The organism is Caulobacter sp. 10L414 (assembly GCF_056395525.1).
The window spans coordinates 1-55,500 of sequence record NZ_JBFTJR010000023.1; the positions used below are offsets into that span (position 1 = coordinate 1).

Sequence of the window (55,500 nt, forward strand, 5' to 3'; positions counted from 1 at the left end):
ATGCGGTCCTCGCCACGCTTGGGCCGGTACCAAGAGCCCTCCCCATGGCGGGGACGGCTTTGATTATGACCCGGGTTTCWGCSCGTCTGATTGAATTGGMTGAGAAAGTTGTAGGGCGTTGGATTGGCTTGGGATTTTTCGGCGAACGCCGGGGATCCACGCTGCTYTATCCCCGTCCGGCTCCTGTTCCTTCTCCCTGGAGGGAGAAGGCAGCCTGCGAAGCAGGTCGGWTGAGGGGTTAGGGACGGTCGACGGSGTGCCGGCACGCCGGTTGGCGGCGYAACCCCTCACCCTCCCAGGCTATCGCCTGGGCCCCTCCCTCTCCCCTCCGGGAGAGGGTTTGGAGGGCGATCCCATGCGTCCGGGAAGCTGAAAACGCCCCCCTCCGGCCCTTCGGGCTGCCTCCCCCAGAGGGGGGATCTGGACCGCAAACAAAAACGGCGGGTCCGTGGGGACCCGCCGTTCTGGTTTCAGCGAAGCGTCGCCGGCTTTTAGGCCGAGGCGGCGCCGCCCTTCTTTTCGGCGTAGATCAGCAGCGGCTGGGCCCGGCCTTCGACGACCTCGGCGTTGACCACCACTTCCTCGACGCCCTCGTAGTTGGGCAGTTCGAACATGGTCTCCAGCAGGATGCCTTCCATGATCGAGCGCAGGCCGCGGGCGCCGGTCTTGCGGGCGATGGCCTTCTTGGCGACCTGGTGCAGGGCGTCCTCGGTGAAGGTCAGGCCGATGTTCTCCATCTCGAACAGGCGCTGGTACTGCTTGACGAAGGCGTTCTTCGGCTCGGTCAGGATCTTCACCAGGGCGGCCTCATCGAGGTCTTCCAGGGTGGCGATCACCGGCAGACGGCCGATGAATTCCGGGATCAGGCCGAAGCGCTGCAGGTCGTCGGGCTCGACGCCGCGCAGGATCTCGCCGGTGCGACGGTCTTCCGGATCGGCGACCTTGGCGCCGAAGCCGATCGACTTGGCCGCGCCGCGGGCCGAGATGATGCGCTCGAGGCCCGCGAAGGCGCCGCCGCAGATGAACAGGATGTTCGTCGTGTCGACCTGCAGGAACTCCTGCTGCGGATGCTTGCGCCCGCCTTGCGGCGGCACGGAGGCGACGGTGCCTTCCATGATCTTCAGCAGGGCCTGCTGCACGCCTTCGCCCGACACGTCGCGGGTGATCGACGGGTTGTCGGACTTGCGGCTGATCTTGTCGATTTCGTCGATGTAGACGATGCCGCGCTGGGCGCGCTCGACGTTGTAGTCGGCGGCTTGCAGCAGCTTGAGCACGATGTTTTCGACGTCTTCGCCCACGTAACCGGCTTCGGTCAGGGTGGTGGCGTCGGCCATCGTGAACGGCACGTCGATGATTCGGGCCAGCGTCTGGGCCAGCAGGGTCTTACCCGTACCGGTCGGACCGACCAGAAGGATGTTCGACTTGGCCAGTTCCACGTCGTTGTTCTTCGAGGCGTGGTTCAGGCGCTTGTAGTGGTTGTGCACCGCGACCGCGAGCACCTTCTTGGCGTGACCTTGACCGATCACGTAGTCGTCCAGGACTTCGCAGATCTCGCGCGGCGTCGGAACGCCGTCCTTGGACTTCACGAAGGCGATCTTGTGCTCTTCACGGATGATATCCATGCAAAGCTCGACGCATTCATCGCAGATGAACACGGTGGGTCCGGCGATGAGCTTGCGCACTTCATGTTGGCTCTTTCCGCAGAAAGAACAGTACAGGGTGCTCTTGGCGTCGCCGCTGGCGGCTTTCGTCATGGTCGCTTCTCACGCTAGGGCGGATACGGCGAAAGCCGCTACCGCCGACTCCCAACGCGTATCCCGCCACCGAAGCAACAGGATACCCAACGGGAGTTGTCTAATCCTTGACATTCCCCGATCCGAACGCGCGGCACAAGCCTTGGAGCCCGTTTCCGGCGCCAAGTTCGTGGATGTTTCGGTTCTGACCATGGGATTCCATCCCTAGATGGGACGACTGTAGGCCAAAGCAAGCGATCGGTGGGCTGCGGAACATCGCCGCAGGCTCTAATCTTTCTGTAAGCGACCGGAATCGTGCTGCAAGCGGCGCCGCAAGAAGGAGTTCGCCCGGTGGGCGGAGACGAGATGGCCGAGATTCACGAAGCGTCGGAAGACGCTCACGCCCCGACGCACACCGAAGCGAGCCCACCTCTGGTGGCCTTCGACTTCGACGGCACCCTGACCGTGCGCGACAGCTTCACCGCCTTCCTGAAGTGGCGCGTCAGCAGCGGCCGCTGGACGATGGGCATGATCCGCCTGGCGCCGGCCGCCCTCTCCTACCTGTTCCACCGCKATCGCGGCCGCATCAAGGCCGCGGCCATCCGCGAGTTTCTGAAGGGCGTGCCCCAGGAGCGCCTCGAGGCCCAGGCCCGCACCTTCGCCGAGACTCACGCCCAGAGCCTGTTCCGCCCCGACGCCCTGGCGGTGTGGCGCCGCTGGCGGGCCCAGGGCGCCAGGATGGTGATCGTCACCGCCTCGCCCGACACGGTGGTGGCCCCGTTCGCCCGCGGCATCGGCGCCGACCTGCTGATCGGCACCAAGCTGGCCTACGACCTGAACGGCAAGGTGACCGGCGGCCTTTCGGGCCCCAACTGCCGCGGCCCCGAGAAGGTGGTGCGCCTGCGCGAGACCTTCGGCGAGCGCGTGAAGCTGGCCGCCGCCTATGGCGACACCTCGGGCGACACCGAGATGCTGGCCATCGCCCAGGAGCGCGGCTACCGGATCTTCAAGGGCAAGCCGGTCTGACGGCCCCCTCCCCTCCGGGGAGATCCTGATCCCTACTCCACGCTGGCGCCGGCCACGGCCAGGCCCGGCGCCTGGGTGCTCACCGACAGGCTGCCGATCGCCGAATAGGCCTGGTCGAAGACCGCGCGCTGATCGGCGTCGAGGGTCTTGTAGAAACGCCCCATCGCCTTCACCCGGCGCTGTTCGACGATCAGCTGCTCGCGCTGCAGGGCCAGGCCCGCACGGGCCTGGGCCAGGGGCGTCTCGTCCTGCGGCGCGGCGACGGCCAGGACGACGCCGGCCGGGCGGGCGCTGGAGGCCAGGATGAAGTCGCGCCAGCGCTCCTGCTGGGCCGGGGTCAGGGCCAGGTTCTGGCGCAGGGTGGCCAGGCCCGCCGTCACGCCGTCCTGCAGCAGCCGATCGGAGACGATCTGCTGCACCTGTTCGGGGCTGACCCCGACCCGCAGGGTGGCGATCCCATGGCGCGGGACCGGATCGGCCAGGCCCTGGGCGTTGGCGGCCGCGCCGGCCAGGGACAGGAAGGCCGCGAGGGCCGAGAACAGCGAAAGGCGGCGACGCGGGGTCATGGCCGGGCTCCGGAGCGTGAGGATCGTCATGGGATCCGTTGTCGCCGCCCCGCCCGGCCGATCTGGGGCCGGTTTGTTTCGCCTCTCCCCGCCGCCAGGCCAAACTCGGCCATAAAGGGCGCGGTGTTTTGCGGCCGGGCCGCGAACGCTACAGGAAGCGCTGGAACAGGTTGGCCGGCTTGAGCTTCACCTTGTCGGCCGAGGCCTTGCAGATGTAGCTGCCGCCGGGCGTCTTGCCGAACTTCTTCCAGCCGGCCTTGTGATAGACGCGCTTGTTCTGGACCCAGACCACCTCATCGCCCTTGCACCCGGCCTGGGCGCGCTGGACCGTCGAGAATTCGGTGATCAGGGCATCGCCCGCCCCAGCGCCGTTGGGGCAGAACATCGAGCACTGCGCCTGGGCCGGCGCAGCCGCCAGCAGCACGGCCGACGCGATAACGACGGCAAATGCCTTGGCTCGATTTCGCATGATCGCCCCCCGAGAGCGCCACCCTAGGTCGAACCGGAACGCCGCGCAACACGCACGAAAAAAGGCCGCCGGTCGCATGACCGGCGGCCCAATCATCTCGACGGTGCTTGCGCTTACGCGCCGGCTTCCGAGGCTTCGCGGCTCTCGTTGATGTGGTCGATCAGACCCCAGGCCTTGGCTTCCTCGGCGCTCATGAAGTTGTCGCGGTCCAGGTCGCGCTCGACTTCGTCATAGGTGCGGCCGCAGTGCTTGACGTAGATCTCGTTCAGGCGACGCTTGGTCTTCGAGATGTCCTCGGCGTGGCGCATGATGTCCGAGGCCTGGCCGCGGAAGCCGCCCGACGGCTGGTGGACCATGATGCGGGCGTTCGGCAGCGCGATGCGCTGGCCGGCGGCGCCGGCGCAGAGCAGCAGGCTGCCCATCGAGGCGGCCATGCCCATGCACACCGTCGTCACCGGGCTCTTGATGTATTGCATGGTGTCGTAGATCGCCAGGCCCGAGGTCACCACGCCGCCCGGCGAGTTGATGTACATGGCGATTTCCTTCTTGGGGTTCTCCGACTCCAGGAAGAGCAGCTGGGCGCAGATCAGCGAAGCCATGCCATCCTCGACCGGACCGGTCAGGAAGATGATCCGCTCCTTGAGCAGGCGCGAGAAGATGTCGAAGGCGCGCTCACCGCGGCTGGTCTGCTCGACCACCATCGGCACCAGGTTCATCGCCGTCTCGACCGGATCGTACATCATGTGGGGTTCGCCCTTCTCGAAATGTCTTTGCGGGCGCGAATCACCGCCGCGCCGCCGCTCCTGACGCATATCGCGTGGCGCTTAACAGGTTGCAAGGCGCCCGCCCCAAACGAAAATGCGCAAAAGAAAAGGCGCGGACCTTGCGATCCGCGCCTCTCGTTCGTTTCCCGAAGGAACGACGGCTTAGCCGCCGTAGCCTTCCGGCAGGTCGTCTTCTTCAAGGAGCTCTTCCTTGGAGACTTCCTTTTCCTCGACCTTGGCCTTGGCGAAGATCAGGTCGACGACCTTGTCTTCGTAGATCGGGGCGCGCAGCGAGGCCTGCAGGTCGGCGCGCTGGCGGTACATGTCGAACACCTGCTGGGCCTGGGCGCCGTACTGGCGGGCTTCGCGGACGATCGCTTCGTTCAGTTCCTGGTCGGTGACGACGACGTCGTTCTTGCGGCCGATCTCGGCGAGCACCAGACCCAGGCGCACGCGGCGCTCGGCGATCTTCTTGTACTCGTCCTGCAGCTGCTCTTCGGTCTTGTCGGCGTCTTCCGGCGGCAGGCCGCCTTGCGACTTGTCGGCCTGGACCTGTTGCCAGATGCCGGCGAACTCGGCGTCGACCATGCGCGGCGGCAGGGCGAAGTCGTGCTTGCTGTCCAGCACGTCCAGCAGGGCGCGCTTGAGCTTGAAGCGCGAGCTGTTGGCGTAGCGGCCTTCCAGGTTCGACTTCAGCAGGTCCTTCAGGGCGGCCAGGTCGGCCAGGCCCAGGCGCTTGGCCAGTTCGTCGTCGGCTTCGGCGTCGACCGGAGCGCGGACTTCCTTCACGGTGGTGGCGAACTCGGCGTCCTTACCGGCCAGCTCGGCGGCCTGGTAGTCCTCCGGGAACTTCACCTTCACGGTGACGACGTCTTCCGGCTTGGCGCCGACCAGTTGCTCTTCGAAGCCCGGGATGAACTGGCCCGAACCGAGCACCAGCTCGGCGTCGTTGGCCGTGCCGCCGGCGAAGGCGACACCGTCGATGGTGCCGACGAAGTCGATCAGCAGCTGGTCGCCGTCCTTGGCCTTCAGGCTCTTGCCCTTGCGCGGCTCGTAGGTGCGGGCCTGCTTGGCCAGCTCGGCCAGGGCCTCGTCGACTTCCGAGTCGGCGATCTTGTAGACCGGCTTGACCAGCTCGATCGAGGCCGGGTCGATCGGATCGAATTCCGGCATGATCTCGACGGCCAGTTCGAAGGCCAAGTCTTCGCCGCCGGCGATGACCTTGTCCATGTCGGACGTCGGCTTCAGGTCCGGCTGGCCGGCCGGACGCAGCTTGTTGTCGTCCAGGATCTTCTGGGTGGTCTCGTTGAGCGCCTGCTCGATGACTTCGCCCATCAGGCCCTTGCCGTACAGGCGGCGCACGTGCGCGGCCGGCACCTTGCCCGGACGGAAGCCCTTGACGTTCATCTGGGGCGCGACTTCGGCGATACGAGCCTCGAGACGCGTAGCCAGCTCACTCGCGGGCACCGTAACGCCGTAAACCCGGCTGAGGCCTTCGCCCGACTTTTCAACGATCTGCATCGACATTCTTAGCTTCTCGGATCCGGGCGCCCGCGCCCGTCGTCCGCCCCAGGGGTCAAAAAAATCATAGCCGCCCACGTCACCGGGGGCGGCGAAAGAGCGCCCTTATGTCACGACACTTCGCGTCGATCAAAGGGTATGGCGTCGCCGCGCGCAAAACGCTGCGCGCGGCGACATGGTGCGGATGAGAGGACTCGAACCTCCACGCCTCTCGGCGCTGGAACCTAAATCCAGTGCGTCTACCAGTTCCGCCACATCCGCGTGGGGGCGAGCCTTAGCCGTCGTCGCAAGAGATTTGAAGTCTCCGCGAAGAATTTTCACAATTGCGGAACTGCATTCGAACGACGTCGTTTTCTCCGTGTCCCGTCGAGCGTAACGCCACGAGACATTGACCGGCCCGGGCCTTGCCCCCCCGACTGACGCCCGGGCCGGTTTTCCCTCTCCTTACGGATCAGGTCAGGCGCGCCATTCGGTCACGCTTGAACTTTGGTGGATTCGCACGCAACCATTCCGCATCAGCGACGGTTAACTGCGCCATGGCGTAGGAGAACAGCGTATGCGGACGATCGAGGTCAACCAGACCGAGGCCGGGTGGGAAGTCACCTGCGACCATCAGGTGGTGTTCACCCATTCCCTGGAGCAGCGATCGTTCCAGGCCGCGCTCGACTACGGCAGCCGGCTGTTCGACGAGGGCGTTCGCGCCGAGATCGTCCTCCACCGCCTGGAAGCCTGATCCCCTCTCCCCTCGCCTGTCCGCTGCGCGAGCGCGACGTCGCGTCCCCTTGCGGTCGCGCGACCGGGCCTTTAAAGCCAAGCCTGCATCAAGAGTTGGGCTCGCCCAACGCCAACCTGCTTCCCGAGCAAGGTGGCGCCCCGTCGGGGGGATGCGGCCGCGACGGCAACGAAACGGGTGACCCCTAGAGCCGTCACGAGTCTTGGTTTTTCGACGGACGGACGCTGCCCATGCCCATCAAGATTCCCGACAACCTGCCGGCCCGCGCCTCGCTGGAAGCCGAGGGCCTGTCGCTGATGGCCGACACCGACGCCGCCCGCCAGGACATCCGCCCCCTTCGCATCGGCCTGCTGAACCTGATGCCCGACAAGCCCAGCACCGAGCGCCAGTTCGCGCGCCTGCTGGGCGCCAGCCCGCTGCAGATCGAGCTGTCGCTGATCCAGCTGTCCAGCCACTCGCCCAAGACCACCTCGGCCGAGCACATGCTGGCCTTCTACCGCACCTGGGAAGAGGTGCGGCGCGAGCGCTTCGACGGCCTGATCGTCACCGGCGCGCCGGTCGAGACCCTGCCGTTCGAGGAGGTCGGCTACTGGGACGAGCTGACCAGCATCTTCGACTGGGCGCAGACCCACGTCCACGCCGGCCTGGCCGTCTGCTGGGGCGCGCAGGCCGGGGTGAGGCACTTCCACGGCGTGCCCAAGCACGTGCTGTCGGCCAAGCGCTCGGGCGTGTTCCCGCACGCCAACCTGGCGCCGGCCTCGCCCTACCTGCGGGGCCTGGCCGACGAGATCGACATTCCGGTGTCGCGCTGGACCGAGGTGAGGCCCGAGGACCTGCCCGCCGACGGCTCGCTGCGGGTGCTGCTCGATTCGGAGGAATCGGGCCTGTGCCTGCTGGAGGACGCCCGCCGCCGCTGGCTCTACATGTTCAACCATCCAGAATACGAGACCGGCACCCTGGCGGCCGAATACGCCCGCGATCGCCTGATCGACCCCACCACGCCGCCGCCGGCCCACTATTTCCCGGCGAACGACCCGACCCGCGCGCCGCGCAACCGCTGGCGCAGCCATGCCCACCTGCTGTTCGGCAACTGGCTGAACGAGGTCTACCAGACCACGCCGTTCGAGCTGGAAGCGATCGGGGCGTAGTCGGACCGCCTTTTCCTAAGGGAGAGGCTTTCCGGACGAATCCCACAGCCGCTTGAGCACCATCGGCGCCAGGCCCGGCAGGTCCTCGGCGATCAGACCCGGTCCGTGCGCGGCCGCGCATTCGGCGTGGATCCAGGCCCCGGCGCAGGCGGCGTCGAAGCTGTCCATGCCCTGGGCGGCGAGGCCCGCGATGAAGCCCGCCAGCACATCGCCCGAGCCGGCCGTGGCGAGCCAGGGCGAGCCGTTGAGGTTGACGGCCGTGCGACCGTCAGGCGCGGCGATCACCGTATCGGGGCCCTTCAGCAGCACGATCGCGCCGGCCAGCCGCGCGGCCTCCCGGGCGGCGGCGATGCGCTCGGGCGAGCGTTTCAGCAGGCCGGGAAACAGGCGCCCGAACTCGCCCGCATGCGGGGTCATCACGTCGTCGCGGTCCAGACGGGCGAAAAGCTCGTCGGGCGCGTGGGCGAAGCTGGTCAGGGCGTCGGCGTCGACCACCAGGGCAGCCCCGGTGCCGGCCAGGGCGGTGAGGTTGCGCGCCGTCGCCTCGCCCACGCCGGCGGCCGGGCCGATCACGGCGGCGGCGGCGCGATCGGCCAGGACGGCGAGATCGGCGTCGGTCTCGAACGGCGCCAGCATGACGGCCTCGAGATGGGCGGCGTTGACCGCCAGAGCGCCCAGCGGCGACAGAAGGGTCACCACGCCCGCCCCGATCCGCAGTCCCGCCCGCGCCGACAGGCGGGCCGCGCCCGTGCTCCAGGCCTCGCCGCTGACCACCACCAGCCGCCCCCGGGCATGCTTGTGCGCCGTCTCGGAGGGCCAGGGAAAACGCGCGCCCCAGAGGCTGGGGTCGTTCTCCACGAGGTCGCCTGCGCCGGTCTCGGAAAGACCGATGTCGACCACCTCGACCTCGCCGCAGGCCGCGCGGCCCGGGGCCAGCACATGTGCGGGCTTGCGGCGATGGAAGGTGACGGTGAGCGCCGCGGCGAAAGCCTCGCCGCCCAGCGGCTCGCCGGTGTCGCCGTGGACGCCGCTGGGGGTGTCGATGGCGACGATGCGGGACGACAGCTCTCGCGCCGCGTGCGCCAGTTCTTCGGCCAGCCCTTCCAGCGGCCGCGACAGCCCCGCGCCGAACAGGGCGTCGACATAGAGTTCGCCCGGCGAGACAGCCGGGTTCAGGGGATGAACCTCGCCGCGCCAGCGCTCGGCCGCCCAGCGGCAGGAGGCCGAGGCCGGCGGCGCCAGGGCCTCGACCCGCACCGGCCAGCCACGCCGCTTCAGATGGCGGGCGATGACGTAGCCGTCGCCGCCGTTGTCGCCGGGACCGCACCAGATCACTACGGGACGACGCGTCCAGCGCGCGCGGATCGCCTCGGCCGCGCCCTTGCCGGCCCGCTCCATCAGGGTGGTCGCCGGCGCACCCGCCGCCACCGCCGCCGCATCGGCCGACCTCATCTCGCTGACGGTCATGACCTGGCGGGGGCCGGAGGGCGACATGGGCGGCTCCATCAAAGAACGCCGGTGGAGGCTTCCTTGCCTTTCTCGACCAGCCGCAGGCGGTTGTCGACGACTTCGAAGACCGTGACGCTGACATGGTCCGGCCGGAAGGCCATCACCGCCGCTGTTCCCTCGGCGGCCGAGACCGCGGCGTTCAGCGCGACGAAGTGGCTGAAGACGGCGCATCCCTCGTATCGCGCCAACGCGCCGGCGACCTGCGCCGTCCAGGCCAGATAGTCGCGGTCGCCCTGGATATCGGCCCAGTCGCCGGCGAAGGCCTGCCTGAGCCAGGCCGGACGCTCCTGCGGCGTCAGCGCGATGGGGGTCGGGATCTCGCCGACGGCCGGCTCGATCTCGACCGACACGCCCAGGATCGCGGCCAGCGGCGCGGCGGTCTCGCGGCACCGCCGCAGCGGCGAGGAGATCACCCGCCGGGGACGCTCTTCTTCCGGCAGGGCCGCCAGAACGGCGGCGACCGCCCTCGCCTGCTCCTGGCCGGCGGCGTCCAGGCCAGGATCCTCGTCATCGCCGCCCCAGGTCGAGGCCGGCTTGCCGTGTCGGATGACATGAACCCTGCCCATCAGGCGGCGTCCGGCGTGAACAGGTTGCGGACCCCGTCGGGGTCGGGGCCGACCACGCCCGTCCGCCCGACGCCTTCGCGACTTTCGAGATCGGCAAGGGTCGCCGCATCGTCCGGCGTATTGGCCACGAACCGCGCGCCGTCCGGCGTGCGGCCGATGACGACGCCCATCCGCGGCCCCTGGCGGGCATGGACGACGGTGTAGGTCTCGATGACGGCGCGACCTTGCGGCGCCTCGGCGATCGGCGGATGCGGCAGGGCGTCGATCTCTTTCTGGATCACGGCCGGATCCTCGCGCCGCCACTCCCCTTCGACCGGACGCGTGGAGTAGACGCCGACCGACTGCTTGGTCAGGAACCAGCCGTTGGCGGTCGACAGACCCCAGGCGCCCGGCCGCGCGCGCAACCGCTCCATCAGGCGCGCCACGGCGTGAAGGCTGTAGTTGTTTCCCGGCCCGCCGAAATAAGGCAGGCCGCCGGTGACGGTGAGGCCGCGCGGATCGTCGAGGGCCAGGCCCAGTTCCTCGGCCGCCACCTGCACCGCCGACGGGAAGCAGGAATAGAGGTCGATCACGTCGAGGTCGGCCAGATCGATCCCGGCCATGTCCAGCGCCCGCTTGCCGGTGAGGCGGATGGCCGGGCTGGAGTGGAAGTCCTGGCGCTGCAGCGGGTACCAGAGGTCGGCGGCGTCGGCGCAGCCGTGCAGGAACACCCAGCGGTCCTGCGGCACGCCCAGTTCGCGCGCCATGCCGACGCTGGCCACCAGCACCGCGGCCGACTGGTCCACCTCCATGATGGCGTTGAGGTACTTGGGGTAAGGATAGCCGACCATGCGGTTGCGCTCGGTCACTGTGACCAGTTCCTCTGGCGAACGCTCGACCGGGAACCAGGCCTCGGGATCGGCGGCGGCGACCTTCGTGAACGGCGAGAACAGCGCCCCGAGCCTGGCCTGGTGGTCGGCGAGGCCGCGGCCGTCGCGGGCCCGCAGCGCGTTCTCGAACAGGGGATAGGTGTTGACCGGATAGCCCAGGCCGTGGACGGCCTCCTGCCGGGTGACGCCCGGGCGCGGATCGCCGATGCGCATCGGCGCGCTGTCGATGTCGTCGGCCCAGCCCTCGAAGCCCAGGCCGTTCTTCATCCGCTTCATCAGCGAGCCGAGGAATTCGGTGCCCGTGACCATGCCCAGCCGCGACTCGCCGCGGGCTATGCGCTCGGCCAGGACGTTGATCGCCTGCTGGGGGCTGTTGCCGCCGGTCTCGGTGTAGACCGACCAGGCCGGATGCGCCCCGATCGCCCGCGCCAGGCTGGCCGGCGGATCCGACAGGCGGGGAAGCGGCAGTTTCGAAAGACCGCCCGGGGCGTCGATGCTGAACGCTACGACCGCCAGAGCGTCCAATTGCGCAAGAACCGTCCCCTGCAGCCCCGCGTCGGCGACAGCGCGTTTCGCCGCAATCTTCAGCAATTCCAGCGGCGAAGGCGAATTTTCAGCAGGACCGCGAAATGTGAACTGGCCCGCGCCGATCAAAACCGGCGTCTCGTTGCGCATGTTCACCCCCGTTCAAACGATCGTTTTCGCGATCCTAGGCGGCTATCGGGGCGCGACAAGGCCGTTTCCGGCCACAATTCCGAAATGCATATTTTTCGATCAAACAAAGCTCAAGACTCACTCATATGCCTGAATGCACGTCCGAACCGCGACAATCGCTGGAACCCCGGCTTGTAGCGCTCCGGGCGGCGTGATCCTTGCCGCTCAAAGTCAGAGGCCATGCGCCGTCGGGCGCGGAAGAGACCGATGAAAAAGATCGAAGCCGTCATCAAGCCGTTCAAGCTGGATGAGGTCAAAGAGGCGCTCCAGGACATGGGCGTCCAAGGGATGACCGTTCTGGAAGCCAAGGGCTACGGGCGCCAAAAGGGCCACACCGAGCTCTATCGCGGCGCCGAGTACGTCGTGGACTTCCTGCCCAAGATCAAGGTCGAGGTCGTCGTCGAGGACGGCCAGCTCGACGCCGCCCTTGAGGCGATCACCAACGCCGCCCGCACGGGCCGCATCGGCGACGGCAAGATCTTCGTCTCGGAGATCACCGAAGTCGTCCGCATCCGGACCGGTGAAACCGGTCCGTCCGCCGTCTGAACCACGGCCGCCTCCTCTCAGACTTTCTCGCTCAAAGGGGATATCAATGAGCACCGCCAAGGAAATCCTGGACCTGATCAAGGAAAAGGACGTGAAGTACGTCGACGTCCGCTTCACGGACGTTCGCGGCAAGCTGCAGCACGTCACCTTCGACATCGACCTGGTCGACGACGAGTTCCTGAACGACGGCACCATGTTCGACGGCTCGTCGATCGCCGGCTGGAAGGCCATCAACGAGTCGGACATGAAGCTGCGTCCGGACCTGACCTCGGCCATCATCGACCCGTTCTACCAGCAGACCACCCTGGCGCTGTTCTGCGACGTCGTGAACCCGGACGACGGCACCCCCTACAACCGTGACCCGCGCTCGATCGCCAAGGCCGCGCTGAACTACGTCAAGTCGGCCGGCGTGGGCGACACCGTCTACTTCGGCCCGGAAGCCGAATTCTTCATCTTCGACGACGTGCGCTGGTCGACCGCCCCGCACGACACCGGCTACTCGTACGACTCCACCGAACTGCCGGTGAACTCGGGCAAGGCCTATCCGGAAGGCAACATGGGCCACCGCCCGGGCCCCAAGGGCGGCTACTTCCCGGTGAACCCGGTCGACTCGGCCCAGGATCTGCGCGGCGAAATGCTGGCCGTCATGGGCGAGCTCGGCATGAAGCCGGAAAAGCACCACCACGAAGTGGCGCCGGCCCAGCACGAACTCGGCCTGAAGTTCGACACCATGGTCACCATGGCCGACCGCATGCAGCTGTACAAGTACGTGATCCACAACGTGGCCCACGCCTACGGCAAGACCGCCACCTTCATGGCCAAGCCGATGTTCGGCGACAACGGCTCGGGCATGCACGTGCACCAGTCGATCTGGCAGGACGGCAAGCCGCTGTTCGCCGGCGACAAGTACGCCGGTCTGAGCCAGGAATGCCTGTGGTACATCGGCGGCATCATCAAGCACGCCAAGGCCATCAACGCCTTCTCGAACTCGACCACCAACAGCTACAAGCGCCTGGTGCCGGGCTACGAAGCCCCGGTGAAGCTGGCCTACAGCTCGCGCAACCGCTCGGCCTCGATCCGCATCCCGCACGTCGACTCGCCGAAGGCCAAGCGCATCGAAGCCCGCTTCCCGGACCCGATGGGCAACCCCTACCTGACCTTCGTCGCCCTGCTGATGGCCGGCCTGGACGGCATCATCAACAAGATCGATCCGGGCGCGGCCGCCGACAAGAACCTCTACGACCTGCCGCCCCGCGAGCAGAAGAAGATCCCGGAAGTCTGCGGCTCGCTGCGCGAAGCCCTGGAAAACCTGGACAAGGACCGCGCCTTCCTGAAGGCCGGCGGCGTCATGGACGACGACTTCATCGACAGCTACATCGAGCTGAAGATGGAAGAAGTGATGCGTCTGCAACTGCACCCGCACCCGGTCGAATTCGAGATGTACTACAAGTGCTAAGCCGAAAGGCCTGAGGCACTTTGGGATCGGCCCGGGGCGCAAGCTCCGGGCCTTTTCTTTTGGAGAACAGCCAGATGATCCGCACCAGCTGCCACTGCGGGGCCGTGGGTTTTGCGATCGAGACCGCGCCGACCGAGGTGACGCAGTGCAACTGCTCGATCTGCCGACGCTACGGGGTGCTGTGGGCCTATTATCCGCTGGCCGCCGTGCGCCGCGCCGAGGACGGACCGACCGACACCTACGAGTGGGACGACCGCTCGATCGCCTTCCACCGCTGCCGGGCCTGCGGCTGCGTCACCCACTGGAGCTCCAACGACCCGGGGCGCGACAAGATCGGCATCAACGCGCGGCTGATGGAGCCGCAGGTGCTGGCCGCGGCGCGGGTGCGGCGGCTGGATGGGGCGGTCAGCGAGCAGTACGTGGACTGAGGAGCGCCCGGCTCCCCAGTCCTGTCGTTCAGATCAGGCTCGGGCCAGATCAGGCCTCGGCTTGGGCGATCCCGTCGCGGAACTCGTCGGCGGGAACGAACGAGGCGCCCTCCTCGTCCAGCACCCAGGCGCCCTTGAAGGCGGCGTGGGCCGGGTCGAGATCCTCGTCGAGCAGATCGCCCTCGTAGAGGCCGACATTGGTGTAGTCGAAGTCCAGCGACAGCTGGCTGGCGAGATCAAGCATCTCGTCGGCCATGCGGCGGGCGTAACCCAGGGCTTCGCTCTCGTTGGAGAACTCGTCCGTCAGGGTGTTCACCTCCGCTGAATCGCTGCCTTGGGTCGCGCTGGTGGTGACGATGGTGAAGGCCGGCATGGGTCATCTCTCGAAGGTGTTGACCCCCTCTCCTAATCCCATTCGCCAGGAAGAGCGGCCATATTTTGAAAGTCCATCCGTCGAGGGCGGCCGCTAGCGAAAGCCAGGTCCGGCCTCAAGCGCCCCCGCGGGCGTCCTTTCTGGCGGTGCGATAGGTCTTCTGGGCCTTGCCCAGGCGACGGCGCTCGGCGTCCTTGAAGGCCCGGGCCGCCTTGTCCTCGACCGCGGCCAGCTCCTGGGCGAGCTTGCGGAAGTGCTCCCAGCGCTTGGGGTCGAGCTCGCCGCTCTGGATGGCGCCCTGCACCGCGCAGCCGGGTTCGCCCGTGTGGCTGCAGTCGCCGAACTTGCAGGTCTCCGCCAGCCGCTCGATGTCGTCGAACACCTGGTTCACGCCCTCGTCGGCTTCGACCAGCCCCACCTCGCGCACGCCGGGCGTGTCGATGATCAGGCCGCCGCCGGGCAGCAGCGCCAGCTCCCGGTGGCTGGTGGTGTGGCGACCGCGGTCATCGGCCTCGCGGATGTCCTGGGTGGCCATGCGCTGCTCGCCCAGCAGCGTATTGACCAGGGTGGACTTGCCGACCCCGGAAGAGCCGAGCAGGACGCAGGTCTCGCCGGGGGCCAGGTGGGCCAGCAGGGCGTCCAGGCCCAGCCTCTCGCGCGCCGACACGATGACGACCGGGCAGCCGGCGGCCAGGGCCTCGACCTCGGCGGCGAGCGACGCCGCCTCGGCGCAGATGTCCGACTTGGTCAGCACGACCACGGGGCGCGCGCCGCTCTGCCAGGCGGCGGCCAGGTAGCGTTCGATGCGGCGCGGATTGAGGTCGCCGTTCATCGAGGTGACGATGAAGGCCAGATCGACATTGGCGGCGACCACCTGCGGGGTCTGCACGCTGTCGGCGGCCCGGCGGACCAGGGCGGTGCGGCGCGGCAGGACGGCCTGGATGGTCGCGGTGCGTTCGGCCTGGTTCACCGACAGCGCCACCCAGTCGCCCACCGCCGGGTGGCCGGCCTCCTTGGCCTCATGGCGCAGGCGGCCGGAAAGCTTGGCGCGCACCTCGCCCTCGGGCGTGACCGCCAGATAGCCGTTCCGCTGCTGGACGACGACGCGACCAACCGCATGACCCGCGCGCTCATGAGGCTTGAAAGCCTCGGCCAGCAGATCAGACCATCCATATCGCTCGATCAAGTTGGGCTTCCATGCGCGGACCTAGGCATCATCGCCCCGCCTAGCAGCAAAACGACACGCGCCGGAAGGCCGATCGCGACAAGCCGCAGAATACGACCGTTCCCGCCGCAGACCTACAGCCCCACCCCGCCCACCGGCGTCGTCTCGAACCGATGGCCGAAGCCGGCGATGATCGGGCGGGCCTTGGCGATGGCCGCCTGCACCGAAGGCAATTTCAGCGAGGCGGCGTGGCTTTCCTTGTCGGTCCAGACCTCGGTGATCCAGATCGCGTCGGCGTCGGTCGGGTCAAGCGCCAGGATGTAGGACAGGCAGCCGGGCATGGCGCCCGTGCCCTCCTTCAGGATCGCCACGAGGTCGTCGCGCTTGCCGGGGGCGGCCTTCATCTGGCCGATCAGTCCGTACATCGTCTTGTCTCCAGCAGCAGCAGCGAGCGATGGGGCCAAAGCCGCCGCCGCGCCGCCGATCATGGCCTGCCTGCGGTCCATTTGCGTCAGGAGGCCTTGCACTCGCCCTCGTGGGCGACGCTGACGCCCTGGCCGGCCGCGCTGCAGGCGTTGCCGTAGGTCTTGCCGTCGCAGCCGCAGACGGGGCGGTAGTCCATGGTGCAGACCTGCGGACGCTTGCGGCAGATCCCCGAAGCGTCGGCGACGGTCTTGCAGGCCCCGACCGGCATGACGCAGGACAGGCCCTCGCCGCACTGGAAGCCGGCGATCCCGCCGCACATGCCGCCTTCGGCGACCGGGGCGCGCGACATCGGGGGCGGCGCCCCCGTGGAGGGGCCGGCAGGCTGCCCCGCGCAGGCGCTGATCAGGAGAGCGGCCGCCAGGCCGAGCCAGGGACGCAGGCGCATCGTGTTCCTCCCAAGCGGATTCGACCGCAGGTCGCGATCCTCGCACGAAGCACGCGCGACAGACAAACGCCACGATCCGGGAAAAATGGGGCGCCGCGCTGCTTGATCAGGGGTCTGAATTGGTCTGTCCTCGCGGCCTCTTCGAGAGTCGGGGAAAATTGATGACACGATGGGGTACGACGGCCGCGGCCGTCAGTCTGCTCGCGCTGGGGCTTTCGGCCTGCGCCACGACCGGAACGACGGCCAAGCCTGAGACGTCGGCCAAGCCGGCCGAAAAGGCCGAAGCCAAGCCGCTGCCCAAGGGGCTGGACGGGCAGGCCTCGTCGGGCTTCCCGTCGACCTATGTCGCCCTGCCCTCGCGCCCGACGGCCTTCGTCGGCGCCACGGTGCTGACGGCAGCCGGCCAGCAGATCGAGAACGGCGTGGTCGTCGTGCAGGACGGCAAGATCATCGCCGTCGGCGGCCCCGAGACCGCCATCCCGGCCGGCGTCACGACCATCGACGCCAAGGGCAAGTGGATCACGCCCGGCATCATCGACTCCCATAGCCACCTGGGCGTCTATCCCTCGCCCGGCGTTTCGGCCAAGTCGGACGGCAACGAGGCCACCGACCCCAACACCGCCCAGGTCTGGGCCGAGCACTCGGTGTGGCCGCAGGATCCGGGCTTCAACCGCGCCCGCGCCGGCGGGGTCACCACCCTGCAGATCCTCCCCGGCAGCGCCAACCTGTTCGGCGGCCGCTCGGTGACGCTGAAGAACGTGCCCTCGACCACCATGCAGGGCATGAAGTTCCCCGGCGCGCCCTACGGCCTGAAGATGGCCTGCGGCGAAAACCCCAAGCGCGTCTATGGCGGCAAGGGCCGCACGCCCTCGACGGCGATGGGCAACGTCTTCGGCTATCGCAAGGCCTGGATCGACGCGGCCGACTACGCCCGCAAGTGGGACGACTACCGCGCCAAGAAGGAAAAGGGCGAGAAGGCCGACGCCCCCAAGCGCGACCTGCAGCTGGAAACCCTGGCCGGCGTGCTCAAGGGTGAGATCCTGGTCCAGAACCACTGCTACCGCGGCGACGAGATGGCCGTGATGATCGATGTGGCTAAGGAGTTCGGCTACAAGATCACCATGTTCCACCACGCGGTGGAGAGCTACAAGGTCGCCCCCTTGCTGGCCAAGGAAGGCATCTGCTCGGCCACCTGGGCCTCGTGGACCGGCTTCAAGATGGAAAGCCTGGACGGCGTCGACTCCAACGCCGCCATGGTCTGGAAGGCCGGCGCCTGCGTCGTCATCCACTCCGACGACCCGATCATGACCCAGCGCCTCAACCAGGAGGCCGCGATCGCCATGACCGCGGGCAACAAGATCGGCTACGGCATCACCCGCGCCGAGGCCATCAAGTGGATCACGGCCAATCCGGCCAAGGCCATGGGCATCGCCGACAAGACCGGCAGCCTGGAAGTGGGCAAGGCCGGCGACATCGTGGTCTGGAACCGCGACCCGTTCAGCGTCTACGCCCAGGCCGAGCAGGTCTATATCGACGGCGCCCTGACCTACGACCGCAACGACAAGCGCTATCAGCCCAAGTCCGACTTCGAGCTCGGCCAGCCCGGCCAGGGAGCGTTCAACTGATGATCCGGTCCATCCTCTTCGCCGGCGCCGCCCTGTGCGCCGTCACGGCCGGCTCGGCCAGCGCCCAGACCTTCGCCATCGTCAACGCCCGCATCGAACCGGTGTCGAGCGCGGCGATCCCGTCGGGAACCATCCTGGTGCAGAACGGCAAGATCGCCGCCCTCGGCGCCAATGTCGCCGTGCCGGCCGGCGTGACGACGATCGACGCCAAGGGCGGGGTCGTGACCCCGGGCCTGGTCGCCCCGTCGTCGAACATCAGCGCCTCTGAGATCGGCGGCGTGCGGGAGACGCGTGACGACGGCACCGGCAGCTCGCTGTCGGCCGGCTTCGACATCGCCTACAGCGTCAATCCGGCCTCGCCGATGATCGGCCTGGCCCGCGACGGCGGCGTCACCAGCTCGGCCGTGACCCCGGTGCTGTCGGGCGTCGGCGGCGGATCCCACGAGCACGCCGACGACGGCGTGGTCGAGGAGATGACCGCCGGCAAGGACGGCGGCGGCGATCCCCCGCTGTTCGGCGGCCAGGCGGCGTTCGTGCGCCTCAAGGCCGGCGAAGCCGACATCGTCTCCAAGTCGAAGACCGCCGTGACCCTGTCGCTGGGCGAAGCCGGGGCCCGCGCGGCCGGCGGCTCGCGCGGCGCGGCGATCGTGCTGGTCAAGTCGGCCCTGCAGGACGCCCGCGCGTTCGCCAGGAACCGCGCCGCCTTCGAACAGGGCGCCACGCGCGACTACGGCCTCTCGCGCCTCGACCTCGAGGCCCTGGTTCCGGTCGTGCAGGGCAAGACCCCGCTGCTGATCCGCGCCCACCGCGCCTCCGACATCCGCCTGGCCCTCAAGCTGGCGGCCGAGGAGAAGATCAAGATCGTGCTGGAAGGCGCCGAGGAAGGCTGGCTGTTGGCCGGCGAGATCGCCAAGGCCGGCGTGCCGGTGATCGTCGACACCCAGGCCGACCTGCCCGACAGCTTCGAGACCCTGGGCTCGCGCCTCGACAACGCCGCCCGCCTGAACGCGGCCGGCGTCACCGTGGCGATCAACGGCGCGCGGGACTTCAACAACCTGCGCCAGGAGCGCCTGAACGCAGGCCTGGCCGTCGCCAACGGCCTGCCCTACCCGGCGGCCCTGGCGGCGATCACCCTGACGCCGGCCAGGATCTGGGGCATGGCCGACCAGATCGGCTCGCTGGACGTCGGCAAGACCGCCGACCTGGTGCTCTGGACCGGCGATCCGCTGGAAACCACGACCTGGGCCGACAAGGTCTTCGTCGGCGGCGTCGAGCAGCCGGCCGACAGCCGCCAGAGCCAGCTGCGCGACCGCTACGCGGCGGGCGACAACGGCCTGCCCCCGGCCTACCGCTAGGACGACCAGACGGCCCGCCTCCCACCGGAGGCGGGCCGTCGCTTTTCGAGGGAAGAGATGGAAGCCGCCACCATCGTCATCCGCCCCTACCGGGCCGACGATGCGCACAGCATGGCCCGGCTCTACTACGACGCCGTCCGCGCCCTGGGGCCGCGTGGCTACTCGCCGGCCCAGGTGGCCGCCTGGGCGCCGCGGCCGCTCGACCCGATCGACGTCATGAACCGCGCCGCCGACGGCCGCACGACCTTTGTCGCCGCCGACGCCGGCGATCAGGCCGTGGCCTATGTCGACCTTGAGGCCGACGGCCATGTCGACCACCTCTATTGCCACCCAGACTTCGTCGGCCAAGGCGTCGCTTCGCGCCTTCTGGAGACGGTGATCCGACACGCTGTCGAGCACGGCCTAGCCGCCCTCTACGTCGAAGCCAGCGAGCTGGCCCGGCCGGTGTTCGAGCGCCATGGCTTCACCGTGACCAGGCGGCGGGAGTTCGAGGTGCGGGGCGTGCCGATCCACAACTACGCCATGCGGCGCGAACTGGCCTGAACCGTGCCGGTTTTTGTTCACCTGACCCGCCACGACAACGTCGCCGCCATTCGGCGCGGCGGCATAGCGCCCGGAAAGCTGACCAGACAGGTCTACGCCATGCCGGTGACCCGCAACTTCCAGATCTCGCACCAATGGCTGCGCGAACTGCGCGGCGGGGCGGGCGGCACGATGATCGCCGTCTACTTCCGCGTCCCCGACGACGAAGCCGTCGAGATCGGCCACTACGGCAGCCCCCGGCAGCGGGTGACGGCCGCCCAGGCCGTGGCGATCATGCTGGCGGCGGAAACCGTCGATCCGACCACGGCCCGCGCGGCCGACGACCGGTCGAGGGCCGTGAAGGCCGGCAAGCGCCTGCCCAGCTCTCCCGAGGGCTTCGAAGTGCTGCTCTCGCGCCGAATCCTGCCCTCGGAAATCCTGCGGGTGAAGGTTCCGCCGCAGGTCGTGGGCTGGCGCCACCGCCCCGGGTCCAATGGCGCACCGCCTTGCTTCTGTATCTGCTGCGAGCGCGGCCGACCAGGCGTCGGCAAGCTGCTGCGTACGGTCGAGGAGGCCGAGGCCAGGGGCCGCCCGGTCAAGGCGACGGTCTTCGGCCGCGACGAGCGCTCTTTCGCGCGGGTGGAACGCCTGAAGGCCGCGCGGACAAAGGACTGAGCGCCTCGCCCCTTCTAGACCAAGGTCTAGCCGCCCCCTCCCCATGCCTTCGCGCGGCAAACCCATGGATGGATACCGCCGCGACGTCTCCGCGCCGACAGTCATCGCGTCGCCCGGCGGGCTCATCCGGAGCCTCGGGCAAGCTTTCCACGACTGGAGACGGCAATGTCGGACATCATCATCACGGACAAGCAACTGTCGGCCTCGGCCTATACGGCGGTCATCAACGCGCCGATCGAGACGATCGACATCGCCGAGTGGCTGTTCAGCCTGCCCGAGGCCGAATACCAGCGCTGCTGCGCGCCCGACCACATCTCGGCCGGGGCCACCTTCACCGACGACGGCCGGCGCATGTCGATCAATGTCGAGATGATCGGCCAGACCCTGATGGTGCAGCACTACGTGGCCGAGATCGCCACCCCGACCCTGTGCAAGATGGTGTCGACCTCGGACGCCTTCACCCCGAACGGCCGCACGCGCGTGCAGGTGATCTGGACGCTGAGCGCCAGGAAGATCGACGAGGCGACCTGCGAGTACACCAACAGCGTGGTCGCCCACCCGACGCAGGCCTTCCTCGACTTCATCGACAAGCACTGCATGCCGTTCGCGGACGCCGCCGACGCCCGTCAGCGGGACGGCGGCGACCACAACAGCCGCGAGACGCCGCTGTTCGCCGCCAGCATCGAGCGCCGCGCCCTGGCCCGCATGGCGGCCAAGGCGGCTTGAGGCGGGCATTCAAACTCGGTGCGTGATCCTCGTCCTTCGACAAGCTCAGGACGAGGATCATTGACAGGCTCGGGAAGTAGAAAACCTCATCCTGAGCCTGTCGAAGGACGCGGGAGACCGCGGCGCCTATGGCCAGACGTTGTTGGACGTCACGCTGTCGCCGCCCGTCGGGACCTGGCAGTCGTTGAAGCTGATGGCCACCGACTGGCCCCAGTTGGCGGAATCCGCCTGCACCTGGAAGTGCAGGTGCGGTCCAGAGGTACGCCCCGTATTGCCCGAGGTGGCGATCGGCTGGCCGCGCTGGACGACGTCGCCGACATTCACCAGCACGCCGTTCTGCTGGATGTGGAAGTACCAGCTGGTGAAGCCGCCCGGATGGCGGATGCGCACGGCGTTGCCCCAGTTCTGCAGGCTGCCGCCCGGGAACGGCGTGTTGCTGGGCGTGGTCGGGGCGTTGGGGTTGTAGGTCGTGCTCTGGCTTTCCTGCAGCCACTCGACCGTGCCGCCGCGCACCGCGCGGATCTGGGTTCCGACCGGCATCGAGAAGTCGAAGGCGAAGGCCTGGCTGCCGTTGTGCGACCCGCCGGCGTTGTTGTTGCCCTGGCCGACATTGCGGGTGTCGCCCGCCTTCCAGGGATAGCGGTAGGCGCCGACGGCGTCGGCCTGCTGCTCGATGAACTCCATGCGCAGGCCGCGGCTGAAATAGGCCGCGTCCTCGGTCTTGAAATCGACCGTGCAGCGGCGGTGGCTCCACCACTGGGTTCCCGCGCCGGGACGCCAGACGGCGGCGTAGGCGTCGCCGTCGACCGACAGCGCCGCCAGCCGCAGGCCCTGGTTGAAATAGGTCTGGTCCTGCGCCTCGGCCTGGGCGCCGGTCATGCCCGAGCGCCACCATTGAGCCCCGGACCCCGGCCGCCAGACSGCGGTGTAGCGCCCGCCGTCGACCTCCAGCAGGGTAATGCGCAGGCCGTTGTCGAAGTGCGTCTGGTCCTGGGCCTTCATCTGGTCGACCGTCATGCCGGTGCGCCACCACTGGGCGCCCGCGCCCGGCCGCCAGACCGCGGTGAACCGGCCGCCGTCCAGCTCAAGAGCGGTAAGGCGAAGGCCCTGGTTGAAATAGGTGGTGTCCTGGGCCTTCAGCTCGTCGAGCGTCATGCCCGAACGCCACCACTGGGTTCCCGTCCCCGGCCGCCAGACCGCCGCGAACCGCCCGTCCCTGACCGACAGCGAATGGATGCGCAGGCCGTTGTTGAAGTGGGTTTTGTCCTGGGCCTTGAACTGGTCGAGGCTCATGCCCGAGCGCCACCACTGGGCCCCGCCGCCAGGCCGCCAGGCGGCCGCATAGCCGGTGTCGGCCAGGGCCAGGCCGGGCGCGGACAGCGCCAGCAGGCCGGCGCAGATCGCCGGCGCGAGGATCGCACGCATCACATCCTCCCTTTCGGACGGCCTCGCGGGCGCGTCTGTCGAAATCCGGAAAAACGCTGGAAACATGCGCCGATCGCCGGCCAGCCGCCGAGCGTCGCGCCGGTGGAGCCTAGCCTTGTCGACCTCGCCCCGGAAGGGCGAACGGCCCCGCGCGACGGATACGCCGGCGGGGCCTGTCGGAGGACCGCCTGTCGAGGTCAGGTCGCCCAGGTGATCTTCACGATCGAGGGCCGGTCGCTGTTGTAGGACACCGTGTGCTGCTCGCGACGGCTGGCGGTGATGGCCAGCTTGTAGGTGTCGCCGGTCTGGTCGGTGAAGGCCAGGTTGATGCTGCCCGAGAACATGCCCGACGGGCCCTGGGCGTCGACCTGCACCTGGTAGCTGTAGATGCCGGCGTTGGGCACCAGCTGGATGCCGTAGACCTTGCCTTCGCTGTTGCCGATGATGCACGAGCTGAGGTCGGTGCTGCCGTTGATCGCGACGGACGAGCCGACCGGCAGCAGGCCGTTGGCCGTTCCGCTGGTGTCGCCGCAGTCGGTGGTGGTGAACACGGCCGTCGTCGCCTGCACGGTCGTCGTCGTCATGACGCGTCTCCCTCTTCCGATGGACCGGCCGCCGCTCGGGCCGGTGGAGAGGAGCATCCGCTCAACCCCGAGCGATATCAACGAAAATACACGTGTAGATTGTCACATTCGTGCATACACACTGAAGCTGCAGCCTGATCCACAAGCAGCGCTTTCCTTGGGGGCGAGCTCGGGTCATACGGGGCGAGACACCCGAATCGCCGCAAAATCATCCGATGTCTTCCAAAGACCCCAACTCGCTGTTCTCGCTGTTCGACGACGACGCCCTGGCGCCGCCGAGCGCCCCGCCCCTGCCCGCCCGCGAACCGCATCCCGAGCCCAAGCCGCAGCCGCCGCCTCCCCCGCCGCCCGGCAAGGTCGAGGCCGCGCCCGCCCCGTCGTCGGGCGGCTATGACGCCAGCTCGATCGAGGTTCTGGAAGGTCTGGAGCCCGTGCGCATGCGTCCGGGCATGTACATCGGCGGCACCGACGAGCGGGCCCTGCACCACCTGTTCGCCGAAGTGCTCGACAACTCGATGGACGAAGCCGTCGCCGGCTTCGCCAAGTCGATCGAGGTCAAGCTCGACGCCGACGGCTACCTGTCGGTCAAGGACGACGGCCGCGGCATGCCCGTGGACCCGCACCCCAAGCATCCGGGCAAGAGCGCGCTGGAAGTGATCATGACCGTCCTGCACGCGGGCGGTAAGTTCAGCGGCAAGGCCTACGAGACCTCGGGCGGCCTGCACGGCGTGGGCGCCAGCGTCGTCAACGCCCTGTCGGAACTGGTCGAGGTGACCGTCTGGCGCGACGGCTTCGAGCACCGCCAGAGCTTCGCCCGCGGCAAGCCCCTGGGCCCGGTCGAGAAGATCCAGCCCAGCCGCAAGCGCGGCACCATGGTGCGGTTCAAGCCCGACGACCAGATCTTCGGCGAAGGCTGCGCCTTCAAGCCGGCGCGCCTGTACCGCATGGCCCGCTCGAAGGCCTATCTGTTCCGCGGCGTGCAGATCAAATGGTCCTGCGCCCAGGAGCGCATCCACGACCAGACGCCCGCCGAGGCGGTGTTCCACTTCCCCAACGGCCTGGCCGACTTCCTGGCCGAGCGCACCAAGGGCCTGGAGACCGTCACCCCGACCAGCTTCGCCGGCCGCATCGAGCGCGAGGGCGAGGCCGGCGCGGTCGAATGGGCCGTCACCTGGACCCCGCGGGGCTTCGGCGAGCACGACGGCTTCATGCAGTCGTACTGCAACACCGTGCCGACCCCGGAAGGCGGCACGCACGAAAGCGGCTTCCGCGCCGCCCTGACCCGGGGCCTGAAGGCCTATGCCGACCTCAAGGGCGAGAAGCGCGGCACGATCATCACCGCCGACGACGTGGTGGCCCAGGCCGGCGCGCTGATCTCGGTGTTCATCAAGAACCCCGAGTTCCAGGGCCAGACCAAGGAAAAGCTGTCGACGACCGAGGCCCAGCGCTTCGTCGAGAACGCCCTGCGCGACCCGTTCGACCACTGGCTGACCGGCAGCCCCAAGGCCGCCCAGGCGCTGCTGGAGTTCGTCATCGAGCGCGCCGAAGAGCGCCTCAAGCGCCGCAAGGACAAGGAAGTCAGCCGCGCCAGCGCGACCCGCAAGCTGCGCCTGCCGGGCAAGCTGGCCGACTGCGCCGGCGGCGCGGTCGACGGCGCTGAACTGTTCATCGTCGAAGGCGACTCGGCCGGCGGCTCGGCCAAGCAGGCCCGCAACCGCAAGAACCAGGCGATCCTGCCCCTGCGCGRCAAGATCCTGAACGTGGCCTCGGCCTCGGGCGAGAAGTTCACGGCCAACAAGGAGCTGTCGGACCTGATGCTGGCCCTGGGAGCCCAGGGCGGAAACAAGTACCGTGAAGAGGATCTGCGCTACGAGCGGATCATCATCATGACCGACGCCGACGTCGACGGCGCCCACATCGCCTCGCTGCTGATCACCTTCTTCTACCGCACCATGCCGGACCTGATCCGCGCGGGGCGCCTGTATCTGGCCCTGCCGCCGCTCTATCGCCTGAGCCACGGCGGCAAGACCGAGTACGCGCGCGACGACGCCCACAAGGACGAGCTGCTGGCCACGATGTTCAAGGGCAAGAAGCCCGAGATCGGCCGCTTCAAGGGCCTGGGCGAGATGATGGCCTCGCAGCTGAAGGAAACCACCATGGACCCGGCGGTCCGCACCCTGGCGCGCGTGACCCTGCCGCGCCACGAGGAGAGCGTCGAGGACCTGGTCGAGACCCTGATGGGCCGCAAGCCGGAACTGCGCTTCAAGTTCATCCAGGACAACGCGGCCTTCGCGGCCGACGACCTGGATCTGTGAGTTGCCCCCTCTCCCATAGGGAGAGGGAGGGGCCCATGCGAAGCATGGGAGGGTGAGGGGTTAGGAACCCCTGCCCCTTTCGCACGGGCCGTAGCAGCAGCGTTTCGCAAGACGTTTCCGGAGGGGACCGTCAACGGTGTAACCCCTCACCCTCCCACGCCTATCGGCGCGGGCCCCTCCCTCTCCCTATGGGAGGGGTGAGAAACAGGCGGGAGAAGGAATCTAGCCGATCAACGCCCGCGCGGCCGCGCGCGCGGCCTCGGTGACCTCCGCGCCCGACAGCATGCGCGCGATCTCTTCCTCGCGCTCGGCCGGCGACAGGGGTTCGACCCTTGTGCGGGTCGAGGTGTCGTCGCCGGACTTGGCGATGCGCCAGTGGGCGTCGCCGCGCGCGGCGACCTGGGCCGAGTGGGTCACGACCAGCACCTGGGCGTTGGACGCCAGGCGCTTCAGCCGCAGGCCGACAGCGTCGGCCACGGCCCCGCCGACGCCCTGGTCGACCTCGTCGAAGATCATCAGCGGCTGGGGACCGCCGCCCTTCCCCGCCAGCGCCGCCTTCAGCGCCAGGGCGAAGCGGGCCAGTTCGCCGCCCGAGGCGATGGCCTCCATCGGGCCGAACGGCGCGCCGGGATTGGTCGAGATCTCGAAGGCGATCCGGTCGAGCCCGGACGGGCCGGCCTTGTCTTCGCCCAACGGTTCCAGCGCGACGCGGAAGCGGGCCTTTTCCAGCTTCAACGGGCCAAGCTCGGCCTCGACGGCCTTGGCCAGGCGGTCGCCGGCGGCGCGGCGCTCGGCCGACAGGGCCTGGGCGGCATAGAGATAGGCCTCGCGGGCCTCGGCGGCGTCGGCCTCCGCGGCAACCAGGGCCTCGGCCGAGGTCTCGACGGCCTGCAGGCGCGCGGCGAAGTCGGCGCGGACGGCCGGCAGGTCCTCGACCAGCACGTTCAGCTTGCGGGCCATGCCGCGCAGGGCGAACAGGCGCTCCTCGGCCTTCTCCAGGCGATCGGGCTCGAACTCGAAGCTTTCGGCGGCCATGTCGATGGCGGCGCTGGCCTCCTGGGCCTCGACGAGGGCGCGATCGACGGCCTCGCAGGCGGCGGCCAGGCGGGTCATGGCCGGTCCGTCGGCGGGCGCGCCGGCGTTGGCGGCGCGGTCGCGGGCCCGTTCCAGCGCGCGGAAGGCCTGGGCCAGCTTGCCCGACAGGTTGTCGCCGCCCAGGGCGTCCTGGGCCGAGGCGATGTCGGCCAGGGCCTTCTCGGCCGAGCCGAGCAGCGCCCGTTCCTCGGCCAGGGCCGCCTCCTCGCCCTCGCGCGGGTCGAGCCGGTCGAGCTCGGACAGACGCAGGGTCAGTTCCTCGGTCTCGGCGGCGGCGCGATCGGACAGCGCCTTCAACTCGGCCGCCTTCTCGCGGGCGGCGCGCCAGCCGCTCCAGCCTTGAGCGACGGCCCCGACGCTGACCTGGCCGTAGGCGTCCAGCAGCGTGCGGTGGGTGCGCGGATCAAGCAGGCCGACCGTCTCATGCTGGCCATGCACCTCGAGCAGCAGGCCGCCGAGGTCCTTGAGCACGCCGACGCTGGTGGCCTGGTCGTTGACGAAGGCCCGGCTGCGGCCGTCGGGCGACAGCTGGCGACGCAGGACGAGGTCCTCGTCACGCGCGTAGTCCAGGCCCTTGTCGTCGAGATAGGCGAAGGCCGGATGGTCGGGCGCCAGGGCGAAGATGGCCGTGGCGCTGGCGTGGCCGGCCACCCCGCGACGCACCAGGCCCGCATCGGCGCGGGCGCCGGTGGCCAGGCCCAAGGCGTCGAGAATGATCGACTTGCCCGCCCCGGTCTCGCCGGTGAGCGCGGTCAGGCCCGGCCCGATGGCCAGGTCGAGGCTCTCGATGAGCACCACGTCGCGGATGGAGAGACCGATCAGCATGGCCGGAAGGATCACCGGGAATCGGGCTTTTTCAAAGGGGAAGCCGCAGCCGATTGAGAACAAAAGAAAAACGGGCCGTTTTGCAACGGCCCGTCTTTGCTTGGATCTCCGGGACCTACATCCCCAGGACGCCCATCAGGCCGCCCTTTTTCTTCTTCTCGCCGGGAGGCGCCAGCGCGCCGCCCTTGTCCTTGTTGAAGGTGCGATCGAGCAGGTTGCGCTTGTTGCCCGCCTTCAGCGGCTCGACGGCCGGCTTCAGGCCCGCGTCGTTCAGCAGCTTGTAGGCGTCGGCGTACCAGCGATCGCCCGGGAAGTTGTAGCCCAGCACCGCGCCGTTGCGCTTGGCTTCCTCGGTCAGGCCCAGCGTCAGATAGGCCTCGACCAGGCGATACAGCGCCTCGGGCGTGTGCGAAGTGGTCTGGTGACGGTCGACGACGGTCTTGAAGCGGCCGATGGCCGACAGGGTCTTGCCGTCGCGCAGGTACCAGCGACCGATGGCCAGCTCCTTGCCGGCCAGCTGGTCGTTGACCATGTCGATCTTCAGGCGGGCGTCCTGGGCGTACTCGCTGTTGGGATAGCGCTGGACGACGTCGCGCAGCGCGGCGAGCGCCTGCTCGGTGGCGGCCTGGTCGCGGTACACGTCGACGATCTGCTCGAAATAGCAGATGGCCTTGAGATAGTAGGCGTACGAGGCCGACGGGTTGCCCGGATAGAGCGAGATGAACCGGTCGGCGTCTCCGATGGCGTCGGCGTACTGGTTGCCCTGGTAGTGGGCGTAGCCGGTCATCAGGATCGAGCGGCGCGACCATTCCGAATACGGGTGCTGGCGCTCGACTTCACGGAAGTAGTCGACGGCCTCGTTCCAGTTGCCGCGGTCCAGGCGATTGGCGCCGGTGGAATACAGCAGCTCGACCGGACGCTCTTCATAGACAAGCGTCGGCTTCTTGGGCTTGCCCGCGCAGGCGGTCACCGACAGAGCGGCGAGCACGGCCACGATGGAAACGGCCGAACGTCCCGAGATTTTGCGAAGCACGGACTCTCTCACCCTCGAAGCAACCTTGCGCGCCCCCGCGCCGAACCAAGGCTTCTACACCACGTCGATGCGGGCGCAAACGAAAGCCGAGCGGCGGGAGCGATCCCCCGTTTTGATCAGACCGCTTCGGCCAGCTCCGGCGCATAGGCGCGCCAGCGCCAAGCGCGCGGTTGCTCCATCAATGCACGAACAGCGGCGTTATTGAGGCCGTGTCCGGCGAGAATTCCTTCGAACCTGCCAAGGATCGGAGCGCCAACGACATAAAGGTCGCCGACGGCGTCCAGGGCCTTGTGGCGCACGAACTCGTCCGAGCGGCGCAGCCCCTCGGGATTGAGCACGCGGTCGCCGTCGATGACCACGGCGTTCTCCATCGAGCCGCCGCGGGCCAGGCCGATATCGCGCAGGGCCTCGACCTCGCGCAGGAAGCCGAAGGTGCGGCAGTTCGACAGCTCCTTGCGGAAGCTGGCCTCGTCGATGACCAGGTCGACTCGCTGGCGGCCGATGGCCTTGCTGGCGAAGGCGATCTCGAAGGCCACCTCGAAGGATTCGGCCGGGGTCAGGGTCGCGCGCTTGTCGCCCTCGATCACCTCGATCGGCGACAGGATCTCGATGTAGCGGCGCGCGGCTTCCTGGCGACGGCGGCCGGCGCGGTCGAGGATCTGCACGAAGGGCTCGGACGAGCCGTCCATGATCGGCACTTCGGGACCGTCGAGCTCGACGACGCAATTGTCGACCGACAGGGCGGCCAGGGCCGCCATCAGGTGCTCGATGGTCGAGACGCGCACGTCGGCGGCGTTGGCGATGACGGTGCCCAGCTGGGTCTGCACCACGGCGTCGCCGCGAACCGGCACGCGGTTGTCGCGGTCATGGACGTCGGTGCGCACGAAGACGATCCCGCTGTCGGGAGCGGCGGGGCGCACGGCGACGCGCACGTGCGCGCCCGTGTGCAGGCCGATCCCTGCGAAGATCACCGGTCCAGCGACCGTGTGCTGATGATAAGGCGAAACCGACACGAGAAACCTTTGTAAACTTGGGAGCGGCTCTGCGGCCGCCTATTCGTCCCCATTTACCGTCTACGAGCTTCGCCGCGACGCAGCAACGCAAGTCCTGTTTCGGATTGTTACCTTCATAAGTCGTTGTCGGATATGGCATTTTCGTCACGCGAAAGGCCAATTTCCGCCACCTTCGCTAACGGCGCCGCAGCATGGAGCAAAGCTTGCCCTTCGGGCTGGCCTACCCGGCAAGGCCCCGCTAGGCTCGCGCCGCTTTTTGGCAACCTTGCCGCCTGGACCACGACTTCCATGACCAAGACCTTGCGCCTCGCCGCCTCCGCCCTCGCCCTGTCGCTGGCCGCCTTCGCGGTCGTTCCGGCGACCGCCCACGCACAGGGGCGCGGCTTCACCGCCAAGGACATGGTCACGCTGGACCGCGTCAGCGAGCCGAAGGTGTCGCCGGACGGCCGCCAGGTGATCTACCTGGTGCGGACGATGGATCTTCCGGCCAACAAGGCCTCGTTCTCGCTGTGGGTCGCCGACCTCAAGGCCAAGATCGCCCCGCGCCGCCTGGCGGTGTCGGACGGCGGCGTCTCCAGCGCCCGCTGGTCGGCCGACGGCAAGAGCATCTACTTCCTGTCGGGCCGCGCCGGCTCCGACCAGGTGTTCCGCACGGATGCTTCGGGCGAGACCGCCGTCCAGGTGACCAAGGCTCCGTTCGACGTCGGCGCCTTCAAGGTGTCGGCCGACGGCAAGACGGTGGTGATCAGCCAGGCCGTCTTCCCCGACTGCCCCACCCTCGCCTGCACCCAGGAGCGCCTGGACCAGAAGAAGGCCCAGAAGACGACCGGCGTCGTCTACGACAAGCTGTTCATCCGCCACTGGGACACCTGGAACGACGGCACGAAGAATCACCTCTACGCCTACGGACTGGATGCTTCCGGCGTCGCGACGGGCGAGCCCGTGGCCCTGATGGCCGGCTTCGACGGCGACTCGCCGACCAAGCCGTTCGGCGGCGACGAGGACTTCACCATCAGCCCCGACGGCAAGACCGTGGTGTTCTCGGCCAAGATCGCCGGCCGCGACGAGCCCTGGCAGACCAACTACGACCTGTGGTCGGTTCCGGTCGACGGTTCGGCCAAGCCGGCCAACCTGACCGAGGAGAACAAGGCCTGGGACGCCCAGCCGACCTTCTCGCCGGACGGCAAGACCCAGGCGTGGCTGGCCATGAAGCGCCCGGGCTTCGAGGCCGACCGCTTCGGCGTCATGGTGCGCGAGAACGGCAAGGTGCGTGAAGTCGCCCCGACCTGGGACCACTCGGCCCAGTCGATCACCTTCAGCGCCGACGGCAAGACGATCTACACGACCGCCGAGGATGTGGGTCAGACCAAGCTGTTCGCCATCGACGTCAAGACCGGCAAGGTCGCCGCCCTGACCGGCGAAGGCCACGTGGGCGCGTTCAGCGCCGCCGGCGGCTCGACCGTGATCGCCCAGGACAACCTGAAGACCCCGGCCCAGCTCTACGCCCTGGCCCCGAAGGGCGCGCCGATCCAACTGACCGGCCTGAACGCCGACAAGCTGCAGGGCGTGGCCATGGGCGAGGCCGAGCAGTTCAGCTTCAAGGGCTGGAACGACGAGACCGTGCACGGCTATCTCGTCAAGCCGGCCAACTTCGATCCCGCCAAGAAGTATCCGGTGGCCTTCCTGATCCACGGCGGCCCGCAGGGCTCGTTCGGCAACCTCTTCCACTACCGCTGGAACGCCCAGACCTACGCCGGCGCCGGCTACGCCGTGGTGATGATCGATTTCCACGGTTCGACCGGCTACGGCCAGGCGTTCACCGACGCCATCAGCCAGCACTGGGGCGACCGTCCGCTGGAAGACCTGCAGAAGGGCTGGGCGTTCGCGACCCAGAAGTACGGCTTCCTCGACCAGGACCGCGCCTGCGCCCTGGGCGGCTCGTACGGCGGCTTCATGATCAACTGGATCGCCAGCCAGTGGAAGGAGCCGTGGAAGTGCCTGGTGAACCACGACGGCATCTTCGACAGCCGTTTCATGGGCTACTCGACCGAGGAGCTGTGGTTCAGCGAGTGGGAGAACGGCGGAACGCCCTGGCAGCCGAACACCACCTATTCGAAGTTCAACCCCGCCGACCACGTGGGCGAATGGAGCGTGCCGACCCTGGTGGTGCAGGGCCAGAACGACTTCCGCGTGCCGCTCGAGGAAGGCATCGCCACCTTCACCGCCCTGCAGCGCAAGGGCGTGCCGAGCAAGTTCCTGTACTTCCCCAACGAGAACCACTGGGTGCTGAAGGCCCAGAACTCGGTCCAGTGGCACGACGAGGTGCTGGGCTGGCTGAACCAGTGGACGGCGAAATAGGCCTTCCAGGCCGGCTTCCTCCCTCGCCTAGCGGAGGAGGAACGCCAGATCAGATACGGCCCGTCGCGACCGACCAGGTCAGGCGGGCCTTTTTTTCGAGCTCGCCCATCTGGCGGCCCTTGGCCTGGCGCGCCGCCAGGGCGGCGGGGGCCACGGCCGGGAAGGCCGCGATCGGCAGGGCCTTGAGCTCCGAGCCGGCGATCTTGCGCTGCTGGGCGACGCGGGCCTCGACGTCGGCGGCGGTCCAGGCGAGCGGCAGGCGCGAGCGGCCGGCCAGCTTCAGCCGCCAGAGGCCCGCCAGACCATAGGCGCGCGCGGCGGCGCGGACGGCGGCGGGATCGGCCGAGGCGTCCAGGCGGCGCGCCGTCAGCCCCGCCAGGGCGCCGGCGGTGGCGTCCAGATAGGCCAGCACCGCGGCCTCGTCGGCGAACGGCGCCTCCTCCAGGTCGGCCAGGCGGGCCTCGGCCATCGCCGCCAGGGCCGCGGGATCGACGCCGCAGGCGGCCAGGGCCTCGACGGCCGGGTGCTTGCGCGGCGCCTTGCCGGCGGCCAGCTCCTCCATCGCCTCGCGCCACCAGGTCAGGCGGATCTCGCCCATCAGCGCGCTGGTCACCCCGCCGGCCACCCGGGCCAGCTCGTAATTGAAGGCGACGAGCGCCACCACATCGGTCCGCGCGGCGATGTCGGAGACGAAGCGGCTGGCCAGCCAGCGATCGTTGTCCATACGGCGGACCAGATCGTCGAGGCCGGAATCGTAGGGGTTTTCGGGGGCGGCGGACATGGCGCGGCTTATGCCCCCGCCTCGCCCGAAGAGAAAGGCCCGCCGTGCCGGCGGACCAGCGGCCCAAAGAAAAAGGCCCGCCGGATGGGCGGGCCTTCGTCGCGATCCGGCGGGCGGATCAGTTGAACAGCGTCTGGTACATCGTCATCGTCACCAGCATCGGAATGCTGAGCAGCATGTTGATGCGCGAGAACAGCATGGCGGTCGTGGCCGCCTTGGCCTTGGTCGCGTCGTCGGCCGGCACCAGCCCCAGAGCCCGCTTCTGGTTCGGCCAGATCAGGCCCCAGACGTTGAAGAACATCACGGTGGCCAGCCACATGCCCATGCCGATGAAGGTGAAGCCCATGTCGACGCCGCGCTGATAGCCCTGCCAGGCGCCGAGCGTGATGGCCTCCATCAGGTAGCCGCGGCTGAAGGCCACGATCATGCCCATGATCCAGGTCGCCAGGGCCGACCAGCGGAACCAGAACAGCGCCTCGGGGGCGATGTACTTGCTGACCGCCGGCTTCAGCTCGGCCGGAATCGTCGGCATCACCCGCATCTGCACGAAGTTGAAGTAGTAGAGCAGCCCGATCCACAGGATGCCGAACAGTACGTGCAGCCAGCGGAACACCGCCTGCCAATAGGCGCCGTGGAAGCCGTTGGGGCTGTGCCCGAAGCCGAACACCATCACCAGGGCCAGCACGAAGCTGACGATGATGGTGCTGCGGAAGTTGGTGAGAATCCCAGTCAATTCAGCCCCCTGAGCCGTGTCTTGCCGCGCAGGATAGTGAGAGTCGGCCAAATGATCCTCCCCCTGAAGGGGGAGGTGTCGGCGAAGCCGACGGAGGGGGATGTATCTGATGAGGTCGAAGCGGCCGTCGAGGGTAGCAAACTCTGCCCCCTCCGGCCCTTCGGGCCACCTCCCCCTTCAGGGGGAGGATCGCCAAGTCAGACCGCGATCAGCGCCGCGGCCAGGCGCCGGCCTTCGCTGGCCAGCACGTTGTAGGTGCGGGCGGCGGCCTCGGTGCTCATGAACTCCAGACCAAGGCCCGCGGCCTTCAGCGCGTCGCGCACGGGGCGCGGCGGCAGGGCGTTGGCAAGGCCCATGCCCAGCAGCACGAACTCGACCGCGCCGCCGGCGGCGAAGACCGGGGCGAAGGCCTCGGGCGTCAGCTGCGCCAGGCCGGCGACGGCCCAGTCCTGCGGCTGGTCGTCGATGACCAGCAGCGAACCGGGCCGCCAGACGCCGGAGACCCGGAAGCCGCCGCCGCCCCAGGCGTCGATCGACGGGGGCTGGCGGGGGTTAAGCCCCTGGCTCACGGCTGGCTGGCCGCGCCGAGCTTGACCGGCTTGGCTTCCTCGTCGCCGCGCTTGACGCCCCAGACCAGGATCAGGGGCAGAGCGATGTAGATCGACGAGTAGGTGCCGATGGCGATGCCGAACACCATGGTGAAGACCAGCGGGAACAGCACCGGACCGCCGAAGATCATCGTGCCGCCCAGCGCCAGCAGCGCGGTCGAGCCGGTGATGATCGTCCGCGACAGACGCTCGTTCTCCGACAGGTCGATGATGTCGCGCAGCGGCGTGGTCTTGTACTTGCGAAGGTTTTCCTTGAGGCGGTCGAAGGTGATGACCTTTTCGTTCATCGAGTAGCCGATGACCGTCAGCAGGGCCGCGACCGAGGTCATCGAGAACTCGATCTGCATCACCGACAGGATGCCCAGGGTCAGGATGATGTCGTGGAACACGGCCACGACGGCGCCGACGGCGAACTGCCACTGGAAGCGGAACCAGATGTAGCCGAGCATCAGCAGCAGGGCGATGCCCAGCGCCTTGAAGCCGCCCATCAAGAGCTCGCCCGAGACCTTGGCGCCGATGACGGTCGGCGCCGGCATGGTCATGCCGGGGAACTTGGCGATGATCTCGCTCTTGATCCGGTTGGCCTCGACGTTGGCGTTGACGCCTTCGGTCGGCAGGAAGCGGATCATGGCCGAGTTAGGCGAGCCGAAGCCCTGCACCTGCACGTCATGCGCGCCGGTGGCCTTGGCCACCTTGCGCAGGTCGTCCAGGTCGATAGCCGTGGGCATGCGGGCCTCCAGGGCGACGCCGCCCTTGAAGTCGATGCCCAGGTTCAGGCCCTGGGTGAAGAACGAAGCGCCCGAACCGATGATCAGGATGAGCGAGAAGACCGCCGCGACGGGAGCCCAGCGCACGAAGCGGTAGTGGGTCGAGCGCGGGATCAGGCGAATGAGGGGCCAAGCAGCCATGAGCTTTGATCCTTACGCGATCGGCAGCTTCTTCGGCTTGGCGGTCTTGAACCACCAGCCGATGAGCACTTGAGTGATGATGATGGCGGTGAACAGCGAGGTGAACACGCCGATCGCCAGGGTCCAGGCGAAGCCCTTCACGGGGCCCGAGCCGAAGCTGAACATGATGCCGGCCGAGATCAGGCTGGTGATGTTGGCGTCGAGGATCGACACCAGGGCCAGCTTGTAGCCGGTATCGGCCGCCGACATGGGCGACCTGCCGGCCGCCGCTTCGTCGCGCATCCGCTCGTAGATCAGCACGTTGGCGTCGACGGCGACGGCCAGGGTGAGGATCAGGCCGGCGATGCCGGGGAAGGTCAGGGTCGCCTGGCTGAACGACATGATGCCGACGATCAGCAGCACGTTGGCCACCAGGGCCATGGCCGCGAACACGCCGAACAGGCCGTAGGCCAGGATGATGAAGACGAACATCGCCGCCGCGCCGATGGCCAGCGAGATGGCGCCGGCCTTGACCGCGTCCGCGCCCAGTTCGGCGCCGACGGTGCGTTGCTCTTCGATGTTCAGCTGGGCCGGCAGCGCGCCCGAACGCAGCAGCAGCGACAGTTCGCTGGCGCTTTCGACGGTGAAGTTGCCGGTGATCTGGCCCGAACCGCCGAGGATCGGCGTCTGGATGGTCGGGGCCGAGATGACCTTGTTGTCGAGGACGATGGCGAAGCGCTTGCCGATGTTGCGAGCCGTGGCGTCGCCGAACTTCTTGGCGCCCGAACCGTTGAAGCGGAACGAGACGACCGGACGGCCRCTCTGGCCGTCGAAGGCCTGCTGGGCGTCGACCAGTTCCTCGCCCGAGACGACGGCGCGCTTCTTGAGGGCGTAGAACGGCTGATAGGAATCGCCGGGCACCAGCACCGTGCCGGGCGGCATGCGGCCCGAAGCCATCTCTTCCTGGGTGACCGTCTCGTCGACCATCTGGAAGGTCAGCTTGGCGGTCTTGCCGATGACGGCCTTCAGGCGTTCGGGATCGCTTTCGCCGGCGGCCTGGATGACGATGCGGTCCGCGCCCTGGCGGGTGATCGTCGGTTCCTTGGTGCCCAGGCTGTCGATACGGCGACGGATGGTCTCGATCGACTGGTCGACGGCCTTGGAGGCGTCGGCGCGGGCGGCTTCGGCCGACAGGGTCAGCTCGATGCGCTGGTCGGCACGTGTGGCGACGTTGACGTCGGTGCCCACGCCGGTGGCCAGCGGGTTGCCCAGCTTGCGCAGTTCGGCGACGGCGGCGTTGACCTTGGCGGCGTCATCGATGCGCATGCCGACCACGCCGTTGGTCTGGGCCAGGCCGTTGAAGTCGATTCCCGCGGTGCGCAGGGTGTTGCGCGCGTCTTCGACCAGGTTGTCGAGGCGCTCCTTGCGCAGTTGGGCGGTGTCGACCTCGTAAAGGAGGTACGACCCGCCCTGGAGGTCGAGGCCCAGGTTCAGCTTCTGCTTGGGAACCCATCCCGGCAGGGCGTCTAGCGTCTTCTGCGGCAGAAGATTCGGCAGGGTGAAGACGATGCCGAAGATCACCGACAGGGTGACGAGGACAATCTTCCAGCGGGATAGGCTCAGCATGGACTACGAGGCTCTCGACGACGCCAGGGGCGCCAGGGCGGGCTTGATACGAACTAGACTTAAGCTCAGTTCTTGGGGTCGTTGGCCGGGGCCGGTTCGCCCTTGGCCGAGACTTCGGTGATCATGGCCTTGCGGACCTTCACCGTGACGCCCTGAGCGATCTCGACGCCGACTTCCTTGTCTTCCACGCGCACGACCTTGCCGATCACGCCGCTGGACAGGACGACATTGTCGCCGCGCTTGATGTTGTTCAGGGTCGCGAGGTGTTCCTTTTGGCGCTTCTGCTGAGGACGGATCAGCATGAAGTAGAACAGCACGACCATGAGGATGATCGGCGCGATGCCGATGAGCTGCTGCTCCAGGCCACCAGAGGGGTTCATAACGTCTCCACGAATTTCTGCGGGCGGAGCGCCTGAAATAGGGTCCCCGCCAAGTCGGCGGAAGCTATGCGTTCACCTCCTCTTTTGCAATGAGGGCGCGAGAGCGTTAGGAGCGTGGCCATGACCGAAGCCGCCCTGCCCCTGCTCGCCCGCATCGCCGACGCCCTGGATCGCCTGGCGCCGCCCGCTCCCGTCGCGCCCAGCTTCGAGAACGCGCGCCTCTTCCGGCACGAGCCGGTCTCGGGCGCCTTCCTGCCCGCGCCCGACTACGCGATGGACATCGAACTGCTGGTCGGCATCGAGCGCCAGAAGGACCGCTTCCTGCAGAACCTGCGCCGGTTCGCCACCGGCCTGCCCTGCAACCACGTGCTGCTGTGGGGCGTGCGCGGCACCGGCAAGAGCTCGCTGACCAAGTCGGCCTTCATGGCCCTGGCGGCCGAGTATCCTGATCTGAAGCTGGTCGAGGTCGACCGCGACGAGGTCGCCGCCCTGCCCCCGCTGTTCGACGCCCTGCGGGTGCGCGCCGAGCGCTTCGTGGTGCTGTGCGACGACCTTTCGTTCGAAGACGGCGCGGCGGCGGCCAAGGCCCTGAAGTCGGCGCTGGAAGGCGGCGTGGCCGGCCCGCCGGAGAACGTGCTGTTCGTGGCCACCTCCAACCGTCGCCACCTGATGCCGCGCGACCATGCCGAGAGCCAGGGCGCCATCGCCTCGGCCGAGAACGCCGAGGAGGAGATGAGCGTCTCCGACCGCTTCGGCCTGTGGATCGGCTTCCCGCCCATGGATCAGCCGACCTACCTGGCGGCGATCAACACCTATGCCGAGCGCTTCGGGCTGCAGGTCGAGAACCTGGAGCGCCGCGCCCTGCAATGGTCGCAGCTGCGCGGCGCCCGCTCGGGCCGCGTGGCGTGGCAATTTGTCCGCGACCTCGCCGGCGAACTGGGCGTACGCTTGCCCGGATAACACTATCCGGGGGGAAACGTGGCCGACGGCAAGCCGTGGTTCAGGGTCAAGCGTCATGGCTATGGCGCGGGGCCGCCCTGCAGTTGGGAAGGCTGGGCCGTCGTCGCCCTCTATATCGGCCTGCTGCTGTCCTCGGCCGTCCTCTACGGCAAGGCCCACCCGCGCCTGGTCGGCGTGTTCGTCGTGATCATGACCCTGGTCGTGATGCTGGTCGCCCGCTGGAAGAGCGACGCGCCCTGGCAGTGGCGTGACGGCGAGGAAGACTAGGCCGGATCGCCCGTCGTCGCCGGAGGCGTCTTCTTCTCGGTCAGGGCCACCAGGGCGACGCCGACCATGGTCGCGCCGCCGCCGATCACCAGCTGCAACGACAGGGCGTCGCCCATGAACAGCACCCCGATCGTGCAAGAGACCAGCGGCGTCAGCAGGAAATAGGGCGTCACGCGAYCCGGCTCGCGCCGCTGCACCAGCCAGAACAGCAGGGCGCTGGCCCCGATCGTCGAGACGACGCCGGCGAACACGACGCAGGCCCAGGCCAGGGGCGGCGCGGTAGAGACCTTGGCCACGACGTCGTCCTCGAAGGCGAAGGACATGGCGATCAGCACCGGCGCGGCGACGAAGGCGGTCAGGCCCTGCACCTTCAGCGGCTTGACGCCCGGGGTCTTGCGCACCAGCACCGTGGCCACCGCCCAGATCGCCGCGGCCACCACGCCCAGCACGATGGCCGGCAGCTCGGCCGCGCCGTGCGGATCAAGGCTCATCCACGCCACGCCGGCGAAGGCGACGGCCAGGCCGATGACCGCGGGAACCCGCATCGTCTCGCCCAGCATCCGCCAGGCGAACAGGGCCGTGAACGGGATCCACAGCTGGGTGGCCACCACCAGCGGGCTCAGCGACCTGGCCATGCCGAAGGCGATGTAGATCAAGGCGAAGTGGATCGGCCYCGACAGCAGCACGATGACCAGCAGCCGCTTCCAGTCAGGGAACGGCGGCCGCACGAACGGGAACAGGAAGGCCAGGGCCAAGGCGAAGCGCAGGCCGCCCACCATCATCGGCGGCAGGGCGGCGGTGGCGAACTTGGCCGCGGCGTTGTTCAGCCCCCAGGTCAGGATGATCGCCAGGATGGCGAGACGCTCGATCGTCGTCAGGGGGCCGGTGGACGCGGACATGGGCCCGCTTGGATCAGACCACGCCGCTTCCTTCAACCCCGCCGGCTCCAATGACCTCGCGAATGGCCGACAGAAGGATGTCGAGGTCCGCGTCGGGCGTCGTGAAGGCCGGCGTCAGGTAGACCACCTTGCCCATCGGACGGATCCACGCGCCCCTGGCCGCGAAGGCCTGGCACAGCGCGCCGACAGCCACCGGCGAAGCGAATTCCACGACGCCGATGGCGCCCAGCACCCGCACGTCGACGACGCCGGGCGCCGATCGGCACGGCTCCAACCCCTTCTTCAAGGCCGCCGAGACCCGGGCCACGTCGGCCTTCCAGGTTCCGGCCTCGAACAGATCCAGCGACGCGTTGGCGGCGGCGCAGGCCAGGGCGTTGCCCATATAGGTGGGCCCGTGCATCAGGGCCGCGCCGGCGTCGTCGGACCAGAAGGCTTCGAACACCTTCCTGGAGGCCACGGCGGCCGACAGCGGCAGCGTGCCCCCGGTCAGGGCCTTCGACAGGGTGACGATGTCGGGCTCGATCCCGGCGGCCTGCATGGCGAAAAGCTCGCCGGTGCGGCCAAAGCCGGTGAAGATCTCGTCGAAGATCAGCAGAACGCCGTGCTTGTCGGCCAGTCGCCGCAGACGGCGCAGAACCTCCGGATCGTGGAACAGCATGCCGCCCGCGCCCTGCACCAGGGGCTCGGTCAGCATGGCGGCGATCTCCCCGCCACGTTCGGCGAGCAAAGCGTCGAGCGCGGCCTCGGAGGCGTCGTCCAGCGGCAGGTCGGCGATCACCTGGGCGGGCATCACGCCCGAAAACAGGCTGTGCATCCCCTCCTCCGGGTCGCACACCGTCATCGTCGCCAGGGTGTCGCCGTGATAGCCGCCGCGGAACGACAGGAACCGCGTACGGCCCGCCTCCCCGCGATTGATGTGGAACTGCAGCGCCATCTTCATGGCGATCTCGACCGAGACCGAGCCGGACTCGGCGAAGAACACATGGTCCAGTTCGCCCGGCAGGATCGCCGCCAGCCGCGCGGCCAGCCGATAGGCCGGCTCATGCGCCAGCCCGCCGAACATCACATGCGGCATAGCTTCCAACTGCGCGCGCACCGCGGCGGCGATGTGGGGGTGGTTGTAGCCGTGCACCGCCGTCCACCAGCTGGCGATGCCGTCGACCAGTTCGCGACCGTCCTCCAGCACGATCCGCGAGCCGTGGGTGCGCACGACCGGAAGCGGCGCCGGGGCCGTCTTCATCTGGCAGTAGGGCCGCCACACGTGCTTGGCGCCCTGGGCGAGCCAGTCGGGAGTGGTCATGGCGATCCTTTCGTTGCGCCGGAGGGGCGCCCCGCCTAGACGGGCTCGGCCCCGAGGGCAAACGGGAATATGAATCGGAATGCACAGTCTGGACGCCTTCGCGAGCGGCAAGCTCGCGGCCCTGGAGGCCATGAGCCTGCGTCGCCGCCTGAAGCCCACACGCCGCCTGCCCGGCGCGGTTGTCGAGCGCGACGGCAAGCGCCTGCTGTCCTTCTCCTGCAACGACTATCTGGGCCTGTCGCAGCACCCGGCCGTCATCGCCGCCGCCCAGGAGGCCGTCGCGGCCTATGGCGCCGGCTCGGGCGCCTCGCGCCTGGTCACCGGCGACAGCCCGCTGATCTCGGAGCTCGAGGCGCGGCTGGCCCGCCTGAAGGGGACCGAGGCCTGCGTGGTGTTCGGTTCCGGATACCTGGCCAACACCGGCGTGATCCCCACCTTCGCCGGCAAACAGGACGTGGTGTTCGTCGACGAGCTGGCCCACGCTTGCATCTGGGCCGGCGCCCAACTCTCCGGCGCCAAGGTCGTCAGCTTCCCCCACAACGACAGCGACGCCCTGGCCGAGCTGCTGGCGCAGCATCGCGCGAGCTTCCGCCACGCCATCGTCGCCACCGACGGGGTGTTCTCGATGGACGGCGATGTCGCGCCGCTGGACTGGCTGTCGGCGGTCTGCGAGGCTAACGACGCCTGGCTGCTGGTCGATGACGCGCACGGCGTGGGCGTGCTGGGCGAAGGCAAGGGAACCGCCGCCCTGTTCCCCGAAGCGGTGATCCCGCTGCAGATGGGCACGCTGTCCAAGGCGCTGGGCTCGTACGGCGGCTATCTGTGCGCCTCGCAGGCCGTGGTCGACTTCCTGAAGACCCGGGCGCGCACCGTCGTCTACACCACCGGCCTCCCCCCGGCCTCGGCGGCGGCGGCCATCGCCGCGCTCGACCTGATCGAGGCCGACCCCGCCTTCGCCGCGCAACCGCTGCGCAAGGCGCGCCTGTTCACCCAGGCCGCGGGCCTGCCGCGCGCCGAGAGCCCGATCGTGCCGGTGGTGATCGGCGAGGCCGACGCAGCCCTGGCCGCCTCGACCGCCCTGGAGGCCGAGGGCTTCCTGGTGGTGGCCATCCGACCGCCGACCGTTCCGGCCGGCACCGCCCGCCTGCGCCTGGCCTTCAGCGCCGAGCACCCGGACGAGGAGATCCTGCGCCTCGCCGCCCTCGTCCGCCCGTACGTGGAAGCCAAGGCGTGAGCGCCCTGTTCGTCGCCGGAACCGGCACCGACATCGGCAAGACCCACGTCGCCTGCGCCCTGATCCGGGCCCTCAAGCACAAGGGCGTCGCCGTCGACGCCTTCAAGCCGGTGGTCAGCGGCTTCGACCCGGCAGATCCGGCCGCCAGCGACCCGGCCCGGCTCGCGCAGGCCCTGGGCGACCCGGCCGCCCTGCCCCGCATCTCGCCGCGCCGCTATCTCGCGCCGCTGGCCCCCAACCTCGCCGCGCGCCTTGAGGGCGACATCCTGCGGCTCGAAGACCTGGTCGCCGACTGCCGCGCGGCTCTCGCCGGCGGTCATGACCTGATGCTGGTGGAAGGCGCCGGCGGGGTCATGTCGCCGCTGACCGACGACGCGACCAATCTCGACCTGATCGCCGCGCTCGACCTGCCGGTGCTGCTGATCGCCGGCTCGTACCTCGGCACCATCAGCCACGTGCTGACCGCGCTGGTCGCCTTGCGAGCCCGGGGCGCGCGCGTGGCCGCCATCGTCATGAGCGAAAGCCTGGACGCGCCCGACCTCGTCCAGACCGCCCAGGCCCTGGCCGCCTTCGAGCGCGAGACGCCGATCTTTCTTGCGCCGCGCGACGAAGCCTGGGACGCAGGCGAACTGGCCGACCATCTGGCGAAGGGGCTCTGACGCATGCGCGTGGCGATGATCGGCCTGGGCGACATCGCCCGCAAAGCCTACCTGCCGGTGCTGGGAACCCGCGCCGACGTGCAGCTGGCCTTCGTCACCCGCAGCACCGCCACGCTCGACGAACTGGGCGCGGCCTGGCGCGTGGACCGCCTGCACACCGATCTCGACGAAGCGCTGGCCCAGGGCCTCGACGCGGCCTTCGTGCACGCCGCCACCGAGGTCCACCCGACGATTGTCCGCCGGCTGATCGAAGCCGGCGTACCCACGCTGGTCGACAAGCCGATCGCGGACAGGCTGGCGGCCGCCGCGCCGCTGGTCGACCTGGCCGAAACGCGCGGCGTGTCGCTGGCTGTCGGCTTCAACCGCCGTCACGCGCCGGCCCAGGTCGAGGCGGCGGCGCTGAAGGCGCCCTTCGTGCTGATGCAGAAGAACCGCACGGGCCATGCCGACGGCGTGCGCCGCACGGTCTTCGACGACTTCATCCACGTGATCGACAGCCTGCGCTTCCTGGCGCCCGGCGCGACCGAGGCCAGGATCAGCGGCCGCCGTGACGGCGACCTGCTGGAGCACGTGATGCTGCACCTGACCGGCCCTGGCCTCGACGCCGTCGGGATCATGAACCGCACCAGCGGCGCCAACGAGGAGGTGCTGGAGGTGATGGGCGGCGGGATCAAGCGCCGGGTGGTCAACCTGTCCGACGTCACCGATTTCGCCGGCGGCGAGCATCTGGTCCGTCGCGGCGACTGGACCAGCGTCGGCCGCCAGCGCGGCTTCGAGGCAATGATCGACGCCTTCCTTTCGGCCGTGCGCGTGGACCGGCGGCTGTCAGCCCTCGACGCCCTGGAGACCCATCGCCTGTGCGAACAGGTGGTGGCTGAGCTCACGCCCTGAGCGCCATCGCCGTCTCGGCCCGCGCGCGCGGCGTCGCCGCGATCCAGGCCGACAGGCGCCCCGCGTAGCGCATGGCCAGGTCGGCGATCTCGCCATCCGACAGCCTGTTGGCGCGATAGGCCAGGAACGGCTCGGTCCACGGCAGACCGCAGCGATTGGCCGTGGCGCGCAAAGGCTTCAGGAGGTCATCCAGCGGATAGAGGTTCATGCCACCTGGCCCATAGGCCTCCGGCGTGTTCCCGGCGGTAGCGGCCACCAGCAGCGGCGCGCCCTCCAGCCTGCGCCCCTCGGCGTCGTAGGCCAGGTAGAACATCCGCGTCAGGATCAGGTCCTGCCAGGCCTTGAGCAGGGCCGGCGTGGCGTACCACTGGACGGGAAACTGCAGCACGACGCGGTCGGCGCTCAGCAGGCGGGCGACCTCGCGGTCGGCGTCGATGCGGCCGTCGGGATAGAGGCCGTAGAGGTCGGCGATCTCGACGTCCGGCAGGCGCGCGGCGGCGCCCAGCATGGCGGCGTTGGCGCGCGAGCGAGCCAGATCAGGGTGAAAGGCGAGGATCAGGGTCTTGGTCATCGGAAGGCTCCTTGGCCGGTTGGCGAGGAGCAGGATCGGTCGACGGCCAAAATCATTCCAACGGATAGACCATATGATATAAAATCGATCTCATGAATTTACGTGGGATCGACCTCAACCTTCTCGTCGTGCTCGACGCCCTGCTGGACGAGGCGCACGTCACGCGGGCGGCCACGCGCCTGGCCCTGTCGCAGCCGGCGACCTCCAGCGCTCTCGACCGCTGCCGCCACCTGTTCGGCGACCCGCTGCTGGAGCGCTCCGGCGGGGCCATGAAGCTGACGCCGAAGGCCGAGGCCCTGCGAGGCCCGCTGCGGGCCCTGCTGGCCGACGTCGAAGCCGTGATCAGCCCGCCCGTACAGGATCTCGCCACCCTGCGCCGCGCCGTGCGCATCGTCATGGCCGACCATCCGGCCGCCATGCTGGCCCCCGCCCTGCTGGCGGACCTGGCCGTCAGCGCGCCGGGGATCGACCTCGTCATCCAGCCCTGGCACGGCGCGGCCGCGGCGCTCGACAGTCTGGCGCGCGGCGACAGCGACCTGGCCGTCTCGGTGTTTCCGGCAGTCGACAGCGCCTTCCGCCGCGAGCAGTTGCTGTTCGAGACCTATGTGGTGGCCATGCGCGCCGACCATCCCGCCGCCGAAGCCTTCGACCTCGACCGCTGGCTGGCCTGGCCGCACGTGCTGGTCTCGGGACGTGGCGAGACCCGCGGCGCACTCGACCAGGCCCTGGCCGCCCACGGCCGCGAGCGGCGCGTGGGCGTGGTGGTTCCAAGCTTCGGCATGGCGCCGCCGCTGCTGTTGGCCACCGATCTGGTGGCCATGCTGCCCCGCCGCTGCCTGCCGGCGCAGGGAAGCGAGGCATTCGCGGTGTTCGAGCCGCCGATCGCCGTCGAGGGCTTTCCGCTGCACATGGCCTGGCACGCCCGCCGCGACGACGACCTGGCCGTGCGCCACGTCGCCGCCCTGGTGCGGGCGCATCTGGTCGAGCCGGCCTAGAAGTCGGCCGACAGCGTCACCTGGAAGGTCCGGTGCGAGCCCGGCCGGAAGCTGGCGGCCGTGCTCACCGTGGTGCTGATCGTGCCCAGGTAGTCCTCGTCGAAGATGTTGTCGACGTTGATGCGGGCCTTGACCTGCTTCAGCGGGCCCACGCCGAAGCCGTCGCCCAGATCCACATAGGCGTTCCAGACCGTGTAGCCGTCGGTCTGCTCGGTGTTGGTGAAGTTGGTGTAGCGGTCGCTGAGGTGGCGGGCCGAGACGTTGACCAGCGCCCAGTCGGTCGGCTCCCAGGTCACCCCGCCCTGGAACAGCCAGGTCGGGAAGTCCGGCAGCGTGTTGCCGGCGATGACGTTGGTCCCGAAGTTGTTCTCGAACTCGGCCCGATTGTACGACAGGTTGGCGTTGAAATAGACCTTGCCGCCCAGCAGCTGCGGCTTCCACTGACCGCTGAACTCGGCCCCGTGGGCTTCAACGCCGCCGACGTTCTGGAAGAAGGTTTCGGTCGTCGTGCTGCCCGGCACCACCGAGGCGTAGGACTGCAGGCGGTTCTCGAAGGCGGTGTAGTAGGCCACGACCGAGGCGTTGAAGGTCGGCCGGTTGGCGCGATAGCCGATCTCGAGGTTCTGCGAGGTCTCGGCGTCGGGCCCGGGGACGGTCGGGCTGGCGGCCGAGAAGATGTCGTCGGCGCCGCGCGGTAGGGCCAGGTTCTCCGAGTACGACGCGAACACCTGGTCGCGGCTGTTGATCGAGTACACGAGGCCCACCTGCGGCAGGAAGCTGTCCTTCCAGTTGTCGGTGATCCGGGGCTGGCGCCGGGCGATGTAGTCGGCCGGATTGCGATAGCCGGCGATCTCGTAGTCGATGTCGGTGGCCTTGAAGCCCAGCTCGACCTTCAGCTTGTCGTCGAGCAGGCGGACCGTGTCCTTGAGGAAGAACTGGGTCGTCTCGCGGGTCGAGGTGTAGTTGCGCTGCAGGTGCACCGGCTCGTTCAGCAGCGGCGTGCCGTCGGGATCGCCGTTCTGGGTGTTATAGCGCGCCTGGGTGCGGTGGTAGTCGTCCTTCTCCAGCCAGACGCCGGCCTGGAGGGTGTGGATCCCCGCCCGCCAGGTTCCGCCGACGGTGATCCCCTTGCGCGTGCCGTCGACGCCCGAAAGGCCGTACTGCAGGCCCTTGGGCGCGGTCAGGCCGGGCACGAACGCGCTCTCGGCGTTGTAGCTGCCCAGCGAGACCGAATAGGCCTCGGGCGAGACGCCGTAGCCGCCCTTGTCTTCGTAGTAGGCAGTCGAGCGGATCTCGAAGGCTTCGCCGATCGGCTTGTTCAGCGACAGGCCGTAGAGATGGTCCTGCCGGGCGTTGACCGCGAACTTGTAGTACTGGTTGTAGGCCGCGTTTGAGTACGCCACGCCCGGGGCCGTCACCGGCAGGTTGGGCACATAGCCGAGATAGGCGAAGTCCCTACCCTTGCGCCCGAAGAGGTCGCCCGCCGTTCCGGCATACTGGGCCTTGGTGATCGACGGGGAGTCGTAGTCGAAATAGTCGTTGTGCACGGTCTGGAACGTCAGGTTCCCGCCGCTCTCGAAGGCGTAGTCGATCTTGCCCTCATAGTGCTCGCGCTTGATGAAGCCGGGACCGCGCCACAGGTCGCCCTTGATCCATGATCCGGCGACATAGCCCGACAGCCGGCCGATCTTGCCGCTCTCCAGGCGCAGGAAGCTGCGGCGCAGGTTGTCCTCGCCCAGGGTCTGACTGATCGAGCCGCCGGCCTGCGCGTCAGGCGCCTTGCTGAAATAGTCGACGACCGGCCCCAGCGAAGCGTAGCTGGGCAGCGACACATCGCCGGCCCCGGCCGAGGCCTGCACCCGCGCCAGGTTCTCGTTGTCGACATAGCGATAGATCGGGCTGCCGCCGAACTGGTCGCTGCGGCCCATCGGGATCCCGTCGAGCAGGAAGCCGATCTGCTGGAAGTTGAAGGCCCGCACCGACACCGAGTTGCCGAACTCGTACATGCCCAGCGCGTCGTTGGCCTGGACGTTGAAGCCCGGCAGGCTCTCCAGCATCTTCAGGCCGGTCACGCCGGCCGGCGCCGAAAGCAGCGCCTCGCGCGTGATCGAGACGGTGGCGGTGGCCTGGTCGGTGCCGATGGCCACGCTGGCCTCCGACACCCGCTTGCCGGTGACCACCACGGCGTCGACCTCGTCGGCCCGCCCCTTGGGATCTTCCTCGGCGAAGGCCGGCGCGCCGGCCCCCATGACGCTGGCCGCCAGCAAGGCGGCCTTCAGACGACGAAACGCACGCTGGTTCGACTTGGCTTGGATCACGGCTATCCCCTGCTTTCTGACCCCCACGGCGAGACTGGCTCCCGACCGCAGGTCAAAAAACAGAAATCGCCGTTACAGTAGCCCACTTTTCTTCGTGGTTCCGTCAGCGACAAACGAGATCATTTAATATGCACCAGCACCGTTACTCGACAGGACGGAGAAACACCGATCCCGCCCGCCCCGCATACTGACGGCGAGGCAGTTCGATACGGATCTGGATTTGACGCCAAACGGCGCCGGGCGACGCACTGCCTGACGACACCCCATGGCGCCGCGCCCTTCCCGTCAAACCCGCAGCCTTCCCGATCGCGCCTGCGACCTCCGGCGCCGCGCTCTCCGGCGCCGAACGCGCAAAGAAAAGGCGGCCGCCCCTTCCGGAACCGGCCGCCTCTTCGTTTTCATCCGATGACGGATGCTTAGAACGGGATTTCGTCGTCCAGGTCGGCCGAGAAGCTCTCGCGCGGGCCGCTGGGCTGGCTGCGCGGAGCGCCGCCGCCGAAGTTGCCGCCGCCCTGACCGCCGCCGTAGCCGCCGCCACCGCCCTGGCCGTAGCCGTCGTCATAGCCGCCGCCGCCCGACGAAGCGCCGGCGCCGGCGCCGTCGCCGCGGCCGCCCAGCATGGTCAGCTCGCCGCGGAACTTCTGCAGCACGATCTCGGTCGAGTACTTTTCCTGGCCCTGCTGATCGGTCCACTTGCGGGTCTGGATGGCGCCCTCGATGTAGACGGTCGAGCCCTTGCGCAGGTAGCTCTCGGCGACCTTGACCAGGTTGTCGTTGAAGATCACCACGCGGTGCCACTCGGTCTTTTCCTTGCGCTCGCCGCTGGAGCGGTCGCGCCAGGTCTCGGACGTGGCGATGCGCAGGTTGGCGACGCGGTCGCCCGAGTTGAGGGTGCGGATTTCGGGGTCGGCCCCGAGGTTGCCGACGAGGATGACCTTGTTGACGCTGCCAGCCATTGGCGATGCCCTGTTCTCTCGCCCGGCGACCCAACGCGCCGGAATCTCGAAGCCAGGACGTTAACGACTCGGCAAACAGARAAGCAAGATTTGTTCTACAAACGTTCCTGTGAACGGAGGGCGGTTATCCACCGCCCTCTCCTGCTCAATTCAAGCGATCAGCGCGCCGGCAGCGCACCCGGAACCGCCAGGCGGCCGTCGCCCGTGCGGACCAGCGACATGAACCGGGCGCCTTCATAGCTGTCGCCCAGATAGATGCCCTCCTTCTCAACGAAGATGAACTTGCCCTGGTAGGAGCCGGTCAGTCGCTCGCGGCGCAGGCCCATGCGCATGAAGCGGATGCGCATGCCTTCCAGCGTGGCCGCGCAGGTCTCCATGTTGGGCACGTTGCGCTCGACCGGGTTGAACTGCAGCGTGCCGTCGTTCTTCTCGATCACGTGGTTGCAGATGCCCTGGTCGAACGGAGCCTTGGTCTGCTTCACGCAGCCGGAAAGGGCGATGGCGCCGACGCCGAGCGCCAGGACGGCGGCGATGGAGGAAACACGCATCAGAGAACTCCTTCGGCTCAGCCGACGCTGGGAATGGCGCAGTTGGCGGACTGTTCGACCACCAGATGGAACGAGCGGTTGTCGGACGAAGCCTCGACGCGGCCCGGCAGCAGACGCAGCGTCTCGTCGCCCCAACGGCCGTAGGTGGCGCCGCCGGGACGCTCGCACTTGCCGGCGAAAAGCTGCTGGATGCAGGCGTTCTGGGTGATCTCGCCCGGCAGCTTGTTCCACTGGCCGCCGGAATAGCGCTGGCAGACGGCCAGGGGCGCGCTGCTGGCCGCGGTCGGCCCTGTGGGCGCGGGCGTCGGGGCGGTCGCGACCGGCGCGCTGACGGCCGGCGGCGGCAACGGGGTGAGGACCGTGCCGGCCTGGTCGGCCGCGGCCAGGGCCCCGGTCTCATCGACCCCGACGTCGAGGGCGCCGGTGGCCACGCCGTTCTTCTTGGCGCATTCGGCCAGGGTGGTCTCGCCGACGAACTGGCCGCCGACGAAGCAGCGCAGCGGACGGGCCGGATCGTTCAGCTTGGTGTCGTCCGGACGGCCGGTCTCGACGATCAAGCCGGCGCGCGAGGCCGGCGGCTCTTCGGCCGGCTTGCGGTCCTTGCCGCCCATCAGCGCGAAGGCCACGCCCAGGCCAGCGATCACAGCCAGGGCCGCTCCGCCGCCCAGCAGCACGCGTCGGTCTTTGAGAAGTTCCATGCCCCCTGGCTACGACGCGTCGATGACGGTTTCAAGCGTCGCCGCGCCGTGGAGCGCTTACAATTGTCAACCGCCGGTCAGACGATCGAGCGCGGCCTGGTAGTTGGCGATCTGGTTGGTCAGGTAGGCAGGCGCCGTGCCGGTGGTGGCGCTGTTGGTCGAGGACGTGTCGACCTTCACCCCGTTGGCGATGTCGGCCATCTCGCGATAGGCGTTGCGGATCGCCGCCGTGGCCGACTTCAGGAGGTCGGCGGTCGTGGCCCGCGACTCGGCGTCGGCCAGGCTCATGTCGAGATTGAGCTTGAGGCCGTAGACCGGCCCCTTGCCGTCGGCCGAGACGGTGCGGCCGCTCTCGGTCTTGGTGTTGCGCACCACGCCCGCGGCCAGGCCCAGCGCATCCAGGACGTCGCTGTCGCCCTTGCCCGGCAGGATCTCGACGGTCGAGGTCTTGAAGGCCGGCGTGATGCTGAGCTTGCGCATGTTGCCGTCGCTGCTGATCGACACCTTGGCCGCGCTGCCCGAGGCGCGGCGGATCTTGTCGGCCAGGGTCTCGAGCGTGTCGCTGGCGCTGATGGTGATCGTGGTCAGCGGACCGCGCTCGCGCGTGCGGATCTGGAAGGTGTCGCCCGGGCGGGCCGAAGTGGCCGAGACGATCTTGTCCGACTGGGTGAAGTTCATCGGCCCGCGCGGCAGGCCGAAGACATCCAGCGCGCTGGAGCCGGAGGCGTCGACGGCGATCGAGGTCGGGGTCGCGTAGCCGTCCTTGCCGGTCAGGCGCTGCTCCCAGGACGCCGCGCCGGTGTCCATGTCGATCTGGGCGACATAGCCGTCCTTGGTGCCGACGGTGGGCAGGCCCGCCAGGTCCTTGCCGGCCGCGCCGACCAGCCAGACCTGGCCGTTCGAGACGGCCATGCCGGTGACGGTGTCGTCGCCCGTGCCGCCGTAATAGGCCATGGTGTCGTCGGCGGTGTCGCTCAGGTCGAGCGAGATCCGGGCGACGAAGCCGTCCGAGCCGCCAGAAGCGGCCGAGGTGACGTTGCCCACCGACAGCTCGCCGTTGGTGGTGTAGCCGCCGATGTAGAGCTGGCCGTCGTCGATCGCGATGCCCGCGATGTCGCCGCCCTTCAGCGTGCCCAGGTCGCGCACCGCGCCCACGGTCATGGTGGCGGCCTTGGTGTAGGTGACGGCCTTGGTCTCGTAGATCCCGGCCGAATTCAGCGACGTGCGGTTCTCGGTGACCACGGTCGTGCCCACGTCGAAGCTGCGCAGCTTGGCCTGGCTGCCTTCCTTGCTGGCCACGATCACCTTGCCGCCGTCGACGACCATGCCCGACACGGTGTCGTTCTCGGCGCTGCCGAAATGGGTGGTGAACAGCGCCTTGGGCGTGCCGGCGATATCGGTCGCGAAACCGGTCAGGTAGTTGTCGTAGCCGCCCTGCGAGGCCGAACCGGTCGCGCCCGGCAGGTCCGACTTGGTGCGGCCGGCCACGTAGACGACGCCGTCCTCGCCGAAGGCCACGGCGGTGGCCTCGTCCTCCAGCAGGCCGCCGCGGCGGACGGTCCAGGCCTCGTCGCCATTGGCGTCGTACAGCGACACGAAGCTGTCGGTGACCGTGCCGTTGCTGTCGGAGTTGATCGGGCCGGTCGTAGCGCCGTTCAGCGTGCCGGCCACCGAACCGGCGATGGCGACCTTGCCGTCGTCGGAAACCGCGATCGAGTAGCCGGTGGCGGTGTCGGCCGCGCCCAGGCTGCGAGCGTACAGGAGCTTGCCGGCCGAGTCGTACTTCAGCAGGGCGACGTCCTGGTCGCCCTTGATGGTCTGGCTCTCGACGCTCTTTTCGACGTCGGCCAGCACGTAGATCGAGCCGTCGGGGCCAGTGACGGTCTTGTGGATCTTGGCGACCGTGCCTTCCAGCGTGTCGGAGAACACCTTGGCCCCGGCCACGCCGGCGCTGGAGCCCGTGCCGTACTTGGTCAGGGTGTTCTCGATGACCGCGTCGTCGGTCTTGGTGTCCTTGTCGGGGTCGGGATTGCCGGCCTCGGTGGTGATGTAGACCGCCGGCTTGGGGGCCGGGGCGGTGAAGCTCAGCTTCTCGATGGAATCGCCGCGGATGCGCAGGGCGAAGTCGTCGCCGGTGGCCGGCAGCTTCACGGTCTGGCCGTTGACGGTCGTCGTGCGCTCCACGCCGGGCGTGCGCTCGACTGCGAAGGTGGTGTTGTAGCCGGCGGCCTGGAGCTTGCTGTTGAAGAAGCTGACCACGTTGGACATCGTCCGCGGCGTCGAGCCCATCTCGGCCAGGTCCATCGTCAGGTTCTGGGTCTCGCCGAACTTGGTGACCGACATCGTGAACTTCTGGTCGCCCTTGAAGGCGGGGACCTCGTCGTCGAACTGGCCGCTGTAGAGCGTGTTGGTGACGTAGCCATAGACGTTCTTGGGCACGCCGACCTTGGACTTGTCCTGCGTCATGGCCGCGCCGGTGGTCAGGCGCATGCCCTCGGTGTTGGCGCTCTGGACGTAGTTGGTGAGCTCGGTCAGCCCCTTGGTCAGCGCCGTCTGCAGGCGCTTGATCTCGCTGTCGGAAACGTTCTTCTCGCTGGCGCGGTTGGCGATCGCCGTCAGGGTGTTCAGCGCCTGATAGGCCGAGAACAGCTTCTTGTAGTCGCCCTTGATGCCCGGCGCGGCGGCCTCGGCGGCGCCTTCGTCGACGAACTTGCGGCCGTTCAGCGCCGCCTTGACCAGATCGCTGGGCTCGGTGGTCACCGTGGTCCACGGCGCGGCCGGGATGCCCTGCTTGGCGGTGGAGGTGGAGCTGGTCGTGCCCGACGACAGCGCGGACGCGGCCGTGCCCACACCAAGCTTGGCCTGGTAGTAGCTCAGCAGCGAACTGGTGTCGAAAGTGATCACGACGGCTTCCACAAAGGGCGCACTACGCCACGCGTGGCAATGATCGGATACGAACGCTGACGTTTCGTTAAGACGTGTGAATAGTCTCGATCACGCCGCGATCAGGTGCGCGTCGCTCAACGAGCGGCGAGCCTCTTCGCGCAGTTCGGCCCATTCCTCGGCCAGGATGCCCAGCAGCACGACGTCGCGCGGCTCGCCGTTCTTGAGCACGTGGCCGCGCAGATAGCCCTCGCGACGGAAGCCCGAGGCCGACTGGGCCTTAAGCGCCGCGTCGTTGTCGGCCATGACCTCGGCGAACACCTTGTGCAGGCCAAGCTCGCCGAAGGCGCGGTCTAGACCCAGAACCTGGGCCGCCCGCCCTACCCCGCGCCGACGCGCGTCGGCGGCGCCGACGAACCAGTTCCAGCCCGCGCGGCGGTGGTGCGACTGAAGGCCCGTCAGGGTCAGCAGGCCGGCCGGAGCGCCGGCGCGCACGATCATCCAGCCGCGCATGTCGGGATCGTTGCGCAGGCTTTCGAACCACGCGGCGTGCGCCTCGTGGCTGGGGAACGCCGCGTCGGACATCCAGCGGTCGACCTCGGGCTCGGCGCGCCACTGGAACAGCACCGCCTCGTCCTCGTCCTTCAAGTCCCGCAGTTCGATCATGCCAAGCGAATCCCCTTGCGCTGCAGGAAGCACAGTAACCACGCAAGAAACGCCGGCCTAGCGAAAGACCGGCGTTTCGTATGACAATTACGTACCGGCAGGCGCTTGCGTCAGCCGTTGCCGAACAGCGACAGGATGATCTGCGGGGCGCCGTTGGCGATCGACAGCGCCTGGGCGCCCAGCTGCTGCTTCACCTGCAGGGCCTGCAGGCGCGCGCTTTCCTTGGCCATGTCGGCGTCGACCAGGTTGCCGACACCGGTCTCCAGCACGTCCGACAGCTTCGAGACGAAGGTGTTGTGGGCGTCGATCTGCTTGGCTTGCGAACCGATCGAGCCGACCGCCTGGTTGACCGTGGCGATCGTGGTGTCGAGGCGCGCCAGCACCGCTGTGGCCTGGGTCAGGGTGGCGATGCTGTCGCCGGCCAGCAGGCTGTTCTTGGGGCTGCCCAGCGACAGGGTCTRCAGGTTCAGCGAGATCACCGTCTGGGCGTCKGCGTCAGCCAGGAAGGTGATGGCGTTGGTCTGGCTGCCGTCGAGGATGTTGGCGCCGTCGAAGGTGGCGCTGTCGACGACCTGGGTCAGGTTGCTGAGCAGGCCCTGGAAGTCGGCGTTCAGGGCGGTGCGGGCCTGGGTGGACAGAGAGCTGTCCTTGGCGGCGACCACCTTCTCGCGCATCAGGTTGAGCAGGTCGGAGACCGACTCGCCGGCCGTCAGGGCGACGTCGGCGATCGAGGTGGCGCGGTCCAGGCTCATCTTGACCGAGGCCAGGGCGGAGCGGTCGGCCTGCTGGTCCTGGGCGATCGACCAGACGGCGGCGTTGTCCTTGGCGCTGGAGATCGCAAGACCGGTGTTGATGCGGGTCTGGACGCCCTGCATCTCGTCGTTGGTCTTGTTCAGGTTCTGCAGGGCGATCAGCGCAGGCTGATTGGTGTTCACGCTCAGCGTCATCACGATCTCCGAACGGCGTTCTCGCCGATTTACGAGGAGCTCGGTGCGCGATTCGACGCCCGAGCGGATCGGCCGTGAACTTGCCGCCCGGGGAGTAAGAATATGGTTAACGCGCGTAAACCATGATGCGCCTGCGACGTCGCGCCGCAAGCGTGCATCCAGATCGTGGCGCGCGAGGGCCTGTTAGGTCAGGCCGTCGTAGATAGCGCCGGGGCCGTAGGAGGCCGACTCCTTGAACCGCAGCACGTCCTCGCGCGGATACTGCTTCAGGGTCTCACCCGTCCGCCGATCCACCGTCTTGTAGACGTAGACGCCGCTGTCGGTGTCCTGCTCGATCACGAGACGCAGGTCGCCAGGCTGGGGGCCGTCATCGACGACCTTCTGCTCGGCGGGCTTACGGGCCTCGGCCTTGCCGGTTCCGGAAACGACTTCGCCGTCCGAGGCCTTGCCTGGGACGGTCATGGGAATGATCTGGTTTTGCGCGGGCGGCTCTTGAACCTGAGCCGGCAGCGCGGCCTTGTTTTCCATCTCTCCTGTCACCGCCGTTCAGCGGCGCCCTCTTTGCTCCCCTCCCCGGCCTAAGGCCGCGAGAAAGGCGGGGGCGACCCGAAAGGATCGCCCCCTGCTCGTCCCTTATCGGAACAGGCTCAGAACCGTGCCGGTCGACTGGTTGGCGATCGACAGCGCCTGGATGCCCAGCTGCTGCTTGGTTTGCAGGGCTTGGAGCTTGGCGCTTTCCTTGGCCAGGTCGGCGTCGACCAGGTTGCCCACGCCGGCGTCGAGGCTGTCTTGCAGCTTGCCGACGAAGTTCAGGTGGGTGTCCAGGCCGGTCGAGCTGGTGCCCAGCGAAGCCAGCTTGTTGGTCGTCGTCTGCAGGGCCGTGTCGATGGTGGAAATCATCGTCTTGGCCGCAGCGGCGGTCGTGAAGGTGGTCGTGGTGCTCAGGCCGATGCCGGTCAGCGACAGGGTCTTGGCGTTCACGGTGATGGCCGTGCCGTCCGAGTTGGCCAGGAAGCTGAGCTTCGTGGTCTTGCCGTCGATGATGCTGGCGCCGTTGAACTTGGCGTTGGTCACAGCCTTGGTGATCTGGTCGCGCAGCGAGGTGAAGTCCGCTTGCAGCGCCTTGAACGAAGCCGTGTTCAGCGAGGTGTCGGAAGCGGCCAGGGCCTTTTCCTTCATCTTGCCGAGCAGGTCGGTCACCGTGTCGCCGGCCGCCAGCGCGACGTCGATCGTGGACTGACCGCGTTGCAGCGAGTCCTTCACGGCGTTGAGCGAGGAAGCGGTGGCCGACTGGTTCTTGGCGGTGGCCCAGATCGCGCCGTTGTCCTTGGACGAGCCGATCTTCTTGCCGGTGTTGATGCGTTGTTGCGTAACGCTGAGCTCGCTGTTGGTCGAGTTCAGGTTTTGCAGGGCGATCATCGCGCCCGAGTTCGTGTTGATGCTGTTCAGCGCCATAACGAATATGTTCCTATTTCAGGTTGTCCGACGTCATTTTGACTGCCGGGAGCGTTTTGCTCGCTGAACTAGGAAGCAACTACCGGGCCAATCCTGCCCACTCGCCGAAAAATTCTAAACCATTGAAATTACGGCGTTATAGGTTCGTTTAGAACGTTCGATCTCGGCAATTTCTGCCGGGCAAGGCGCACTATCGGCAAATATTGCCGGGCAGGTTTCGGCAGATGCGA

General features: G+C 68.4%; 54 protein-coding genes, 1 tRNA gene and 1 riboswitch. Of the genes, 19 read left to right on the forward strand and 36 right to left on the reverse strand.

Features of this window, described 5'->3' with window-relative positions:
- Positions 1 to 491 precede the first annotated feature (491 nt).
- Entirely contained in the window at positions 492 to 1,754 is a 1,263-nt protein-coding gene (clpX, locus tag AC1DCG_RS11095) for an ATP-dependent Clp protease ATP-binding subunit ClpX (protein ID WP_165255910.1), read from the reverse strand.
- A gap of 345 nt (positions 1,755 to 2,099) precedes the next feature.
- Between clpX and AC1DCG_RS11100 the strand changes: the two genes are divergently transcribed.
- Positions 2,100 to 2,759, forward strand: coding sequence for an HAD-IB family hydrolase (locus AC1DCG_RS11100; protein WP_477041485.1), 660 nt, complete (start codon positions 2,100 to 2,102; stop codon positions 2,757 to 2,759).
- A 32-nt stretch (positions 2,760 to 2,791) separates the two neighbouring features.
- Here AC1DCG_RS11100 and AC1DCG_RS11105 read toward each other — a convergent pair whose 3' ends face one another.
- From AC1DCG_RS11105 to AC1DCG_RS11125, 5 genes are all read right to left on the reverse strand, one after another.
- Positions 2,792 to 3,325: a Spy/CpxP family protein refolding chaperone gene (locus tag AC1DCG_RS11105; protein ID WP_477029114.1), complete on the reverse strand. Its 534-nt coding sequence runs from the start codon at positions 3,323 to 3,325 to the stop codon at positions 2,792 to 2,794.
- A 148-nt stretch (positions 3,326 to 3,473) separates the two neighbouring features.
- Entirely contained in the window at positions 3,474 to 3,794 is a 321-nt protein-coding gene (locus AC1DCG_RS11110; RefSeq protein ID WP_477029115.1) for a hypothetical protein, read from the reverse strand.
- A 113-nt stretch (positions 3,795 to 3,907) separates the two neighbouring features.
- On the reverse strand, positions 3,908 to 4,537 hold the full coding sequence (locus AC1DCG_RS11115) for an ATP-dependent Clp protease proteolytic subunit (RefSeq protein WP_165255918.1): 630 nt from the start codon (positions 4,535 to 4,537) through the stop codon (positions 3,908 to 3,910).
- 183 nt (positions 4,538 to 4,720) lie between these two features.
- Complete coding sequence (gene tig / locus AC1DCG_RS11120; RefSeq protein ID WP_276611501.1) at positions 4,721 to 6,079, reverse strand: trigger factor; 1,359 nt, start codon at positions 6,077 to 6,079, stop codon at positions 4,721 to 4,723.
- A 176-nt stretch (positions 6,080 to 6,255) separates the two neighbouring features.
- Positions 6,256 to 6,340 (reverse strand) — tRNA-Leu (locus tag AC1DCG_RS11125).
- Between the two features lie 295 nt (positions 6,341 to 6,635).
- Here AC1DCG_RS11125 and AC1DCG_RS11130 point away from each other — a divergent pair.
- Both AC1DCG_RS11130 and AC1DCG_RS11135 read left to right on the forward strand, forming a co-directional pair.
- Positions 6,636 to 6,812, forward strand: a complete 177-nt coding sequence (locus AC1DCG_RS11130) for a hypothetical protein (protein WP_477029116.1) — start codon at positions 6,636 to 6,638, stop codon at positions 6,810 to 6,812.
- Between the two features lie 80 nt (positions 6,813 to 6,892).
- Positions 6,893 to 6,995: riboswitch (SAM-I-IV-variant riboswitch) on the forward strand.
- 47 nt (positions 6,996 to 7,042) lie between these two features.
- A complete protein-coding gene (locus AC1DCG_RS11135) occupies positions 7,043 to 7,960 on the forward strand; it encodes a homoserine O-succinyltransferase (protein ID WP_477029117.1) in 918 nt (305 codons plus the stop codon).
- 15 nt (positions 7,961 to 7,975) lie between these two features.
- Here AC1DCG_RS11135 and AC1DCG_RS11140 read toward each other — a convergent pair whose 3' ends face one another.
- From AC1DCG_RS11140 to AC1DCG_RS11150, 3 genes are read right to left on the reverse strand one after another with little or no spacing between them, the layout of a single operon-like run.
- A complete protein-coding gene (locus AC1DCG_RS11140) occupies positions 7,976 to 9,454 on the reverse strand; it encodes an NAD(P)H-hydrate dehydratase (RefSeq protein WP_477029118.1) in 1,479 nt (492 codons plus the stop codon).
- A gap of 11 nt (positions 9,455 to 9,465) precedes the next feature.
- Positions 9,466 to 10,035: a histidine phosphatase family protein gene (locus tag AC1DCG_RS11145; protein ID WP_477029119.1), complete on the reverse strand. Its 570-nt coding sequence runs from the start codon at positions 10,033 to 10,035 to the stop codon at positions 9,466 to 9,468.
- On the reverse strand, positions 10,035 to 11,579 hold the full coding sequence (locus AC1DCG_RS11150; protein WP_477036697.1) for an acetyl-CoA acetyltransferase: 1,545 nt from the start codon (positions 11,577 to 11,579) through the stop codon (positions 10,035 to 10,037). The genes AC1DCG_RS11145 and AC1DCG_RS11150 overlap by 1 nt, the downstream gene beginning before the upstream one ends.
- Positions 11,580 to 11,825: 246 nt before the next feature.
- On the opposite strand from AC1DCG_RS11150, the gene AC1DCG_RS11155 reads away from it, so the two are divergent.
- The 3 genes from AC1DCG_RS11155 (at position 11,826) to AC1DCG_RS11165 (ending at position 14,048) form a co-directional block, all read left to right on the forward strand.
- Positions 11,826 to 12,164, forward strand: coding sequence for a P-II family nitrogen regulator (locus tag AC1DCG_RS11155; protein WP_116491509.1), 339 nt, complete (start codon positions 11,826 to 11,828; stop codon positions 12,162 to 12,164).
- Between the two features lie 46 nt (positions 12,165 to 12,210).
- Positions 12,211 to 13,620 (forward strand): type I glutamate--ammonia ligase, encoded by a 1,410-nt coding sequence (gene glnA, locus AC1DCG_RS11160; RefSeq protein ID WP_165255937.1) that lies wholly within the window; start codon positions 12,211 to 12,213, stop codon positions 13,618 to 13,620.
- A gap of 74 nt (positions 13,621 to 13,694) precedes the next feature.
- Positions 13,695 to 14,048: a GFA family protein gene (locus tag AC1DCG_RS11165; RefSeq protein WP_477036698.1), complete on the forward strand. Its 354-nt coding sequence runs from the start codon at positions 13,695 to 13,697 to the stop codon at positions 14,046 to 14,048.
- A gap of 49 nt (positions 14,049 to 14,097) precedes the next feature.
- Here AC1DCG_RS11165 and AC1DCG_RS11170 read toward each other — a convergent pair whose 3' ends face one another.
- The 4 genes from AC1DCG_RS11170 to AC1DCG_RS11185 all read right to left on the reverse strand — a co-directional run bounded on the left by AC1DCG_RS11170 (position 14,098) and on the right by AC1DCG_RS11185 (position 16,457).
- The gene (locus tag AC1DCG_RS11170; RefSeq protein WP_477029123.1) at positions 14,098 to 14,421 is read right to left on the reverse strand and encodes a hypothetical protein; all 324 of its coding nucleotides are present in this window, start codon (positions 14,419 to 14,421) and stop codon (positions 14,098 to 14,100) included.
- Positions 14,422 to 14,536: 115 nt separating this feature from the next.
- Entirely contained in the window at positions 14,537 to 15,607 is a 1,071-nt protein-coding gene (gene rsgA, locus AC1DCG_RS11175) for a ribosome small subunit-dependent GTPase A (protein WP_477041486.1), read from the reverse strand.
- 113 nt (positions 15,608 to 15,720) lie between these two features.
- The gene (locus AC1DCG_RS11180) at positions 15,721 to 16,011 is read right to left on the reverse strand and encodes a putative quinol monooxygenase (protein ID WP_205691476.1); all 291 of its coding nucleotides are present in this window, start codon (positions 16,009 to 16,011) and stop codon (positions 15,721 to 15,723) included.
- Positions 16,012 to 16,097: 86 nt separating this feature from the next.
- Positions 16,098 to 16,457, reverse strand: coding sequence for a Kazal-type serine protease inhibitor family protein (locus tag AC1DCG_RS11185; protein ID WP_165255947.1), 360 nt, complete (start codon positions 16,455 to 16,457; stop codon positions 16,098 to 16,100).
- Between the two features lie 161 nt (positions 16,458 to 16,618).
- Between AC1DCG_RS11185 and AC1DCG_RS11190 the strand changes: the two genes are divergently transcribed.
- The 5 genes from AC1DCG_RS11190 (at position 16,619) to AC1DCG_RS11210 (ending at position 21,360) form a co-directional block, all read left to right on the forward strand.
- Positions 16,619 to 18,082 (forward strand): amidohydrolase, encoded by a 1,464-nt coding sequence (locus AC1DCG_RS11190; RefSeq protein WP_477036700.1) that lies wholly within the window; start codon positions 16,619 to 16,621, stop codon positions 18,080 to 18,082.
- Positions 18,082 to 19,437, forward strand: a complete 1,356-nt coding sequence (locus AC1DCG_RS11195) for an amidohydrolase family protein (protein ID WP_477029126.1) — start codon at positions 18,082 to 18,084, stop codon at positions 19,435 to 19,437. Before AC1DCG_RS11190 ends, AC1DCG_RS11195 begins: the two co-directional genes overlap by 1 nt.
- Before the next feature lie 57 nt (positions 19,438 to 19,494).
- Positions 19,495 to 19,980, forward strand: a complete 486-nt coding sequence (locus AC1DCG_RS11200; RefSeq protein ID WP_477029127.1) for a GNAT family N-acetyltransferase — start codon at positions 19,495 to 19,497, stop codon at positions 19,978 to 19,980.
- A 3-nt stretch (positions 19,981 to 19,983) separates the two neighbouring features.
- Positions 19,984 to 20,634, forward strand: a complete 651-nt coding sequence (locus tag AC1DCG_RS11205; RefSeq protein ID WP_477029128.1) for a hypothetical protein — start codon at positions 19,984 to 19,986, stop codon at positions 20,632 to 20,634.
- A 165-nt stretch (positions 20,635 to 20,799) separates the two neighbouring features.
- On the forward strand, positions 20,800 to 21,360 hold the full coding sequence (locus AC1DCG_RS11210) for a hypothetical protein (RefSeq protein ID WP_477029129.1): 561 nt from the start codon (positions 20,800 to 20,802) through the stop codon (positions 21,358 to 21,360).
- Positions 21,361 to 21,486: 126 nt separating this feature from the next.
- On the opposite strand, the gene AC1DCG_RS11215 is transcribed toward AC1DCG_RS11210, so the two are convergent.
- Together AC1DCG_RS11215 and AC1DCG_RS11220 are read right to left on the reverse strand one after the other, a co-directional pair.
- Positions 21,487 to 22,785, reverse strand: coding sequence for a M23 family metallopeptidase (locus AC1DCG_RS11215; RefSeq protein WP_477036701.1), 1,299 nt, complete (start codon positions 22,783 to 22,785; stop codon positions 21,487 to 21,489).
- A gap of 197 nt (positions 22,786 to 22,982) precedes the next feature.
- Positions 22,983 to 23,369 (reverse strand): hypothetical protein, encoded by a 387-nt coding sequence (locus AC1DCG_RS11220; protein ID WP_165255967.1) that lies wholly within the window; start codon positions 23,367 to 23,369, stop codon positions 22,983 to 22,985.
- Between the two features lie 215 nt (positions 23,370 to 23,584).
- Between AC1DCG_RS11220 and parE the strand changes: the two genes are divergently transcribed.
- Positions 23,585 to 25,684: a DNA topoisomerase IV subunit B gene (gene parE / locus AC1DCG_RS11225; RefSeq protein ID WP_477041487.1), complete on the forward strand. Its 2,100-nt coding sequence runs from the start codon at positions 23,585 to 23,587 to the stop codon at positions 25,682 to 25,684.
- A 222-nt stretch (positions 25,685 to 25,906) separates the two neighbouring features.
- Here parE and recN read toward each other — a convergent pair whose 3' ends face one another.
- The 3 genes from recN to lpxC form a co-directional block, all read right to left on the reverse strand.
- Complete coding sequence (recN, locus tag AC1DCG_RS11230) at positions 25,907 to 27,604, reverse strand: DNA repair protein RecN (RefSeq protein WP_477029211.1); 1,698 nt, start codon at positions 27,602 to 27,604, stop codon at positions 25,907 to 25,909.
- Between the two features lie 115 nt (positions 27,605 to 27,719).
- On the reverse strand, positions 27,720 to 28,649 hold the full coding sequence (locus AC1DCG_RS11235) for an outer membrane protein assembly factor BamD (protein ID WP_165255971.1): 930 nt from the start codon (positions 28,647 to 28,649) through the stop codon (positions 27,720 to 27,722).
- A gap of 104 nt (positions 28,650 to 28,753) precedes the next feature.
- Positions 28,754 to 29,650 (reverse strand): UDP-3-O-acyl-N-acetylglucosamine deacetylase, encoded by an 897-nt coding sequence (gene lpxC / locus AC1DCG_RS11240; RefSeq protein ID WP_165255972.1) that lies wholly within the window; start codon positions 29,648 to 29,650, stop codon positions 28,754 to 28,756.
- 288 nt (positions 29,651 to 29,938) lie between these two features.
- Between lpxC and AC1DCG_RS11245 the strand changes: the two genes are divergently transcribed.
- A complete protein-coding gene (locus tag AC1DCG_RS11245; protein WP_477029212.1) occupies positions 29,939 to 32,008 on the forward strand; it encodes a prolyl oligopeptidase family serine peptidase in 2,070 nt (689 codons plus the stop codon).
- Positions 32,009 to 32,057: 49 nt separating this feature from the next.
- Here AC1DCG_RS11245 and AC1DCG_RS11250 read toward each other — a convergent pair whose 3' ends face one another.
- The 6 genes from AC1DCG_RS11250 to yajC all read right to left on the reverse strand — a co-directional run bounded on the left by AC1DCG_RS11250 (position 32,058) and on the right by yajC (position 37,023).
- Positions 32,058 to 32,789 (reverse strand): squalene/phytoene synthase family protein, encoded by a 732-nt coding sequence (locus AC1DCG_RS11250; protein ID WP_477029131.1) that lies wholly within the window; start codon positions 32,787 to 32,789, stop codon positions 32,058 to 32,060.
- Positions 32,790 to 32,907: 118 nt separating this feature from the next.
- Positions 32,908 to 33,522 (reverse strand): urate hydroxylase PuuD, encoded by a 615-nt coding sequence (locus AC1DCG_RS11255; RefSeq protein WP_165255978.1) that lies wholly within the window; start codon positions 33,520 to 33,522, stop codon positions 32,908 to 32,910.
- A 197-nt stretch (positions 33,523 to 33,719) separates the two neighbouring features.
- Positions 33,720 to 34,091: an Mth938-like domain-containing protein gene (locus AC1DCG_RS11260; protein ID WP_477029132.1), complete on the reverse strand. Its 372-nt coding sequence runs from the start codon at positions 34,089 to 34,091 to the stop codon at positions 33,720 to 33,722.
- Positions 34,088 to 35,038 (reverse strand): protein translocase subunit SecF, encoded by a 951-nt coding sequence (gene secF, locus AC1DCG_RS11265; RefSeq protein WP_477036703.1) that lies wholly within the window; start codon positions 35,036 to 35,038, stop codon positions 34,088 to 34,090. Before secF ends, AC1DCG_RS11260 begins: the two co-directional genes overlap by 4 nt.
- A gap of 12 nt (positions 35,039 to 35,050) precedes the next feature.
- A complete protein-coding gene (gene secD / locus AC1DCG_RS11270) occupies positions 35,051 to 36,643 on the reverse strand; it encodes a protein translocase subunit SecD (RefSeq protein ID WP_477029134.1) in 1,593 nt (530 codons plus the stop codon).
- A 65-nt stretch (positions 36,644 to 36,708) separates the two neighbouring features.
- Entirely contained in the window at positions 36,709 to 37,023 is a 315-nt protein-coding gene (gene yajC, locus AC1DCG_RS11275; RefSeq protein ID WP_165255986.1) for a preprotein translocase subunit YajC, read from the reverse strand.
- Between the two features lie 120 nt (positions 37,024 to 37,143).
- Here yajC and AC1DCG_RS11280 point away from each other — a divergent pair, with 120 nt between their 5' ends.
- Positions 37,144 to 37,983: an ATP-binding protein gene (locus tag AC1DCG_RS11280; RefSeq protein ID WP_477029135.1), complete on the forward strand. Its 840-nt coding sequence runs from the start codon at positions 37,144 to 37,146 to the stop codon at positions 37,981 to 37,983.
- 18 nt (positions 37,984 to 38,001) lie between these two features.
- Complete coding sequence (locus tag AC1DCG_RS11285) at positions 38,002 to 38,250, forward strand: hypothetical protein (RefSeq protein WP_165255990.1); 249 nt, start codon at positions 38,002 to 38,004, stop codon at positions 38,248 to 38,250.
- Here the strand turns inward: AC1DCG_RS11285 and AC1DCG_RS11290 are convergent.
- Both AC1DCG_RS11290 and AC1DCG_RS11295 read right to left on the reverse strand, forming a co-directional pair.
- Entirely contained in the window at positions 38,247 to 39,149 is a 903-nt protein-coding gene (locus tag AC1DCG_RS11290; protein WP_477041488.1) for a DMT family transporter, read from the reverse strand. The two genes, AC1DCG_RS11285 and AC1DCG_RS11290, sit on opposite strands and share 4 nt — an antisense overlap.
- A 13-nt stretch (positions 39,150 to 39,162) precedes the next feature.
- Entirely contained in the window at positions 39,163 to 40,449 is a 1,287-nt protein-coding gene (locus tag AC1DCG_RS11295; protein ID WP_477029137.1) for an adenosylmethionine--8-amino-7-oxononanoate transaminase, read from the reverse strand.
- Between the two features lie 79 nt (positions 40,450 to 40,528).
- Between AC1DCG_RS11295 and bioF the strand changes: the two genes are divergently transcribed.
- Genes bioF through AC1DCG_RS11310 form a run of 3 tightly spaced genes read left to right on the forward strand, consistent with a single transcriptional unit; the run spans position 40,529 to position 43,233 of the window.
- Positions 40,529 to 41,683, forward strand: a complete 1,155-nt coding sequence (gene bioF, locus AC1DCG_RS11300; protein ID WP_477029138.1) for an 8-amino-7-oxononanoate synthase — start codon at positions 40,529 to 40,531, stop codon at positions 41,681 to 41,683.
- Positions 41,680 to 42,342 (forward strand): dethiobiotin synthase, encoded by a 663-nt coding sequence (gene bioD, locus AC1DCG_RS11305; RefSeq protein ID WP_477029139.1) that lies wholly within the window; start codon positions 41,680 to 41,682, stop codon positions 42,340 to 42,342. Before bioF ends, bioD begins: the two co-directional genes overlap by 4 nt.
- A 3-nt stretch (positions 42,343 to 42,345) precedes the next feature.
- Positions 42,346 to 43,233 carry a Gfo/Idh/MocA family protein gene (locus tag AC1DCG_RS11310; protein ID WP_477029140.1) on the forward strand — a complete coding sequence of 296 codons (888 nt, stop codon included), beginning with the start codon at positions 42,346 to 42,348 and terminating at the stop codon, positions 43,231 to 43,233.
- Here AC1DCG_RS11310 and AC1DCG_RS11315 read toward each other — a convergent pair.
- Positions 43,223 to 43,804, reverse strand: a complete 582-nt coding sequence (locus tag AC1DCG_RS11315; protein WP_477029141.1) for an NAD(P)H-dependent oxidoreductase — start codon at positions 43,802 to 43,804, stop codon at positions 43,223 to 43,225. The genes AC1DCG_RS11310 and AC1DCG_RS11315 overlap by 11 nt on opposite strands.
- 92 nt (positions 43,805 to 43,896) lie before the next feature.
- On the opposite strand from AC1DCG_RS11315, the gene AC1DCG_RS11320 reads away from it, so the two are divergent.
- Positions 43,897 to 44,799 carry a LysR family transcriptional regulator gene (locus AC1DCG_RS11320; RefSeq protein WP_477036706.1) on the forward strand — a complete coding sequence of 301 codons (903 nt, stop codon included), beginning with the start codon at positions 43,897 to 43,899 and terminating at the stop codon, positions 44,797 to 44,799.
- Here AC1DCG_RS11320 and AC1DCG_RS11325 read toward each other — a convergent pair.
- From AC1DCG_RS11325 to AC1DCG_RS11365, 9 genes are all read right to left on the reverse strand, one after another.
- Complete coding sequence (locus AC1DCG_RS11325; RefSeq protein WP_477029213.1) at positions 44,796 to 47,048, reverse strand: TonB-dependent receptor family protein; 2,253 nt, start codon at positions 47,046 to 47,048, stop codon at positions 44,796 to 44,798. The genes AC1DCG_RS11320 and AC1DCG_RS11325 overlap by 4 nt on opposite strands.
- A gap of 485 nt (positions 47,049 to 47,533) precedes the next feature.
- Positions 47,534 to 48,073, reverse strand: coding sequence for a single-stranded DNA-binding protein (gene ssb, locus AC1DCG_RS11330; RefSeq protein WP_477029143.1), 540 nt, complete (start codon positions 48,071 to 48,073; stop codon positions 47,534 to 47,536).
- A gap of 158 nt (positions 48,074 to 48,231) precedes the next feature.
- Positions 48,232 to 48,621, reverse strand: coding sequence for a hypothetical protein (locus tag AC1DCG_RS11335; protein ID WP_477029144.1), 390 nt, complete (start codon positions 48,619 to 48,621; stop codon positions 48,232 to 48,234).
- 17 nt (positions 48,622 to 48,638) lie between these two features.
- A complete protein-coding gene (locus AC1DCG_RS11340; RefSeq protein ID WP_477036707.1) occupies positions 48,639 to 49,319 on the reverse strand; it encodes a hypothetical protein in 681 nt (226 codons plus the stop codon).
- Positions 49,320 to 49,385: 66 nt separating this feature from the next.
- On the reverse strand, positions 49,386 to 52,223 hold the full coding sequence (locus AC1DCG_RS11345) for a hypothetical protein (RefSeq protein ID WP_477036708.1): 2,838 nt from the start codon (positions 52,221 to 52,223) through the stop codon (positions 49,386 to 49,388).
- 90 nt (positions 52,224 to 52,313) lie between these two features.
- Complete coding sequence (pseH, locus tag AC1DCG_RS11350; RefSeq protein ID WP_477029147.1) at positions 52,314 to 52,868, reverse strand: UDP-4-amino-4,6-dideoxy-N-acetyl-beta-L-altrosamine N-acetyltransferase; 555 nt, start codon at positions 52,866 to 52,868, stop codon at positions 52,314 to 52,316.
- A gap of 110 nt (positions 52,869 to 52,978) precedes the next feature.
- Positions 52,979 to 53,815, reverse strand: a complete 837-nt coding sequence (locus tag AC1DCG_RS11355) for a flagellin (protein ID WP_477041489.1) — start codon at positions 53,813 to 53,815, stop codon at positions 52,979 to 52,981.
- A gap of 183 nt (positions 53,816 to 53,998) precedes the next feature.
- Complete coding sequence (locus AC1DCG_RS11360) at positions 53,999 to 54,343, reverse strand: flagellar protein FlaG (protein WP_165256012.1); 345 nt, start codon at positions 54,341 to 54,343, stop codon at positions 53,999 to 54,001.
- 105 nt (positions 54,344 to 54,448) lie between these two features.
- The gene (locus AC1DCG_RS11365) at positions 54,449 to 55,270 is read right to left on the reverse strand and encodes a flagellin (protein WP_477029149.1); all 822 of its coding nucleotides are present in this window, start codon (positions 55,268 to 55,270) and stop codon (positions 54,449 to 54,451) included.
- Positions 55,271 to 55,500: the final 230 nt, after the last annotated feature.

Bases quoted from the DNA above. Each gene is read 5' to 3' on its own strand.
- clpX (WP_165255910.1), bottom strand. From the start codon at position 1,754: ATGACGAAAGCCGCCAGCGGCGACGCCAAGAGCACCCTGTACTGTTCT.
- AC1DCG_RS11105 (WP_477029114.1), bottom strand. From the start codon at position 3,325: ATGACCCCGCGTCGCCGCCTTTCGCTGTTCTCGGCCCTCGCGGCCTTC.
- AC1DCG_RS11110 (WP_477029115.1), bottom strand. From the start codon at position 3,794: ATGCGAAATCGAGCCAAGGCATTTGCCGTCGTTATCGCGTCGGCCGTG.
- AC1DCG_RS11115 (WP_165255918.1), bottom strand. From the start codon at position 4,537: ATGATGTACGATCCGGTCGAGACGGCGATGAACCTGGTGCCGATGGTG.
- tig (WP_276611501.1), bottom strand. From the start codon at position 6,079: ATGCAGATCGTTGAAAAGTCGGGCGAAGGCCTCAGCCGGGTTTACGGC.
- AC1DCG_RS11130 (WP_477029116.1), top strand. From the start codon at position 6,636: ATGCGGACGATCGAGGTCAACCAGACCGAGGCCGGGTGGGAAGTCACC.
- AC1DCG_RS11135 (WP_477029117.1), top strand. From the start codon at position 7,043: ATGCCCATCAAGATTCCCGACAACCTGCCGGCCCGCGCCTCGCTGGAA.
- AC1DCG_RS11140 (WP_477029118.1), bottom strand. From the start codon at position 9,454: ATGTCGCCCTCCGGCCCCCGCCAGGTCATGACCGTCAGCGAGATGAGG.
- AC1DCG_RS11145 (WP_477029119.1), bottom strand. From the start codon at position 10,035: ATGGGCAGGGTTCATGTCATCCGACACGGCAAGCCGGCCTCGACCTGG.
- AC1DCG_RS11150 (WP_477036697.1), bottom strand. From the start codon at position 11,579: ATGCGCAACGAGACGCCGGTTTTGATCGGCGCGGGCCAGTTCACATTT.
- AC1DCG_RS11155 (WP_116491509.1), top strand. From the start codon at position 11,826: ATGAAAAAGATCGAAGCCGTCATCAAGCCGTTCAAGCTGGATGAGGTC.
- glnA (WP_165255937.1), top strand. From the start codon at position 12,211: ATGAGCACCGCCAAGGAAATCCTGGACCTGATCAAGGAAAAGGACGTG.
- AC1DCG_RS11165 (WP_477036698.1), top strand. From the start codon at position 13,695: ATGATCCGCACCAGCTGCCACTGCGGGGCCGTGGGTTTTGCGATCGAG.
- AC1DCG_RS11170 (WP_477029123.1), bottom strand. From the start codon at position 14,421: ATGCCGGCCTTCACCATCGTCACCACCAGCGCGACCCAAGGCAGCGAT.
- AC1DCG_RS11180 (WP_205691476.1), bottom strand. From the start codon at position 16,011: ATGTACGGACTGATCGGCCAGATGAAGGCCGCCCCCGGCAAGCGCGAC.
- AC1DCG_RS11185 (WP_165255947.1), bottom strand. From the start codon at position 16,457: ATGCGCCTGCGTCCCTGGCTCGGCCTGGCGGCCGCTCTCCTGATCAGC.
- AC1DCG_RS11190 (WP_477036700.1), top strand. From the start codon at position 16,619: ATGACACGATGGGGTACGACGGCCGCGGCCGTCAGTCTGCTCGCGCTG.
- AC1DCG_RS11195 (WP_477029126.1), top strand. From the start codon at position 18,082: ATGATCCGGTCCATCCTCTTCGCCGGCGCCGCCCTGTGCGCCGTCACG.
- AC1DCG_RS11200 (WP_477029127.1), top strand. From the start codon at position 19,495: ATGGAAGCCGCCACCATCGTCATCCGCCCCTACCGGGCCGACGATGCG.
- AC1DCG_RS11210 (WP_477029129.1), top strand. From the start codon at position 20,800: ATGTCGGACATCATCATCACGGACAAGCAACTGTCGGCCTCGGCCTAT.
- AC1DCG_RS11220 (WP_165255967.1), bottom strand. From the start codon at position 23,369: ATGACGACGACGACCGTGCAGGCGACGACGGCCGTGTTCACCACCACC.
- recN (WP_477029211.1), bottom strand. From the start codon at position 27,604: ATGCTGATCGGTCTCTCCATCCGCGACGTGGTGCTCATCGAGAGCCTC.
- AC1DCG_RS11245 (WP_477029212.1), top strand. From the start codon at position 29,939: ATGACCAAGACCTTGCGCCTCGCCGCCTCCGCCCTCGCCCTGTCGCTG.
- AC1DCG_RS11250 (WP_477029131.1), bottom strand. From the start codon at position 32,789: ATGTCCGCCGCCCCCGAAAACCCCTACGATTCCGGCCTCGACGATCTG.
- secF (WP_477036703.1), bottom strand. From the start codon at position 35,038: ATGGCTGCTTGGCCCCTCATTCGCCTGATCCCGCGCTCGACCCACTAC.
- yajC (WP_165255986.1), bottom strand. From the start codon at position 37,023: ATGAACCCCTCTGGTGGCCTGGAGCAGCAGCTCATCGGCATCGCGCCG.
- AC1DCG_RS11280 (WP_477029135.1), top strand. From the start codon at position 37,144: ATGACCGAAGCCGCCCTGCCCCTGCTCGCCCGCATCGCCGACGCCCTG.
- AC1DCG_RS11295 (WP_477029137.1), bottom strand. From the start codon at position 40,449: ATGACCACTCCCGACTGGCTCGCCCAGGGCGCCAAGCACGTGTGGCGG.
- bioF (WP_477029138.1), top strand. From the start codon at position 40,529: ATGCACAGTCTGGACGCCTTCGCGAGCGGCAAGCTCGCGGCCCTGGAG.
- AC1DCG_RS11310 (WP_477029140.1), top strand. From the start codon at position 42,346: ATGCGCGTGGCGATGATCGGCCTGGGCGACATCGCCCGCAAAGCCTAC.
- AC1DCG_RS11315 (WP_477029141.1), bottom strand. From the start codon at position 43,804: ATGACCAAGACCCTGATCCTCGCCTTTCACCCTGATCTGGCTCGCTCG.
- AC1DCG_RS11320 (WP_477036706.1), top strand. From the start codon at position 43,897: ATGAATTTACGTGGGATCGACCTCAACCTTCTCGTCGTGCTCGACGCC.
- AC1DCG_RS11325 (WP_477029213.1), bottom strand. From the start codon at position 47,048: ATGGGGGCCGGCGCGCCGGCCTTCGCCGAGGAAGATCCCAAGGGGCGG.
- ssb (WP_477029143.1), bottom strand. From the start codon at position 48,073: ATGGCTGGCAGCGTCAACAAGGTCATCCTCGTCGGCAACCTCGGGGCC.
- AC1DCG_RS11335 (WP_477029144.1), bottom strand. From the start codon at position 48,621: ATGCGTGTTTCCTCCATCGCCGCCGTCCTGGCGCTCGGCGTCGGCGCC.
- AC1DCG_RS11340 (WP_477036707.1), bottom strand. From the start codon at position 49,319: ATGGAACTTCTCAAAGACCGACGCGTGCTGCTGGGCGGCGGAGCGGCC.
- pseH (WP_477029147.1), bottom strand. From the start codon at position 52,868: ATGATCGAACTGCGGGACTTGAAGGACGAGGACGAGGCGGTGCTGTTC.
- AC1DCG_RS11360 (WP_165256012.1), bottom strand. From the start codon at position 54,343: ATGGAAAACAAGGCCGCGCTGCCGGCTCAGGTTCAAGAGCCGCCCGCG.
- AC1DCG_RS11365 (WP_477029149.1), bottom strand. From the start codon at position 55,270: ATGGCGCTGAACAGCATCAACACGAACTCGGGCGCGATGATCGCCCTG.